Source organism: Streptomyces sp. NPDC048191 (assembly GCF_040652655.1).
Taxonomy (GTDB): Bacteria; Actinomycetota; Actinomycetes; order Streptomycetales; family Streptomycetaceae; genus Streptomyces.
In genome coordinates this window covers 1-49,437 of sequence record NZ_JBEZMO010000043.1, presented here as the reverse complement: position 1 = coordinate 49,437, position 49,437 = coordinate 1, and the positions used below count along the sequence as shown (strand labels likewise).

Here is a 49,437-nt window from a genome sequence, read left to right as displayed (position 1 = left end):
GGCGCCGGGCCCCCCCCCCCCCCCCCCGCCGCCCGCCGCGGGGGGGGCGCCCCCCCCCCCCCCCCCCCCCGGGCGCCCCCCCCCCCCCCCCGGCGCGCCCTGTCGGAACGCACGTCGTTCCCACAGGGCGCGCCGGGCCCATGGTCCGCACGGCACTGCTGCCGCGCGGGAAGGGCGGGTCAGCGGGTGAAGGTGACCCGGTTCTCCTTCAGGGCACTGCAGTTGGAGCCGGTGACCTGCACGTACACGTTCCTGATGTTGCCGCCCCAGTCGACGCAGTGGGCCTTGCCGTACACATAGGTCGGCCCGGCGTACGACGTGTACTGCCCGTAGTCCTCGTCACCCTGGTCCGTGTCGGAGACGTAGATCCATGCGGACATGGCCACGGCGGTACCCGGGTTGCTGCGGATGGTGGCGACGCAGTTCTTTCCGTTCGCGGCGTTGTACGTCAGGTAGACCGTGCCCAACGAGCCGACCGGCGCCGAGTTCACGGTCTTGTAGCCGCTTCCGCAGACTTTCTGCGGTGTGGTGTTGGCCGCGGCGGAGGCGGGTGCCGCCAGGGCCGTGGCGGCACCCACCGACAGGGCCGCCACGGCACCGGCGGCCAGGACGGAACGAGCAAATCGCATATTCCCCCCTTGCAACTGTTGGAGGTGGTTGCTCCTGTCTGGTGTGACCCTCGGGGGCGGCAAAGGGTTGTGCCCCGTCCGCAGAAGAGGTCTTGCGGGCGGCAGCAGCCGGATCAACGGGATCGCAGGGACGAGGCGCGCAGGACGAGCCGGGGCTCGTCGGCCGGCGCCCCGTCGCCGGATTCCGCCGGCCCGGCCTCACCGGCGGCCGGCGGCGTGCCCAGCCGGGCGAGCAGCAGCTCCACCGCGTCGGCGGCGGCCCGGTCCAGCCTCAGGTCGACGGCGGTGAGCGGCGGTTCGCAGGTGCGGGCGCGCAGCCCGTCGTACCGGGTGACGACCATGACGTCGTCGGGGATGCGCCGGCCCGCGTCCCGCAGCGCCCGTACGGCACCGACGGCGAAGGCGTCGACGAGCACGCACAGCGCGTCAGTTCCGGGGTGCTCCGCGAGCAGCGCGGCGCACCGGTCGTACCCCGCCTGCTCGCCGCCGTCCTCCGGGGCGGTGGCGACGACCGGCGGCCAGCCGTGTGCGGCAGCGGCGCGCTCGTAGGCGGCGCGGGCGTCGACCGAGGAGTGGCGGGTGCCCGCGCCGACGACGAGTGCCGGGTTGCGGGCGCCCTGGTCGCGCAGGTGGTCCAGCAGCAGTTCGACCACCCGGCCGCCGTGCAGGTCCACGTAAGGCGCGTCGTCGTCGGGGGCGGTGGGCCGACCGAGCGCGACGTACGGTAGTCCGCGTTCGCGCAGTTGGGCCACGGCCGGGTCGTCCGCCTCGGGCTCGACCACGATCGCGCCGTCGATGTCGACCGAGTACAGCGCGGAGCCGGACTGCACGGGCGGGATGAGCACCAGGGCGTAGTCGTGGACGAGGGCCCGCTCGGCCGCGGCTGCGGCCACCTCCATGTAGAAGCCGAGCCGCGAGGGGCCGCCGGCCACCGCGAACGGCATCGAGGAGGCCAGCGCGATGGCCCTGGCCTGGCCCCGGCGCAGCCGCTGGGCACGCAGATTGGGCCGGTATCCCAGTTCGGCGGCGACCTTCTTGATGCGTTCGCGGGTCCGCGGGTCGACCTTGCCGATGCCGTTGAGGGCGTGGGACACCGTGGTCCGCGACACCTGCGCCGCCGCGGCGACGTCGGCGATCGTGGGCCGGCGGGCGCCGTGGGACGTGGTCATGGGGACATTTTCGCAACCTCCGCCGCGCGAGGCCAGCGCCGCCCTCACCTCTGACCGGGCGCCGGGGGCCAAGAGCCGCCGCGTGTACGGGCGTTGACGCGCGCAGTCGCCGAGGAAACGGTCGCAACCGGTCCCTGTACCGGGTTCCGGGTGAGGGTGTCGCCGGGAGCCGGGGCGGCAGGGAGCGATCACCGTCCGCCACCTGTGGAGCCGCACCGCCCGTTCCGGGGCAGCGGGCGGCTTGCCCCGGCCGTGCCGGACACCTGCCGGTCGCCCAGATCGCCGCCCGTCGCGGCGGCGGCGCCTTCGCCGACTCGTGCACACGCAGGTCACGGAGGCCGATGCGGGTGACCGCGGCCCGGGTCGCGCGGGCGCCTGCCCCGGACCCGACGTGGCCGCGGCCCGCGTCGCCCGGTTCCGGCGAGGCGGCGGTCGGCGCCGAGGCCGTACGTACCGATGGGCTGCGCCACGGATGCGGCTGCCGGGCGCGGAGACCCGCGCAACCCTCGTCTGCGGCCGGCGTCCCGAAGGAGGCGCCGGCGAGGCGCCGTCGGCCACCGCATCCGGCGCGATCACGCGCTGTGCACAGCCGTGTACCCGAAAGCCTCGGCCCGGCCCGTCCCGAGGACCAGCGGCGGGGCCCTCGTCCAAGGGCGGCTCGCCGTGGCGGGGCGGCGAGGGACCGGCCGGCCGCGTCGCACCGGTCGGCGGGGCGGTGCGTCCACGCCCCCGCAGGTGCCGGCCACGCTTGGTGAGGCTCGCGCGATGGTGCGACGCTGGGTGGAGAGGTCTGCGACGAGGGGCTTCCTGGAGGGCCGATGGGACGCGACGTCCCGGCGCTCGTCTTCACCCGCGAGGACCGCCGCCGGTACCGGATCAAGATGCACGAGTGCCTGGACGCCCTGGCGCAGATGCTGCGCGAGTCACGGTTCGAGTCCGAGCGGCCGCAGGTGGGCCTGGAGATCGAGCTGAACCTCGTCGGTGACGACGCCGAGCCGGCGATGCGCAACACGGACGCACTGAAGGCGATCTCCGACCCCGCCTGGTCCACCGAGCTGGGCCGGTTCAACCTGGAGATCAACGTCCCGCCCCGGCGGCTGACCGCGGGCGGGCCCGACGCGTGGGAGTCGGAGATCCGAGCCGCGCTGAACCACGCCGACGAGCGGGCCGGGTCGATCGGCACCCGGCTGATCATGATCGGGATCCTGCCGACGCTGCGGCAGGAGGACATCGACGAGGGAGCGTTGTCGGAGAACCCGCGCTACCACCTCCTCAACGACCAGATCTTCGCGGCCCGCGGCGAGGACCTGCGCATCGAGGTGGACGGCGTGGACCGGCTGCGCACCTACGCGGACACCATCACCCCGGAGGCCGCGTGCACCAGCACGCAGTTCCATCTCCAGGTCTCCCCCGAGGAGTTCGCCGGTTACTGGAACGCGGCGCAGGCCATCTCCGGGGTCCAGGTGGCGCTGGCGGCGAACTCGCCGTTCCTGTTCGGCAAGGAGCTGTGGCACGAGACCCGCGTCCCGCTGTTCGAACAGGCCACGGACACCCGCCCGGAGGAGATCAAGGTGCAGGGCGTTCGGCCCCGGGTGTGGTTCGGTGAGCGGTGGATCAACAGCGTCTTCGACCTCTTCGAGGAGAACCTGCGCTACTTCCCGGCCCTGCTGCCGCTGTGCGACGAACAGAGCCCGGCGGACACACTGGACCGCGGCGACGTCCCCGAACTGGGCGAACTGACCCTGCACAACGGCACGATCTACCGGTGGAACCGGCCGGTGTACGCCGTCTCCCACGACGTGCCGCACATCCGGGTGGAGAACCGGGTGCTGCCCGCCGGCCCGACCGTCGCCGACACCCTCGCCAACGGTGCCTTCTACTACGGGCTCACCCGGGCCCTGGTGGAGGAGGACCGGCCGGTGTGGTCGCGGATGTCGTTCGCCGCCGCCGAGGACAATCTCCACACCGCCGCCCGGCACGGCATCGAGGCCCTGCTGTACTGGCCCGGGATGGGTGAGGTACCGGTGCCGGAACTGGTCCTGCGGCGGCTGCTGCCGCTGGCGCACCGGGGGTTGGAGCACTCGGGCATGGACGCGGCCTGGCGGGAGCCGCTGCTCGGCATCATCGAGCAGCGTTGTGTGACGGCGCGCAACGGCAGCGTGTGGCAGAAGGAGATGTTCCACCACCTCGACGCCACCACGCGTATCGGCCGCCATGAGGCGCTGCGCCGGATGACCCAGCTGTACATCGACTACATGCACCTCAACGCGCCGGTCCACACCTGGCCGGTGGACTGAGAGCCGGCTCGGCCGCGCCCGCCGGGCAGGCTCACCGCGCGGTGGAAGGCGCAGTTCACGGTTCTCGGCCAACTCCTCCTCGGTGAAGGCCGTGCGTACGAGCGGGTCATTCCGACGGGGGCCACCGCCCGCCGCTCCCTCACTCGGGTCCCGTCACGCCGTTCAGCGGAACGCGTCGCGCGGAGAGCTTGCGGTGGCTGATCCGCCAGCCGTCGAGGGTGCGTACGACGGTGTCGTCGTAGGTGGCCGAGCCGCAGGAACCGTCCGCCATGACACCGAGCCCCTTGGACCGGACCCGCACCCGGCCGTCCGCCGCCTCCCGTACCACCACGTTGGTGACGTGGTGGGCGACGGGATTCCCGGCGCCGAGTGCCACAGCCGCCGCCCGGATGGCGGCCACCCCGACCAGCGGGCCCTGTCCGAAGTCGCTCACGTCGTAGACGACGTCCGGGGTGAACAGCTCCGCCAGCCGGTCGAGTTGCCCTTCGTCCACGAGGTGGCCGTGCAGGGAGATCAACTCGGTGATGGCCAAGCGGTCTTCGAGCGTGAGCGCCATGGGCGTCCTCTCGGTGTCATGTGGCGGACCAGGACCTCGATCCTCTCGCGGACGCGCCGGGCTGTCGCACCGTCCGGACTCGTCGACCAGGACGGGCGGTTCCCACACCCCGCTCGATGATGTCCGTGCCCGGGGCCCGGGTCCTAGCCCGGCTGCGCCTCGCGCTCCATGCCGGTGCACGGCTGCTCGTCCGGCAGGTGGGCCTTGGCCCACTCCCCCAGTTCGCGGAGCGCCGGCTCCAGGGCGGCGCCCGCCCCGGTCAGCCGGTAGGACACGCGCAGTGGCGGCCCCTCGTCGACCTCGCGGAGCACGAGCCCGGCCGCGCCGAGTTCGGCGAGCCGGTCGGACAGCATGCGCTCGCTGATGCCGGGGATGGCCCGGCGCAGGTCGGCGAAGTGTGCGGGCTGTTCCACCAGGACGGCCACGATCGGGCCGCTCCAGCGCTTTCCGAGCAGCTGGAAGACACGGGTGATGCCCTGGTCCACCCGCTTGCACGCCGCACTGTCGTGAGTCACGTCCGCCGCCATGTGATCAGGGTACTACCTCACCGTAGGGTGGTGAAAAAAAGTAAGCCCCTGTGTTATTGATAGTCGAGTACGAAAACACAGCCCGTGGCAGCCGCCACTGGACTGTCCAGTGGACCTTGTCCCCCTTTGTCATCTTTCCGGAGTCATCATGGCCACCCTGCTGCACATCGATTCGTCCGTGTTCCCGACCGAGGCCTCGGCCTCGCGGGCCGTGGCGGAGACCTTCCGCACCCACTGGCAGGAGCAGCACCCCGACGGCACGGTCGTCCACCGCGACCTGGCGGCGCGGCCCGTCCCGCACATCACCGCCGCCGCGCACACCGCCGGCTTCGCCGACCCCGCGTCGCACACGCCGGAGCAGGCCGCGGCCTTCGCCGAGCGCGTCCGGCTGATCGAGGAGCTGGAGCAGGCCGACGCGGTGCTGATCGGCGCCCCGATGTACAACTTCTCGATCCCCTCGACCCTCAAGGCCTGGCTGGACAACGTGATCCTCATGGGCCGCACCGCGGGCGAGACCCAGTCCGCGAAGGGCACCCCGGTGACCGTCGTCGCGAGCCGGGGCGGCGCGTACGGGCCGGGCACGCCGCGCGAGGGATACGAGTACGTGCAGAACTACCTCACGGCCGTCCTCGCCGACGCCCTCGCCCTGGACGTCGACTTCATCGTCCCGGAGCTGACCATGGCCCCGCAGAACCCGGCGATGAGCGAGCTGGTCCCGCTCTACGAGGCCTCCCGTGACCGCGCCCTCGAGGAGGCCGCCGCGAAGGCCAAGGAGCTCGCCGAGCGCTTCGCGGCCTGACGGCCCCCGATCCGGCCCGGACGCCGCCACCCGTGCCGCGCCCGGGCCGGGTCGCTTCAGCGCGCGAAGACCGTACGGGCCGGCGCGACGTGCTCGGCGGTGCCGGCCAGGATGCTCAGCGGGGCGTTGCGGCGCCACAGGTGCATTCCGCCGGTCACGGCCAGGGCGGCCACGGGGGCCGGCACAGCGGTGTGGGCGAGCGGCAGGTCGCGCAGGCAGTACACCACCAGGATCACCATGATCCCGGCGGGCATCCGGGGCCGGAGGCACTCCGCGGTCCGGCTCGCACGCAGCGGGCCAGGTGCATTACCGGTTGCGGCCAGACGATGCGCCGCCCGGACCATGACCGTGACCGCTCCCCCGCGGTCAGCGCGGAGACCTCGTCGGACACGATTCCCGCGTGGCCGACGAGCACGCCGACGGCGATACCGAGCGGGACGAAGCCGAACCCCACGGAGTCCGAGTCACCGAAGGCGGCCCGCACATCGGAGGGCGTCCGGGGAGACGATCAAGACTGGCCCGTGAACCGGCGCGACAAAGGATGTACGGTGCAGCGACCTGCTCTGAGCCCCCGTCCATGGACGCCTTGAGGAGAAGCACCCGTTGGCCGCCAGTTACTTCGAGCGCATCGACCGCCGTCGTTACAAGCCCACCGCGCACGCGAGCGGCGCGTGGGACACCGACGAAATGCACTTCAGCCCGCTCGGCGGACTCGTGGTCCACGCGATCGACCAGTACCGCGCCGAACGCCCGTCGAACGGACTGCTCCTGTCAAGGATCAGCTTCGACATCCTGGGGCGCCTCGCCCTGGACGAGTGCGCGATCGAGGTGGAGTCGATCCGGCCCGGCCGCACCATAGAACTGCTCGAGGCGGTCGTGCGCATCGCGGACCGCCCGGTGGTACGGGCCCGCGCCTGGCTGCTGACCGAGGTGGACACCAGCGCCGTGGCCGGCGGGGCCGAGACGCGCCTCCCCCCGCCGGACGGACTCGCCGGCCACTCCCTGGCGTCGGTCTGGCCCGGCGGCCACTGCGCCTCCGTCGACATCCGGCCGGTCACCTCCTCGGAGCCCGGGCGCGGCACGGTCTGGATCTCCACGGACCGTGACCTCGTCGCGGTGAGCCGGCCAGTGCGGTCGCCTCTTATGTCGCCCTCGTCGACACGGCCAACGGCGTCGCGGTGCGCCGGCCGCCGACCGAGTGGATGTTCCCCAACGTCGACCTGACGATCCATCTGCACCGGCAGCCGACGGGCCGCTGGGTCGGCCTGGACACGACGGTCACCTTCGGCCCCACCGGCCAGGGCCTCACCAGCAGCGTCCTGCACGACGTCCACGGCCCGGTCGGCCACGCCCAGCAGGCCCTCACGGTACGCCCGTTGCCCGGCCGATGACCGCGCGGGTGCGGGGGTCGGCGCTCCCCCGCCGACCGGCGGCTCAGGCGTCGAGGTTCCCTCGCTCGGGCACCGCGGTGCCCGATCCCCGGCCGGTCCAGCGTCCGCGCCACCGCCGGCCATGATCCGGTGTCCGGGCAGTACCCCGTGGACTGGTTGCTCACCTCACGCACCGACCAGCGTCCGGCGTCCCCCCGAAAGCCGACCTCCTTCGCGCCCAGCACCGGCTCACCGCACGCACGGGCGACGTGCTCCGGCCGGCGCGGGGCGAGGGCGGCGCGCGCACGAGGGGTCAGGCACCGGCTGATGGGTGTCGGCTCCGGGTGGCACGGTCCTCGCACCCCGGGGCGGCGCCCCGTCGGTGAGCAACAGTGGGGCGGACGGCACGGCTCGCGGCGGTACCGCATAGCGTGCTGTCATGCGCGTCGACTACTCACCCGAGTCCCTGGGAACCGGGGCCTTCTACCGTTTGCTCACGGCCGTCGTCGTACCCCGGCCGATCGCCTGGGTCTCGACCCTCGCGCCGGACGGCGAGACGGCGAACCTGGCCCCGCACTCCTTCTTCACCGTCGCCTGCACCGACCCGCCCGTCGTCCAGTTCACGTCCGTGGGCCGCAAGGACTCGCTGCGCAATGTCGAGGCGACCGGCGAGTTCGTCGTCAATCTGGCCCCCGAGCCGCTCTTCGCCCAGATCAACGCGACGGCGACCGACTTCCCGCGCGACCGGGGCGAGTTCGACGCCGTGGGCGTCGAGCGGGAGCCGTCGCTGCGGGTGCGGCCACCGCGTGTGGCCGCGTCTCCGGTCGCCCTCGAATGCGCCCTGCACTCGACGCTGCGCCTGGGCGATTCGACGGTGGTTTTCGGCCGGGTCGTGCACGCCGCCGTCCACGAGGACGTGCTGGTGGACGGCCGGCCCGACATCCGGCGGCTGCGTCCGCTGTCCCGGCTGGGCGGGAACGAGTGGGGCACGGTCGGCGAGGTGCGCGAGCTGGCCCGGGTGCCGTACCGGCAGAGCGCCTGCGACTGAGCCGCCCGCCGCCTCAGGCCAGCACCAGGACGAGGGGCACGCCCCGGCACGGTACGAGGCGCATGCCGTCGTACGCGCCGGGCCGTGCGGTGCCGAGCACTTCGCCGAAGTCCGGGCCCTTGGTGAGGGAGCCGGCCAGGTGGGCGGGGTCGGCGGAGGCAGCGACCCGGCCCCGGGCGTTGACCAGGTGGGCAGGGCGGGGCAGGCGCCGCAGCAGGGGGAGGACGGCCGTCTCGAAATGCCGCAGGTACACGTCGGCGGCGGCCACTCCGGCGAACCGGCCCTGGACCTGGACGGGTTCGGAGAGGGTGAGGCTGTACTCGTCCGAGCAGAGGTAGTCGACGTACGGTCCGGCGACCGCCCGGCGACCGGTGTCGCGGGGCAGCGCGAACCAGTCCCAGTGCGTGTAGTCGGAGTACGCCGACTGGCCCGGATCGAGGTCGAGGAGGAGCGGGCGCACGTCGCCGTCGGCGCCGGACTGCCACCACTCCAGCCAGGCGGGCACGTCGGTCAGCAGGCCGGGGGCCGCCACGAAGCCGACGCCGGAGACGAGTTGCTCCCGGGTCAGGTGCACATGCAGTCCGGGGCGCAGGGCGGCGAGGTCGGCGCTGGTCGGCGGCCGGTCCTCGGCACCCACGCGGCCGAGCAGGGCCTCGGTGGCGGCGCGGGTGGCGGTGACCGTCTCGAAGACGGCCTCCAGGGCACCGCCGACCTGTGCGGCCACCCACGTCTCCGTCTCGGTGTCGAGGGTGGCGACCCCGGGGCTCCAGCCCATGGTGTCCTCCAGCGGACGGGAACCTGACGCGGCGCGGTCAGAGGGTGAGACGTACGGCTACGAGCCGCGCCGTCGACTCCCTGACGCACCGCTCGGCCAGCGTGCCGGCCGTTTCGTGGGCCCCATCCTGCACCGCGGAGATCACGGCACGGTGACGGTCCGCAACTTCTTCACGAAACGCGTCGTCGGCCAGGACCAGGCACAGCAGGACCCCGATCTCGCTCTGCAGGGCGACCTGTTCGCGGGTGAGCCGGGCGGACTGGGCGGCCGCCGCGAGTTCGACGTGGAAGCGGCCGTACAGCCGGCTGCGGGCTGCCACGTCCTCGGCCTGCTCCAACTCCTCGACTGTGCGGGAGAGTTGCCTCAGGTCCTCGGCTTCGGTGCGCTGCGCGGCGAGCCGGGCGGCGGCGCCGGACAGGGCGGCCCAGTGGTCGCCCAGGTCGCGCAGTTCCTCGGTGCTCCAGCCGCCGAGCCGGGCCCTGAGCCGGTCGTCGGCGGGGACTTCGGGGAGGGAGACGAAGCTGCCGCCGCCGCGACCCCTGCGGGTGGTGACCAGCCCTTGCTGCCGCAGGGCCATGAGCGCCTCGCGCAGGGTCACGGTGGAGACGCCGAGCTGTCCGGCCAGTTCGCTCTCGCCGGGAAGCTGCTCGCCCTCGGACAGGAGGCCCAGTTCGATGGCGTCGCCGATGCGGCGGACGACCGCGTCCACGCGGGCCCGGTTGTCCACCGGGCTGAAGACGGCTCTGCGGGCCCGGCCGTCCATCTCCTGCTGTCTCACGGTCACCACCTCGTGCATTGACTCAAGCTTTACCTTAAGGGGACCTTGAGCTTAGAACTATGACTTCATATGTTTGCTGTCAACGTTCAGCGCGCCAGAAAGGTTCCCCCATGGCGGGAATTGCGATCCGGCTGCAGGACCTGCGGAAGTCGTTCGGCGAGACGACCGCGGTGGCCGGGGTCGACCTGGAGATCCGGGACGGCGAGTTCTTCTCGATGCTCGGCCCCTCCGGATCCGGCAAGACGACGGTCCTCCGGCTCGTCGCCGGTTTCGAGACACCGGACCGGGGCCGGATCGAACTCGCCGGGCAGGAGGTGGCAGGCCTCGCCCCGTTCGAACGGGACGTGCACACGGTCTTCCAGGACTACGCCCTCTTCCCGCACATGACGGTCGAGCAGAACGTCGCGTACGGGCTGAAGGTCCGCAAGGTGCCGAAGGCCGAACGGCTCGTCCGCGCCCGCAAGGCCCTGGCCGAGGTCCGCCTGGAGGGCTACGGCCAGCGGCGCCCGGCCCAGCTCTCCGGCGGGCAGCGCCAGCGCGTCGCCCTCGCCCGCGCGCTCGTAGGCCGGCCCCGGGTGCTGCTGCTGGACGAGCCGCTGGGCGCCCTCGACCTGAAGCTGCGCGAGCAGATGCAGGTGGAGCTGAAGGCGATCCAGCGGGAGGTCGGCATCACCTTCGTCTTCGTCACCCACGACCAGGAGGAGGCCCTGACGATGAGCGACCGCATCGCCGTCTTCGACCAGGGCCGTATCGCCCAGGTCGGCACGCCGGCGGAGATATACGAGCGGCCGGCGACCCCCTTCGTCGCCTCGTTCGTCGGCACCTCGAACCTGCTCGACGGCGAGACGGCCCACCGGATCGTCGGCACCCCGGGCACGTACAACATCCGGCCGGAGAAGATCCGTGTCCTGAAGGAGTCCGCCGAGGCGGACGAGCCGGAGCACGCCACCGCCACCGGGACCGTCGCCGAGGTCGTCTACCTCGGCGACGCCACCCGCTTCCTGGTCGACCTCGACGGCGGCGGCCGGCTCACCGCGCTCCAGCAGAACCTGGAGACCTCCTCCGAGGACGTCGCCGCCTACCGCGGCACCCGGGTCCGCCTGACGTGGCACCGCCGGCACGCCGTCCGGCTCCCCTCCTGACCGCTCCCCCGCCTCTACGTCCCCCTGGAGAACGCCGTGCGTCCCACCCGTACCCTGCGTGTCGCGGCCTGTGCCGCCGCGCTGCTGCTCGCCGCCGCCTGCGACTCCTCCGGCTCCGGCACCTCGTCCGCCACCGGGCTCAACCCGCCGGACCTCAAGGCCCCGACGAAGCTGGGCAAGACCGAGGGCCAGGTCAATCTGATCGCCTGGGCCGGCTACGTCGAGGACGGCTCCAACGACCCGAAGGTGAACTGGGTCGGCGACTTCGAGAAGCAGACGGGCTGCCAGGTCCACTCCAAGGTCGCCGCCAGCTCGGACGAGATGGTCAAGCTCATGAAGACCGGCGAGTACGACGCCGTGTCCGCTTCCGGCGACGCCTCGCTGCGCCTGATCGCGTCCGGCGACGCGGCCCCCGTCAACACCGCACTCGTCCCCAACTACAAGGACATCTTCAGCGGGTTGAAGAACGGCGCCTGGAACTCGGTGAAGGGCCGGATGTACGGCATCCCGCACGGCCGGGGTGCCAACCTGCTGATGTACAACACCGAGCAGGTCAAGCCCGCACCGACGTCCTGGTCGGCCGTGTTCGACGACGCCGCCCGGCACAAGGGACACGTCACGGCGTACGACTCGCCGATCTACATCGCCGACGCGGCCCTCTATCTCAAGGCCACCAAGCCCGAGTTGAAGATCAAGGACCCGTACGCGCTCGACCAGAAGCAGTTCGACGCGGCCGTGGCCCTGCTCAAGCAGCAGAACAAGGACGTCGGCGAGTACTGGAGCGACTACCTCAAGGAAGTCTCCGCCTTCAAGAGCGGTGACTCCGTGGTCGGCACCACCTGGCAGGTCATCGCCAGCCTCGCCGCCTCCGAGGGCGCCAAGGTCAAGGCGCTGGTGCCGAAGGAGGGTTCGACCGGCTGGTCCGACACCTGGATGGTGTACAGCAAGGCCAAGCACCCCAACTGCGCCTACAAGTGGCTGAACTGGATCGTCTCGCCCAAGGTCAACGCCCAGGTCGCCGAGTACTTCGGCGAGGCTCCGGCCAACTCCAAGGCCTGCGCCGAGACCAGCGACAAGAACTTCTGCACCGTCTACCACGCGGCCGACGAGAACTACTGGAAGAGGATCGCCTTCTGGAACACACCCATCGAGCAGTGCCTCGACGGCCGTAGGGACGTCAAGTGCGTGCCGTACGCGAAGTGGGTGCAGGCCTGGACCGAGATCAAGGGCTGAGCCGTGGCGACCGACGTGACGACCGCCGCCGGCCGGGGAACCGTCCGGCGGCTCGCCGGAGGCCTGCACCGCAGACCCCGGCTACGGCTGGCCCTCCTGCTCACCGCCCCGCTGCTGTGGCTCGCCGTCCTCTACCTCGGCTCGCTGGCGGTCCTGTTCGTCTCCGCCTTCTGGACGACGAACTCCTTCACCTCGCAGGTGGTGAAGGTCTGGTCGACGGACAACTTCCACGAGCTGTTCACCACGCCCGTCTTCCGTCAGGTGATCCTACGCAGTGTCGGCGTGGCGCTCGCCGTGACCGTGCTGTGCGCGCTGATCGCCTTCCCGGTCGCCTTCTACACGGCGCGCGTGGCCCGGCCGAAGTGGCGCCCGCTGCTCGTGGTGGCCATCCTCACCCCGCTGTGGGCGAGTTACCTGGTCAAGGTGTACGCCTGGCGGCTCATCCTGTCCCGGGGCGGCCTCGCCGACTGGATGCTGGCACCGTTCGGCCTGAGCGGCCCCGGCTACGGCCTGCCCGCCACGGTCCTCACCCTGACGTACCTGTGGCTGCCGTACATGGTGCTGCCGATCCACACGGCCCTCGAACAGCTGCCGGCCAGTCTGCTCGACGCCTCGGCCGACCTCGGCGCGCGGGCCGGGCGGACGTTCCGCTCGGTGGTGCTGCCGATGGTGCTGCCGTCGGTCGCGGCCGGCTCGGTGTTCACCTTCTCGCTCAGCCTCGGCGACTACATCACGGTGCAGATCGTCGGCGGCAAGACCCAGCTCATCGGCAACCTCGTGTACTCCAACATCGAACTGAACCTGCCCATGGCCGCCGCGCTCGGGACCGTACCCGTCGTCGTGATCGTCCTGTACCTGCTGGCGATCCGCCGCACGGGTGCACTGAACAGCCTGTAGGACCTGGAGGAGAAGAGCGCCATGCATCTCAGCCGCACCGCGCGCATCGCCCTGCGCGCCGGCGCCGGGCTCGGTTTCGCGGTGATCTACGTCCCGCTGCTGCTCGTCCTCGTGAACTCGCTCAACCCGGACCGCAGCGCGAGCTGGCCGCCGCCGGGGCTGACCTGGCACTGGTGGTCGGTGGCGGCGCACGACGCGGGTGCCCGGCAGGCACTGTGGGTCTCGGTGAAGGCCGGGCTCGGGGCGACCGCGATCGCGCTGGTCCTCGGCACACTCATCGCGTTCGCCGTGGCCCGGCACCGCTTCTTCGGCCGTGACACGGTGTCGTTCGTCGTGGTGCTGCCGATCGCGCTGCCCGGCATCGTCACCGGCATCGCCCTCAACTCGGCCTTCAGCACGGTGCTGGAGCCACTGGGCGTGGGGCTCGGGCTGTTCACGGTGATCGTCGGCCACGCCACCTTCTGCATCGTGGTGGTCTTCAACAACGTGGTGGCCCGGCTGCGCCGTACGGCCGCCTCGTACGAGGAGGCGGCCATGGACCTCGGCGCGACCACCTTCCGTGCCTTCGCGGACGTCACCTTCCCACTGGTCCGCTCGGCATTGCTGGCCGGAGGCCTGCTCGCCTTCGCCCTGTCCTTCGACGAGATCGTGGTCACGACCTTCACGGCGGGGCCGGGGATCGAGACCCTGCCCATCTGGATCTTCAACAACATGACCAGGCCGCAGCAGGCCCCGGTGGTGAACGTCGTGGCCGCCGTGCTCGTCCTGCTGTCGGTGATCCCGATCTACGTCGCCCAGCGGCTGTCGGCGGACACGGCGACGTCGAGCCGGGTGTGACACCCTGTACGGCGGACGCCAAGGGGGACGCATGGATTCCGGGAACGCCGTCGGTCCGGCGCGGGTGCTGCGCGCGGCGTACGAGGCCGCCTCGGCGGTCGTCGCGGACCTCGGTGACGAGGAGTCGTGGCTGCCGACCGCCTGCACCGGCTGGGCGGTCCGTGACCTCGTCTTCCACTGCCTGCACGACGCCCAGCGCGCTCTGGTGGCCCTGCACACTCCGGTGCCGGAACCGGTGGACCGGGACGCGGTGACCTACTGGCAGGACTGGCGGCCCGGCACCACGGGTGCGGCGAGCGGCCGGCGCTGGGTACGGGTGAACGCGAGCATGTTCCTCGACTTCCGTCAGTTGCAGGGCCTGTATCTGGAGACGCTGGCGGCGGCCGTGCGGGCGGCGGACGCGGCCGACCCCGCCCAGCGCGTCGGCACACAGGGGCACGTGCTGACGGCCGGGGATCTGATGATCACGCTCGCGGTGGAGGCGACCGTCCACCACCTGGACCTGACCGTCCGGCTGCCGCACGCGCCCGGACCGGCGCCCGAGGGGCTGGCCGCGGTGCGCGCGACCCTGGACGGGCTGCTCGGCCGGCCCGCGCTCCCTCAGTGGAGCGACGCGCACTACGCGCGCGTGGGCACCGGCCGGGCAGCGCTCACCGAGGCCGAACGCGCTCGGCTGGGCGGGGCGGCGGACCGGTTCCCGCTGTTCGGCTGAGGCGCGGCGCGCCCACGCGGCGGCGCCCGCCGCCGGATGGAAATGTGCGCCCCATGAACAACCCACCCAGCATCAACAGTTACGTCGACCAGGTCACCGCCGGCCCGGGCGGGGCGATGACCGACGAGGCCGGCGTCATCACCGGCGACCTGACCGTGGCGACCATCCTGCTGTCCGACGGCCACAGCGTGCGCGTCGCCGTCCAGCCATCGGGCAGCGACACCTGGTACACCCTCGCCGGCGGCCCCGCTCCCGTGCCCGCCGGGCAACTCGCCGCCTATCACCGGGATCTGCTGGGCCGTATCCGCCGTGGAGGCGGAACCCGGGCCACCTGAGCCGAAGAGCGGTGGCGGGAGCGGCACCGAACCCGGTGCCGCTCCGTCAACTCCCGCATCGATGCGCGCCGTTGACTCCCCCATAAACGCGTAAAGGCCGGATCCCGCACCTTGACCGACACTTGGTCCAGACCAATTATGGCCTAGACCAATAGCCCGGCCGGGCCGTACAGCGCCATCCCCGCACGACGCTCGCCTGTCGTTCGCTATCCGGGAGTGACCCGATGACTCGTCCGAGACCCGTACGCGCCCTGCTCGCAGGCCTGGCCACGCTGGCCGCCTCCGCAGGGCTCGCCCTGGGAGCCGGGGGCCCCGCGCACGCCGCGACCCCGCTGCCCACACACGTCTTCGCGCCCTACTTCGAGGCCTACAACGGCGACAGCCCCGCCGCGCTCTCCCAGGCATCCGGCGCCAAGTACCTCACCATGGCCTTCCTGCAGGCCGACAAGAAGGGCTCCTGCACCCCCTACTGGAACGGCGACACCAGTACACCCGTCGCCTCCTCCGTCTTCGGTGCCGATTTCACCACCATGCGCTCGCGCGGCGGCGACGTGATCCCCTCCCTCGGCGGCTACGGCGCCGACAACGCCGGCACCGAGATCGCCGACAGCTGCACCAGCGTGGACTCCATCGCCGCCGCCTACGAGAAGATCATCACCACCTACGACGTCTCCCGGCTCGACATGGACGTCGAGGACAACTCCCTCACCGACACCGCCGGCATCGACCGCCGCAACCAGGCCATCAAGAAGGTCCAGGACTGGGCCGCCGCGAACGGCCGGTCGGTGCAGTTCTCCTACACCCTGCCGACCACGACGACGGGGCTCGCCGACAGCGGTCTCGCCGTGCTGCGCAGCGCGAAGAGCGCCGGCGCCAGGATCGACGTCGTCAACCTCATGACGTTCGACTACTACGACGGCGCCACCCACCACATGGCGACCGACACCGAGACGGCCGCGAGCGGACTCCACGACCAACTGGCCGGCCTGTACCCGGACCTGCCGGACAGCCGACTGTGGAACATGGTCGGTGTCACCGAGATGCCCGGCGTGGACGACTACGGCCCCGCGGAGACCTTCACCACCGCCGACGCCACCACGGTGTACGACTGGGCGGTCGCCAAGGGCGTCAACACCCTCTCCTTCTGGGCCCTCCAGCGCGACAACGGCGGCTGTCCCGGCTCGGGCGCCTCCGACAGCTGCTCCGGCATCGCCCAGGACACCTGGTACTTCACCCACACCTTCGCGCCCTTCACCGACGGTACGACGACCCCGCCGGCCAACGACTTCTCCGTGTCCCTCTCCCCCGCCACCGCCTCCGTCGCCCCCGGCGCGACCGCGACCGCGACGGTGAAGACCGCACTGACCTCCGGCGGCGCACAGACGGTCGGCCTGACGGTGAGCGGCGCGCCGAGCGGGGTGACCGCCTCCCTGAGCTCCTCGTCGGTCACCGCCGGCGACAGCTCCACACTCACCGTGAAGACCGGTGCCACGACGGCACCGGGCACCTACACCCTGACCGTCACCGGCACGGCGGGCTCGACCCGGCACAGCGCCACGCTCACTCTGACGGTCAAGGGCTCCGGCGGCACGGCCGTCCTCGGCAACGGCGACTTCGAGACCGGCTCACTCGCGCCGTGGACCTGTGACAGCGGGGCCGCGGTGGTCTCCTCGCCCGTGCACGGCGGCTCCCACGCCCTGAAGACCGCGCCCACCGCCTCGCAGACCGGCCAGTGCGCGCAGACCCTGACACTCGAGCCGAACACCTCCTACACGCTCAGCGGCTGGGTGCAGGGCCCGTACGCGTACCTCGGCGTCAGCGGTGGCGCGACGGCCAGCACCTGGTCCCCGTCCTCCTCGTGGGCGAAGCTCACGGTCCCGTTCACCACCGGCGCCTCGGGCACGGTCACGGTGTACGTCCACGGGTGGTACGGCCAGGGCGCGGTCCACGCCGACGACCTGACCCTGGGCTGATCCCCACCACTGCCCCTACCGTCGGGGCGGCCGCGGCCGAGCGGTCGCCCTGCCCGCGCGGCCCCGCCCTCGGCTGCCGGATCCGGCGGCCGGGCGCGGGCTTCCGTAGGCTGAAGGGACCGGAAGCTCCTCCGGGAGGCCGCCCGCAGGCAGGAGACGGTCGTGATCGAACTGGCTGCGGCGTTCGCCGTCGCGGGAGCGGCGAGCAACGCCGTGGGCACCGCCTTCCAGCGCAAGGCCGCGTCCACCAGCAGCCGCGGCGGGCTCCGGCTGCTCGCCGAGCTGGTGCGCCGGCCCTTGTGGGCGATCGGCATGTGCGGTGTCGTCTGCGCCGCACTCTTCCAGAGCCTGGCCCTGGTCAACGGCCCGCTGGCGCTGGTACAGCCGCTCTTCATCCTGGAGCTGCCGTTCGCCCTGCTCGTCGCCGCCCCGCTGATGCACAGGCGGCTGCCCCGCTCCGGCTGGTGGGGCGTCGGCGGCTGTGTGGTGGGCCTGGCCGTCCTGCTCCTCGCCGCCGCCCCGCACGGCGCCGTCGACCATGCGCCGCTCAGCCACTGGATCCCGGCCCTGTCCCTGTGTCTCGGTGGCATGGCCGCGGCCGTGCTGCTCGCCGGGCGGGGCCGGCCGCCGGCCCGGCGCGCCGCGCTGCTGGCCGCCGCCTCGGCCGCAGGCAACGCGCTGACCGCCGCACTCCTGAAATCGGCCAGCGGCACCTTCGCCGACCACGGCCTCACGGCGTTCCTGCGGACCTGGCAGACGTACGGCTTCGCGCTCACCGGCGTCCTCGCCGTGCTCCTGCTGGAGAACGCGCTCCAGGCCGGTCCGCTGGCCGCGGCCCAGCCGGCGCTGACCATCGGCGACGCCGTGATCAGCCTGGCCCTCGGCATCACCCTGTTCGACGAGCGGATCCGCACGGGCTGGTGGCTCGTACCGGAGGTGTGCGGTGCGCTGCTGATCGTCGTGGGCGTGCTGGTCCTCAGCCGGGCCGTCCAGCACATCACCGTGGTACCGGTCGCGGCCGAACAGCGGCACATGGCCACATGAGGCGGCGGTGCGCCGCAGGACCGACCGGGTGACGCAAGCGCTGCCGGACGGCCCCTTCGCACGCCACACCGTAGACGAATGACCGTTTTATACATTTATCCACTCTATGGTGCACGCTGTCGGAAGTCGGCCGAGGGGATGTACAACGCGTCGCGGCAGGACGCGGAACGGGATGGCGATGACGGATATCAGCCGTCGGCGTGCGGCGCGCCTCGGCCTCGGCGCCTGCCTGGGCGCGGCCGCCGCCGCGTTCGCCGCGTGCAGCGGGCACGACGGACGGGACGGCTTGTTCGGGTCGGAGCCCCTGCACGGGGCACCCCGGCTCATCGGGGACGGCTCGACGGCGTACACCGGACAGCAGCCGCACCAGCCGGCGCCGCCCGTGGCCCTCGAGCCCGGCGAGACGCCGCCACAGTTCGTGGTGTTCTCCTGGGACGGCGCCGGCGAGCTGGGCACCGGCCTGTTCCCGCGCTTCCTCGAGCTCGCCCGCGCCCACGGCGCGCACATGACCTTCTTCCTGTCCGGCCTCTATCTCCTGCCGGAGGAGAGGAAGCGGCTCTACGATCCGCCGAACAACCCGGTCGGCGCCTCCGACATCGGCTACCTCACCGACGCCCACCTCAGAGAGACGTTGAAGTACGTCCGCCAGGCCTGGACGGAGGGCCACGAGATCGGCACGCACTTCAACGGCCACTTCTGTGTCGGTCCCGGAACGGTGGCCAACTGGACACCCGAGCAGTGGCGTTCGGAGATCCTTCAGGCCCGGACCTTCGTCAAGTCCTGGCGCACACACACCGGTTGGCACGACGATCCGCCCCTGCCCTTCGACTACGACAAGGAACTCGTGGGCGGCCGCACCCCCTGCCTGCTCGGGCAGGAGAACCTGCTGCCGGTCGCGCGTGAACTGGGGTGGCGCTACGACGCCTCCTCGCCGGGCGGGCTGCAGATCTGGCCGAGGAAACGGGGCGGGATCTGGGATCTGCCGCTGCAGAGCATCCCCTTTCCGGGACACAGGTTCGAGGTGCTCTCCATGGACTACAACATGCTGGCGAACCAGTCCAAGAACTCCACCCGGGCACCCTCCTACAACTACCCCTACTGGCGCGCCCAGGCGGCGCAGGCGTACGCGGCCGGGTTCCAGCGGGCGTACGAGACGAACCGGGCGCCGCTGTTCATCGGCAACCACTTCGAGGAGTGGAACGGCGGCATCTACATGGACGCGGCCGAGGAGGCCCTGCGGCAGATCGCCGGCCAGGAGGACGTACGCCTGGTCTCCTTCCGGCAGTTCGTCGACTGGCTCGACGCCCAGGACCCCGGCATCCTCGCCAAGCTGCGCACCCTCCGGGTCGGCGAGAAGCCGGACGGCGGCTGGGCGGCCTTCCTGCGCGACGCCAAGCGTGTGCAGGACGACGAGGACACCGGCGACCGGCCCCCACAGGAGCGTTGACCGGCCCACCCCCGAGGGCTCATCCCGACTCGCTCGCCGGGCCGGCCACGTCGCTCCGGCGTCGACCGGCGTCGCGGCGGGCGTACACCTCGGTCTCCATCTTCCTGCGGGGGGGTCGGCGAGGGCGCAGTCCAGCATGGTCGCGGTCTGGCGGGCGTCGCCGAGACAGCGGCACAGGACGGGCCGGCAGGGCTCGAAGTACCCCGGTCAGGGCCCGTCTCCCGGGCGCCCCCGAGGGCGGGCGAGGGCCGTCACCGTTCCGGACGCACCGGATGCCTGCTCATGATCGAGACCCGGTTGAACGCGTTGATGGTGACGGCGACCCAGATCACCGCCGCTGTCTGATCGTCGGTGAGCACCTCCCGGGCCGCCGCGTAGGCGGCGTCCTGCGCATCGGTGTCCGCGGCGGCGGTGGTCGCCTCCGCAAGGGCCAGGGCGGCCCGCTCGGCCGGTGTGAACAGCTCGGTGTCCCGCCAGGCGGCCAGCACCCCGAGGCGGTCCGGGGTGTCGCCGGCCCGCAGCGCGGCGCGGGTGTGCACGTGCAGGCAGTAGGCGCAGCCGTTGATCTGCGACACACGGAGGTTGACCAGCTCCACCAGGGTGCGGTCGAGCCCGGCGTCGGCGGCGGTCGCCCGGACCGCCTCGGACGTCTGCACCAGCGCGTGGTACGCCTTGGGGCTCTGCTTGTCGATGAAGATCCGCCGCGTGGTGCCGGCCTGGACGGGACTGGTCAACATGAGCTCCTCGGGGTGCGGTCCGTGATCACCACCCTACAGTTGTTGAATATAAAACTACCATCCGGAGACGTGAGGGGTCCTGGTCACCAAGCACGGCCTCGTCGCCGCTCCCAAGTCCGACAACGCCGGCTTCGACGCGCTGCACGGCTACGTCCTCAACCGCCTCGTGCCGACGCACGGCGACTGGTGGAGCTCCTCATCACCGGCCTGCGCGCCGAACACACCGGCCCTGGAGCGGGCTGGGCCGCATCGACGGCATGTGAAGCAGACGCAACGGGCCGTCGGGCACGGCCCGTTGCGTCTGCTTCACGTGCCGCACGAACCCCTACGGATACCCTGAGGGACAGGATCGGGGCATTTCCCGGATGTGCGGGGAGCGGACGAGCCGTCAGGCTTGATCCATGACGAACCAGCTCCCGCGCCAACGCCGTAGAGTCACCGGGCGACGAGCGCTTGCAGCCTGTGCCGTCGCCGCGCTCTGCGCGCTGACCGCCGCTCTCCCCGCCGCCGCCGACACCGGGGCCTCCCCGGCTCCGTCGTCCGCCCGCCCGCTCTCCCTTCCCGCTCCCTCCGGCCGGTACCGGGTGGGGGAGGTGGACCTGCACCTGGTGGACCACTCACGGCCGGACCCGTGGCGTTCCGGGCAGGGCCGGCGCGAGCTGATGGTCAGTGTGTACTACCCGGCGACCCATACGGCCGGCCGACCGGCGGCCCCGTACATGCTGCCCGAGGCGGCCACCCACTTCGCCGACGTCACGGCGAACGGGTATCTCGACCTGCACGTCCCAGCCGGCAGGGCGGACTGGGCCCGCACCGTCACCCACGTCACCCGAGGTGCCCCCGTCGCCGCCGGTCGCGGCGGACGGCTGCCCGTGCTGCTCTACTCCCCTGGACTGGGCGAACCGCGCACCTGGGGCACCACGCTCGCAGCCGATCTGGCCGCCCGTGGCTATGCGGTCGTCACCGTCGACAATACCTACGAGTCGCCCGAGGTCCAGTTCCCCGACGGTTCCCTCGCCACGCTGACGATGCCCTCGGACGCCGACGCCTTCGTGCGCAAGGCGCTGGACGTCCGGGTCACCGACACCGGCTTCGTCCTGGACCAGCTCCAGGCGCTCAACAGCGGCCGGAATCCCGACGCGGACGGACAGCCGCTGCCGCGAGGCCTGGCCGGGGCGCTGGATCCGGCCGAAGTGGGCATGTTCGGCCACTCGATGGGCGGCACCGCAGCCGCGCTGGCCATGGACGCCGACCACCGGATCGGCGCCGGCATCGACATGGACGGCAATCTCACTTATCTCGACGGCTCGCTGATGCCGGTCGCCCAGCACGGCCTCGACCGGCCCTTCCTGTTCCTGGGCAAGGACGGCAAGACCGACACCGGACCCGGCTGGCAGGCGTTCAGCGCCCACACTCCGGGGTGGAACCGTCAGCTGACTCTGCTCGGCTCGGAGCACGGCTCGTTCACCGACGCGGAGGCGCTGGTGCCCCAGCTGCGCCTGCGGCCCTGCGAGCGGGCCGACGACATCGGCACCATCGATCCGGCCACCGCGATACGCACCAACGAGGCCTATGTCTCCGCCTACTTCGACCACTGGCTGCGCGGTAGCAGCGGCCGGCTGCTGGATGGACCGTCCCCGAAGTACCCGGACATGGTGTTCGTGAAGTGACCGCGGCCGCGTCGAGGCGAGAACAGGAACGTCACTGGGACGGGCAGGAGGGAGGGGCGTAGCGCGCCAGCTGGTCCTTCACCCACGGGTCGAACACCGCCAGGCGGTGCCGGGCGGCCGGGTCGAACATCGCCAGCTGCCCGGCGACCCACGGATCCATGCACGCCAGACCGCGGTGGCGGAGCCCGGTGTGGCCTGCGTGGCCGACGTGGTCGGCGTCCGCCGTCACCGCACCGGCGACGGTGTGTCCCATGGCCCCGGAAGCGGCCCCCGCGGAACCGCTTCCGGCGAGCAGCGCACCCGCGGCCAGCAGGGTGACGGCGCCGGCCGCACCCGCGTTCCGTATCAGCTTCTTCATGGTCAGCTCCTTTCCGGTAGATCCCATGCCGACCTCCCGGCCGGTACGGGCGTCTACCCCACGAGTCGCGTCTCACTCGTGCCCCAGGCTCATGCCCCAGGCTCATGCCCCAGGCTCGCACTCGGAACGCGGCCGGGGTCTCACCGGTACGCCGCCGGAAGAACCGGGTGAACACCGTGGCGTCGGGGAGGCGAGGCGGTCGCCGACGGCCCCGGCCGGCAGGTCGGTGTGCCGGAGCAGCCGTCGTGCCTCCAGTAGGACGCGGTCATCGGTGAAGGCCTTGGCCCCGGTGCCGACGGCCGAGCGGGTGGCCCGGGTCAGGGTGCGGACGCTGTAGCCGAGCGTGTGCGCACAGTGCTCGACAGGGTGGGTCCGGGTGAAGCGGCTCGACGGCGCGCTGGAAGCGCCGGAACGCCTCGCCGCCAGCTTGAAGGAACAGCGCAGCCGGCCGTCGGCGTGAGCTCCGACGAGGTGCCGGCCCTATCCTCGCTGCAGCCAAGAAGAAGCTGACACGACGTCATACGCGAGGTGAACTCAGGGCATTGGCGTGATAGGGCGTGGGCCGGATACGGCTGCGGCCGCTGTGCCGGTCGCGGCGGCGGGCTTATGGTGAGCCGTCATGTGCGGTCGCTCCGAGGGGAACTGATGGTGTCCGGGACCAGGATCGTGCGATACGCCGCCGTCTGCGCGGCAGCCCTTCTGCTCTGCGCCGGCCTCACCACCGCGGCGTCCGCCGACAGCACAGCGGCCGGCCCGAACCCGCTCGCCGACCAGCTGGACGCCTACTGGACACCGGCCCGCATGGAGGCCGCGCTGCCCGCCGACATCGTCAAGGGCACCGAGCCCGGCGCGTCGGCGGCGACCGCGTCGCCCGCGGTGGACGGGCCCCGGCCGGGCGAGTACATCCCGCCCAGCAGGAGCTTCGACGGCATCCCCCAGGCCGGCACGTTCTTCTGGACGGACGCCACCGGTACCGGCCGCACCTGCAGCGGTTCCGTCGTGCGCAGCCCAGGGCACGATCTGGTGCTGAGCGCCGGCCACTGCCTGAAGGGCTACGCGGGCACCTCACCCAGGCGCCATCTGGCCTTCGTCCCGCAGTACCACGACGCCCTCAAGCCGTTCGGGATCTTTCCCGTGCGGACCAACGGCGTCTACGTCCCGCAGCAGTACTACGACCTGGGTGAACACGCCGGTGCGGCGTACGACTTCGCCTTCGCGGTCACCGAGCCCAACCAGGACGGAACGCGCCTCGGGGACGCTGTGGGCGGGGTGCGGCTGCTCACCGGCACGGGCTACTACCACGCGCCGGTGCGGATGATCGGTTATCCGGCCGGGGCCGAGAAGCCCCTGGAGTGCTGGAGCCGGACCACCAGGTGGGACAGTGACGACCCGGCCGACCCGGGTACGTTCCCGCGCATCGCCTGCGACGCCTTCGTCGGTGGCACCAGCGGCGGTCCCATGCTCGTGCCCCTGCTCGGCGGATGGGGGGTCGTCGGCGTGATCGGCGGGTACCACACCGGCGGCAACACTCCGCAGATCTCCTACAGCGCCTATTTCGGCAGTGCCACCCGGGCCCTGTACGGGGCGGCGGTCGCCGGCGCCCCGCCCGCCGGACCCCGCGTCAGCACCGGTTCGTAGACGAGCGCAACCGCGCCGGGAACGAGTGCCTGCACGCCGGGCGCCATGACCGCGCCATCATGGCACGATAGTGATGCACATCACCCTACTGAAGGGGTGTCGGCCATGGCCGTATCAGAGGCGGCACCGGGTCCGAAGACCCGCAAACCCGGACTCCGGCGTGAGATCGGCTTCGTGGGGCTCATCTGGGCCTCCGAGGGGTCAATCATCGGTTCCGGGTGGCTTTTCGGCGCACAGGGCGCCCTGGCTGCCGCCGGGCCGGCGGCGATCATCTCCTGGGCCATCGGTGGTCTCGCCATCCTCATCCTGGCGTTGGTGCACGCCGAGCTCGGCGGCATGTACCCGGTCTCCGGCGGCACCGCCCGTTTCCCGCACTACGCCTTCGGCGGCGCGGCCGGCGCGTCGTTCGGCTGGTTCTCCTGGCTGCAGGCGGCCACGGTGGCGCCCATCGAGGTGCTGGCGATGATCACCTACGGTCAGCACTACTCGTGGGCGAGCGGCTGGGAGAAGGTCAAGGGCGGCGAGCACGTCCTGACCGCGACCGGCATCGCCGTCGCGGTCGGACTGATGGCCGTCATCACCGCCATCAACTTCCTCAGCATCCGGCTGCTGGCCCGCACCAACAGCGCCGCGACCTGGTGGAAGGTCGGCATCCCGCTGCTGACGATCTTCGTGTTCGCCATCGCCCAGTTCCACACCGGCAACTTCACCGCGGCCGACGGTTTCAACCCCTACGGGGCCAAGGGCATCCTGTCCGCGGTCTCCACCAGCGGCATCATCTTCGCACTGCTGGGTTTCGAACAGGCCGACCAACTGGCCGGCGAGAGCGCCAACCCCAAGCGGGACATCCCGCGGGCGGTGATCGGTTCGATCCTCATCGGCATCCTCATCTACGTCCTGCTGCAGGTCGCCTTCCTCGCCGCGCTGCCCGCATCCCAGATCGGCAGCCACTGGGCCAACTCCGCGTTCACGGCACTGAGCGGGCCGTTCGCCCAGGTCGCCACGCTGATCAGTCTGGGGTGGCTGGCCACGGTCCTCTATCTCGACGCCGTGATCTCCCCAGCCGGCACCGGCCTGATCTACATCACCGGCTCCTCCCGGGTCTCCTACGGCCTCAGCCGCAACGGGTATGTGCCCTCGGCGTTCGAGAACACCAACCGGCGCGGTGTTCCCTGGGTCGGTCTCATCACCGCCTTCGTGGTCGGCTGCATCTGCTTCCTGCCCTTCCCCAGCTGGCGTTCGCTCGTCGGCCTGATCACCAGTGCCAGCGTGCTCATGTACGCGGGCGCCCCGCTCTCGTTCGGGGTGTTCCGCAACCGGCTGCCCGACGCCCACCGCCCCTACCGGCTGCCCGGCGGCGGGTGGCTGTCGCCGCTCGCCTTCATCGTGGCCAACCTGCTGATCCTGTGGTCGGGTTGGACCACCGACTGGAAGCTCGGCGTCGCCATCCTGATCGGGTACGTCATCCTGGTCGCCAACCGGGTGTTCAAGATGAACCCCATCACCCCCCAACTCGACCTGCGGGCCGCGCAGTGGCTGCCGGTCTACCTGGTGGGCATGGGGCTCATCGTCTACCTCAGCGACTTCGGGCCGCTGAAGCACCCGTGGTTCCCGCTGTGGTGGGACATCGGGGTCACCGCCGCGTTCAGCCTCGTCATCTACTACTGGGCCATGGCGGTCGCCCTGCCCGGCGAACAGATCCAGCAACTGATCGACCAGGTGGTCGTCCCCGAGGAGGAGGACGTCCTCTGACGCCCCGGCAGGCTGTACGGCGGGCCCACCGGCCCGCCGTCAGCCCAGCCGGAACCTCTGGGCCGCGGAGCCGTTGCAGTCCCAGATCTGCAACCGTGTTCCGTTCGCCGTGGCACCACTGGGCGAGTCCAGGCAACGCCCCGACTGCGGATTCAGCAGCGAACCGTCAGCCTGCTGCACCCACTTCTGCCCACCCACACCATTGCAGTCCCACAACTCCACCTTCGTACCGTTCGCCGTCCCGTTGCCGTCGACGTCCAGGCAGCGGCCGAGCGTGCGCAGGGAGCCGTCGGCGTGGTGGTACCAGTGCTGGTCGACCGCCCAGGACTGGCAGCCCCACAACTGGACGGCCGCGCCGTCGCCACCGGTGTCGTCGGCGGCCACGTCGACGCAGGTGCCCCCCGGACCGGCGACCGGGGCTCCGCCGTCGACCGAGAACTTCTGGGCCGCGGAGCCGTTGCAGTCCCAGATCTGCAACCGTGTCCCATTTGCCGTGGCACCACTGGGCGAGTCCAGGCAACGCCCCGACTGCGGATTCAGCAGCGAACCGTCAGCCTGCTGCACCCACTTCTGCCCACCCACACCATTGCAGTCCCACAACTCCACCTTCGTACCGTTCGCCGTCCCGTTGCCGTCGACGTCCAGGCAGCGGCCGATGGTGGCGAGGCTTCCGTCGGCGCGGTGAGTCCAGTGCTGGTCCTCGGCCCAGGACTGGCAGCCCCACAACTGGACGGCCGCGCCGTCGGTTCCGGTGTCGTCGGCGGCCACGTCGACGCAGGTGCCTCCGGGGCCGGTGACGGTGCCCTGGGGGCCGTTGGGGACGTTCGTCTCACCCGAGTAGCCGACGGAGACGATGTTCGCCTGGACCGCGTTCTCGGCCGCGTCGCTCGGGTAGCCGGAGACCATCACGCCCTCGAAGAACGTGCCCATGTTCCAGTTGCTGTTGTCGCCGCCCGTGCCGAGGATGATGCCGCCCTCCTGGTGCATGGGCTGGTAGCCGCCGCGGGTGGGCAGGGCGCCGTCCCACCAGGTCGTGAGCCCGCCCGACCGGGCGTCGCCGCCCTTGAGCGCGTACCGCGTCTGCCCGTTGTTCTTCAGCACGGCGGTGACGAACGTGCTGCCGTTGCCCCGGTTGGCGGTGTTGGAGCCGTCGTCGCCCTGGAACATGCCGTTCTCCAGGTCGGCCTCGACCCAGGGCCCGGAGCCGGTGCACGGCGCGAAGTAGCAGGTGGTCGCGAGGCTGACCGCGTCCATGTGGCCGTTGCCGGTGTCGGCCGGGGTGCTCTCGGCGTTGCCGTAGTCGAAGCAGCAGGCCGATCCGACGTGGGTGCCGCTGGCCACCATGTAGGCGCCCTCCGGCTGCCCGTTGACGGCGACACCGGAGGCGGCACCCGTGTACCGGTAGCCGACTCCCGGTGAGATCCAGATGCCGTACGCCTTGTGCCCGCCGGCGGTGACGGCGATCTCGGAGGCGTCGGCGCCGCGGTCCGCGCCCATCCCGGAGGTGCCCGCCGGGCCCGGGGTGAGGTCGTTGTGCCGGGATGTCTGGTCGTAGACCTTGGTGATGGCACAGGTGGTGTCCGCGCAGAACGTGTCCTGCCGGGCGGCGTCGGCGTAACCCCCCGCGGAGAGCAGCCCGATGTCGGCGCCGGCTCCGTCGGAAGCGCGGGTGACCCGGTACAGCGGGCCGTCGTAGGAGGAGAAGAGGGCGCGCACGGTGCTGTGCGCGGCCACGCAGGGGGTGCCGGCACTGCCGTAGATGTCACAGGGCAGTGAGCCGGCGGCCTGGGAGGGCCCGGACAGGCCGAGCAACGCGCCCAGGACGAGGCCGATGACGGCCAGGAACGACGTGAGGGATCTGTGTCTTCCGCGCATGCAGGGCTCCTCGATGGGGGGCAAGTGCCTTTCGGATGGGTCGAGTTGGAGCGCCGGCGGCCGTTGCGGAAACGTACGCAAGCTGGTGGTTGCCGTCAAGATTTGTTGCTTTGGCCTTAGAAAAAGTTTTGAGCCTGGGTGAAGACGTAGGTTGGCCACCGGAGCTGACATCACGTCAGGCGAACGGCTGGTTCTGCACCGCGCGTCCTTGACAGCAGGGTCTGAAGGGGCCAACTTTCGGGACAACGTTGTCGAAGGGACATGGTCACGATGGTGCCGTTCCGACTTCTGTCCGTGCTGGCCGCGGGCGCCCTGGCCGTGAGTGCCGCCTCCGCCCCCGTCCATGCCGATCCCGTCTCGCTCGCGCCGGTCGCCGATCCGGCACTGCTGGTCGATCCGTTCATCGGGACCTCGCACGCCGCCGACGACTTCCCGGGGGCCGACACCCCGTTCGGGATGGTCCAGTGGAGCCCCGACACCAGCCCGCACCGCCCGGACGGCGGCGGTTACGAGTACAGCGACTCCGCCATCACCGGATTCGGCCTGACCCACATCGCGGGACCGGGCTGCCGGGCCGCGGGCGACATCCCGGTGCTGCCGACCGTCGGCGCGGTCGACACGCTCGCCACGGCCGGCTTCTCGCACAGCGAGGAGTCCGCCTCTCCCGGCTCGTACACAGTGACCCTGGACAACGGCGTCAAGACGGAGCTGACCGCCACCACCCGCAGCGGCATGGCCCGTTTCACCTTCCCCTCCACCAGCCGGGCGAACCTGCTGTTCAAGCTGACGTCCAGCGAGAACGGCGTCACCGCCGCCCAGTTCGACGTGGTGAACGACAAGGAGGTCAGAGGCAAGGTCACCAGCGGCAACTTCTGCGGCGAGGGCAACTCCTACACCGTCTACTACGACATGGTCTTCGACCAGTCCTTCCACCACAGCGGCACCGCCCTCGCCGCCGCCACACCCACCACGCCCAGGAGCAACGCCTCCGCCGGCTCGCCGGAGGCGCCGAACAAACCGGTGCTGCACGGCACCCTGCCGCCTGCGCCACACACCTTCGTTCCCCGGGCGAGCGGCTCCGACGGCTACGTCACCTTCGACACCACCACCCGTCGGGCCGTTCAGGCCAAGGTCGGCATCTCCTACGTGTCGGCCGCCGACGCGGTGGGCAACCGCCAGGCGGAGAACCCCGGCTGGGACCTGGCGAAGGTGCGCGGCGCGGCGCACGACGCCTGGAAGTCGCTCCTCGGCCGGGTGCGGATCGCCGGCGGGACCCCCGCCCAGCAGACCGTCTTCTACACGGCGCTCTACCACGCGCTGCTGCACCCGAACGTGATCAGTGACACCAACCGCCGCTATCCCGGTTTCGACGGCAGGACCCACACCGTCGACCAGGGTCACGGCGCCGCGTACGCCAACTACTCGGGCTGGGACGTCTACCGATCGCAGGCCCAGCTGGAGGCCCTCGTCGCCCCCCGGGCCGCCTCCGACACCGCCCAGTCCATGGTCGACGACTACCGTCAGACCGGACTGTTCCCCAAGTGGTCGGAGAACAACGGCGAGACCTATGTCATGGTGGGCGATCCGGCCGACGAGATCATCGCCGACTACTACGCCTTCGGGGCCCGGAACTTCGACACCGCCGCCGCGCTCAAGGGAATGATCGCGGAGGCGACCGTCCCCAACGCCAACCGGCCCGGCCTGACCTATCTGGAGCAACTGGGCCGGCTCCCCAGCAACGGCAAGTACGGCTGCTGCAACTTCTACGGCCCGGCCTCCACCACGCTCGAGTACGACTCCGCGGACTTCGCGGTCTCGGCCTTCGCCGGTGCCCTCGGCCACACCACTGATCAGCAGCGGTTCGCCGACCGGGCACAGGACTGGCGGAACCTGTTCGACTTCGGCAGCGGATTCGTCCGGCCGCGCGACGCCTCGGGCACCTGGACGTCCGGGTTCTCGCCGACCTCCGGCAAGAACTTCGTCGAGGGCGACTCGTGGCAGTACACGCCGATGGTGCCGTTCAACGTGCACGGGCTGGCCACGGCGATGGGCGGCGACGCGGCCCTGGCCGGGTTCCTGGACACGGACCTGTCCTCCCTGACCGGTGCCGGCGGGCACACCGACCTGGGCAACGAGCCCAGCCTGAACATCCCCTGGGAGTACGACTACATCGGCCGCCCCTACGAGACGCAGAAGGTCGTCCGGCAGGTCCAGGACCAGATCTGGACCGACAGCCCGTCCGGTCTCGCGGGCAACGACGACCTGGGCGAGATGAGCTCCTGGTACGTGTGGTCCGCCCTCGGGATGTATCCGGAGACCCCGGGCACCTCCGATCTGGCCCTGGGCAGCCCACTGTTCGCCCAGGCGGTGATCACCTTGCCGTCCGGCCGGACCCTCACGATCGACGGCAGGGGTGCCGCGGACGACGCTCCGTACGTCCAGTCGGCCACCTGGAACGGCGCGGAGTGGAACGCGGCGCACGCGCCCGACGGAGCCCTCAGCGGCGGCGGCACCCTGAGCTACGTTCTCGGCACCTCCCCCAACACCTCGTGGGCCTCGGCCGCCTCCGCCGCCCCGCGCTCCTACCCGGGCACGCCGGGCTACACCGACGTGGGCACGTCCGGCGACACCGCCGCGGGCTCGGGCAACTTCGACGGCGCGGGCTACAGCTACTCCGCGCACGCCCTGGCCGGCGCGGGGGTCACGCCCGGCTCGAAGGTGACCGTCAACGGGATCTCGTTCACCTGGCCCGCGGTGGCGCCCGGCGCACGGGACAACTACGAGGCGAACGGGCAGACGGTGGCGGCATCCGGCGCCGGGAGCATCTCCTTCCTGGGCGCCGCCAACAACGGACCCGTCTTCGGCACCGCGACCGTCACCTACACGGACGGCACGACCCAGCCGGTCACCCTCGGCCTCTCCGACTGGACGCTGAGCGCGGGCGCCGCCTCACCGCTCGCCGACAACACCGTCGCGGTGACCATGCCGTACCGCAATCACGCGGGCACCGCGTCCGACGGCACCAGGACGTACGTGTTCGCCACGACACCGGTGGCGCTGAGTCCGGGCAAGACGGTCAGCAGCGTGCGCCTGCCGTCCGACGTCGCCGCCGGGGGCCTGCACGTCTTCGCGATCGGTCTCGGCAGCGGGTCGGCGGCACCGGGACGGAGCTGACCGCCGGAACATGCCGTTGAGTGGAGCAATCACCGGGGTGGGCAGGCGCGGCACATCAGGCTGGACGGGTGAAGCGCGGAGGTACGGAACAGGAACCGGAGGCGCCGGCAGCCACGTGGAGCCGACTGCCGGCGCCTCCGGCGTGGCTGCGCTGGCTGCCGGCCCTGTACGTCGTGGCCGTGCTGCTGCTGGAGCCGCTCACGCCCGTCGACTGGCCGGTGAGCTTCGCACTGGTCGCCGTGCCCGTACTGGCCGCCTTCGCGCACGGGCCCGTGGCCGTCGGCGCCGCCACGGTGTTCGCCGTCGTCCTCGAAGGGGTGCTGGCCGGTACCCCCTGCTGTGCGGGCCGGTCCGTGGGCTATCTGTGGGACCGCCACTACGTCGCCTCCTACATCTGCACGGCCCTGGTGGGTGGCCTCGGCACGATCGTGGCCGCCCACCGGATCCGGCGGGAACGCACGCTCGCCGACGTGCGGTACGTGGCCGAGACCGCGCAGCGGGTCCTGCTGCGTCCCGTACCGCACCGGATCGGCAACGTCCGCATGGAGAGCCTCTATCTCTCCGCCGCCGCGGAGGCCCGCATCGGCGGCGATCTCTACGAGGCGGTTCCCACGCGGTTCGGGGTCCGCCTGCTCATCGGCGACGTCCGGGGCAAGGGGCTGCTGGCGGTCGAGACCGCCGCCGCCATGCTCGGGGCGTTCCGCGAGGTGGCGTACGACGAGCCCGATCTGCCCGCGCTGGCCGGCCGGGTGGACACCAGCATGAGCCGCAGGGCGGCACGGCTCGGCGGAACCGAGACCGTCGAGCGGTTCGTCACCGCGGTGTTCGCCGAGATCCCCGCCGGCGGCCGGATCGTCCGGATCGTCAACTGCGGCCATCCCCCGCCGGTCTGTCTGCGCGTCGACGAGGTGCGCGAACTGGACAGCGGGCGGCCGGCGCCGCCCCTGAACCTCGGGATGCTGGTCGAGGACCCGTTCCGCCTCGACACCTACCCGTTCGGACCCGGCGATCAGCTGCTGCTGTACACCGACGGCGTCACGGAGACGCGGGATGCGGACGGCACCTTCTACCCGCTCCTGGAGCGCCTGCGCGCCTGGGGCCCGCTCGAGCCGAAGGCGTTGCTCGAGCGGCTCCATGACGACCTGTTGGCCTTCAGTCAGAACGGCCTCAAGGACGACACCGCGGCGCTCGCGGTCTGCCTGCTGCCCGAGGAACCGCGAGAGCAGCCGTCGGCCGACTGAGCGCGGCCCGGGTCAGAAGGCCGTGTGGGTGAACCAGTTGTCGAGGACCGCGGCCGGGCCCGAGACCTCGAAGACGGGGTCCTGGTACGACCGCCGCCCGTAGAGGAGGAGCAGGAGGTCCGCCGCCTGCCCGCGCACCGCCGCCGTGACCGGCTCGGACGCCCCGGCCTCGGGTCCCACCGGGCGGAAACCGTCCGGCTCCAGTCGCACGAGCCACTCCTCACCGGGTCCGCCGTCGCCGTCCGTGGACCGGAAGGCCAGAAGTTCGCCCTCGCCGCGCAACTTCGTCACCCCTGGGGCGAACAGGCCCGCGTAGGGCAGGTTGACGAGGAACTCGTCCACGCCGTCCGCCGCGAGCACGGGGTCGACGTCCGAGGTCAGGCCGACGGCACGTTCCGCGTCCACCCGGTGCACCAGCGTCTCGAAGAGCATCCGGCGGGCCCAGAACCGCGCGTGGCCGTCCTCGCCCCAGGTCCACATCGGTGCCTGCGGGTCGGTGTCCCCCAGCACGGCCGCCACGCCGGGCACCCCCGCCGCCACCCAGTCCGGGTAGTCCCCCGTGTTCTCCGGCAGCCCCAGCTCGACGTCGCGGCTGCGGGGCGGCTCCTGCACCAGCCGGGTCAGCAGGGTGCAGAACCAGCGCTGCAGCGCTCCCACGTGCAGGGTCAGGTCGGTCAGGGTCCAGTCGGGACAGGAGGGCACGGCGGCCGCCGGGTCGGCGCCCCTGACCGCCTCGGTGAAGCGCAGGGTCTCGCGGGCGACGGCCTCGCGGTAGGTGTCGTACGGCAGGGGATGCCCCGCCCTGCTGGTCGCTGTCATCGGCCGCCGCCATTCTGTTCTGTTCTCGGCACGGATTCCGTCAGGGCCAGTCTGGATGCTGGAGTCCGCTCCAAGGCAAATCCGGGCTCACGGAATCTCCTGTTCGGCCCAGATGATCTTGCCTTCGCCGCTGTACCGGGCGCCCCAGCGATGGGCGAACTGGGCCACCAGGAAGAGCCCGCGGCCGCCTTCGTCCGTGCTCCTGGCGTGCCTCAGCCGGGGGGCCGTGCTGCTGGCGTCGGAGACCTCGCAGGTGAGGCGGGCGTCCCGGAGGAGTCGTAGCCGGATGGGCGGGGTGGCGTAGCGGATGGCGTTGGTGACGAGTTCGCTGACGACGAGCTCCGTGGTCATGGCCAGTTCGTCGCCGAGGCCCCACTCCTCGACCTGCTCGGTGGCGCGCGCACGCAGGGTGGCGACGGCGGCCGGATCGGGGGGTACGTCCCAGGAGGCGACCCGGTCGGCTCCGACGGCGCGGGTGCGGGTCAGGAGCAGGGCGATGTCGTCGGGCTGCGGTACGGGCACGAGCTGCCGCACGGCGGACGTGCACAGCGCGTCCAGGTCCTCGTCGGTGCGGCCGAGGACCTCCCCGAGCCGGCACATGCCGCGCTCCACGTCGTGGTCGCACCCCTCGATGAGCCCGTCGGTGTAGAGGCCGAAAAGGCTGTTCTCGGCCAGTTCGATCTCGGTGGCCTCGAAGGCCATGCCGCCCAGTCCGAGCGGGGGCCCGGCCGGGATCTCGGGGAAGTAGGCGTGTCCGTCCGGTGCCACGACGACGGGCGGCGGGTGTCCGGCCCGGGCCATCGCGCACCGCCGGGTGACCGGGTCGTACACGGCGTAGAGGCAGGTCGCGCCGATGAAGGTGCTGCGCGCGGCCGTCCCGGTGGCGGCCTCCTCGTCGCTCAGCCGGAGCACGAGGTCGTCGAGGTGGGCGAGCAGTTCGTCGGGCGGCATCTCCATGGCCGCGAGGGTCTGCACCGCCGTGCGCAGCCGGCCCATGCTGGCCGCCGCGGTGATGCCGTGGCCCACCACGTCGCCGACGACGAGGCCCATGCGCGCGCCGGACAGCGGGATCACGTCCCACCAGTCGCCGCCGACCCCGCCCGAGGGGTCCGCCGGCAGGTAGGAGGAGGCCACCTCCAGCGCGGTGCCCCCCGTCAGGGCGGGCGGCAGCAGGCTGCGCTGCAGGGTGATCGCCGCCATGTGCTCCCTGGTGTAGCGGCGGGCGTTGTCGACGCACACCGCCGCGCGGGCCACGAGCTCCCGGGCCAGCAGGACGTCGTCGCTACCGAAGGAGACGGGGTTGAGCGACCGGGCGAACGTGGTGAGGCCGAGGGCGGTGTTGCGGGCCCGCATCGGCACGGCGATGAGCGAGTGCAGGCCGTACTCGCGGATGCGTGCCGCGCGTTCGGGCTCCCGGGTGGCCCACAGCCTCTCGGAGGCGTCGAGGACCGGGATGAGCAGCGGCTCGCCTTCGATGATCAGGTGCGCGTCGTGGGGCGGCGGGAGGAAGTCGACGCGTTCGCCGATCTGGACGACGGCCTCCGGGGAGCCCTCGCGCACCGAACGCAGCGCCGCCCGGCGCATCGCCGGCCGCGCCGGCGCGGGCCCCGCGTCGGTCAGCCACGCCCCGTGACCCTCGGTGCTGAGCACGGGTTCCAGCAGGTCGACGACGACGAAGTCGGCGAAACGGGGAACGGCGAAGTCGGCGAGTTCCTGAGCGGTCCCCATCACGTCGAGCGTCGTGCCGATGCTGGTGCCGGCCTCGTTGACCATGGTCAGCAGCTGCCGGGCGGTCCAGCGCTCGGTGACGTCCTGGACCATGTAGCAGACGCCGGTGATCGCGTCCCCGGCGCCGACCAGGGGGAAGAACGAGGTCGAGTAGGCGTGCCGGCGGTGCGGGTCGGCCCAGCTCCACCCCATGTACTCGTAGTCGGTCACCGGTATGCCCGTCCCGAGCACCTTACGCATCAGGCTCTCCAGGGTCTCCGCCTGCAGCCCCGGCAGCAGTTCGCTCAGCCGCCGCCCGAGCCGCTCGTCCCGCGGGACCCCGCCGAACCGTTCCAGGGTGTCGTTCAGCCAGACGTACCGCAGCTCGGTGTCCATGACGGCCATGCCGACCGGTGCGCGGGTCAGGAATCCGTCCATGACCGACTGGCTCATGGTCCACCGCCACCGCTGTTCGCGGGCCGACACCAGGAAGCAGTCGGTGTCGCCCATGCGGAACGAGGCCGAGACCCGCAGCTGGATGTCGAGGCTGCGGCCGTCCCGGTGCCGTACGGCGATCTGCCCGCTCCACCCGCATCCGCTCCGGCACCGCGCCACGATGCCGGCGAGCCGCACGGGGTCCTCGGACCGGGCCAGCAGGCGCGCGGCGGGGGTGCCGAGCAGGTCGGCCGCCGCGTGGCCGAGGAGTGCCTCGGCGCTGCGGGTCCAGCCGACCACCATGCCGTGTTCCGATATCACCGCAGCCGCGTCGGTGGACGCGTCCAAGAGATCACCCGGTCCCCGGGCGGCGGCAGCGGCGAAGCCCTCTGGCACAGATTCCATCAGTTCCACCCATACCCACTATGAGCCTGTTTGTCAGCTGTTGTGCAGGGATACTGCGGGAGGCGAGGGTGCCGTCCGGACGTGGCGCCGTGCGGTTGGGCGGTGCTCGGGCCGGAGGGACCATGGAGGGACCGGTCGCCGGCGCCCGCGGGTGCCCGCCCGTCCGGTGGAGGTGAACCCGGCATGGCAGTGGAGTCCTTCGAAGCCGGCCACGAGGAACCGGGCAACGAGCAGCCCCGGCCGACCGGGCTGCTCGATGTGCTGAGCGTGGCCGCGGTGGCCCTGGACACGCGTGGCCGCATCGTCTTCTGGACCCCGCAGGCCGAGGACCTCTTCGGCTTCTCCGCGGAGGAGGCACTCGGCAAGCCCGCGGCGCGCCTGCTCGTCCACCCGGAACACCTGCAGGCCGTGCAGGGTCTGTTCGCGGAGGTGCTGGAGACCGGCCGGGGCTGGGCCGGCGCGTTTCCCGTGCGGCACAAGGACGGCAGCAGCCGGCTGACGGAGTTCCGGACCATGCGGCTGCTGGACGACCTCGGAGACGTCTACGCCCTGGGCATCGCGGCCGACCACACCCTGCTCCAGCGCGTCGAGACCGACCTGGCCCTGTGCGAGCGGCTGATCAACCAGTCCCCGATCGGCCTGGCCCTCCTCGATCCCGACCTGAGATATCTCCTGGTCAACCCGGCGTTGGAGCGGATCGACGGTGTGCAGGCCGAGGAGCACATCGGCCGCCGGCTGAGGGAGACCCTGCCCTTGCCGGACGTCGACACCGTCGAGTCCGCGCTGCGTCAGGTACTCACCACCGGTACGCCCCTGCTGGACCAGTACCACGTAGGGCGTCCCCCGGCCGATCCCGGCCACGAGCACGCCTGGTCGCTGTCCTTCTACCGCCTGGAGGACCCCGGCGGGCGGGTGCTGGGGGCGGCCGTCTCGGTCGTCGACGTCACCGAGCGGCACCGCGCGGCGGCGGAGGCCGACCGGGCGCGGCGGCGCCTGGCACTCATCGCCGACGCCTCCGCGCGGGTCGGCACCGCGCTGGACGTGGAGCAGACCGCCCATGAACTGGCCGAGATCGCCGCGCCGGCCCTGGCCGACGTGGTCGCCGTGGACGTCCTCGACTGGGCCCTGTCCTGCCGCCGTATGCGCAGACCCGACCAGGGCGCGGAGATCTTCCGGGCGCTCGCCCTGAAGGCGGCCCACCCCACGGTCGCGCTGCGCGCCGCCGACGCCCCCGGCAACATCGCCGCCTATGAGGGTGACCGGATGGTCACGTTGTGCGTCCACACCGGGCGGCCGGTCCTGGTGCGGCACGTCGGGCCGGAGGACCTGCCGCGCATCGCCCGGGACGCCGCGGCCGGCGCGCTGCTCGCGGAGGCCGGCGTCCACTCCTACCTGGCCGTGCCGCTGATCGCCCACGGCGAGGTGCTCGGCGTACTGGACCTCAAGCGGACCCGCAATCCGGCCCCGTTCGACGAGGACGACGTGGTCCTCGCCGCCGAACTCGCCGGCCGCGCCGCCGTGGCCATCGACAACGCCCGCTGGTTCCAGAGCGTCCGCAACACCGCGCTCACCCTGCAGCGCAGTCTGCTGCCCGACCACTCCCCGCACCACACGGGTCTGGAACTCGCCTCCCGCTACCAGCCCGCGCAGGCCACCAGCGAGGTCGGCGGCGACTGGTACGACGTCATCCCGCTGTCCGACGACAAGACCGCCCTGGTGGTCGGCGACGTCATGGGCAACGGCATCGACGCGGCCGCCACCATGGGCCGGCTGCGCACCGCCACCTGTGCCTACGCCGATCTCGACCTCGCCCCCGGCGCGGTGCTCCAGCACCTGGACAAGATCACCTGCGATCTGGAGCACTACATCGTCACCTGCCTGTACGCGGTGTACGACCCCCACACCGGCCGGTGCACCATCGCCAACGCCGGGCACATGCCGCCCGCGCTCGCCCGGCCCGGCGACGCGCCGAGGCTCCTGGAGCTGCCGACCGCCGCGCCGCTCGGCGTGGGAGGCGTCCGGTTCGAGACCTCGACGGTCGCGCTGCGCCCCGGCGATCTGCTGATCCTCTACACCGACGGCCTGGTGGAGACCCGTCAGCACGCCATCGACGACCGGCTGAACGCCCTGCTCGACCTCCTCGACGAACCGCACCGGCCGCTGGAGGAGACCTGCGACGTCCTGCTGTACGGGCTGCGCAACCCTGACGACCACGACGACGTGGCCCTGCTCGTGGCCCGTGCCCTTTGAGGCCCGCCCCTCCCCGGCCGTGTCTCCTGGTGGAAGCCCCGACTTGCCCTACGGGAAGGGGTGTTGATGCCACGCCCGCTCCGGACCGGCCCCCCCTGTCGGCCCGGGGCCGCCACCGCTGTCCGGGTCCCGGCGCCCTACTGTGCCGTCGGCTGTCCTGAGTCAGCCGTGCCCGGACGGTCGGCGGCCCCTCGGACCAGCAGCAGGAGGGCGTCGGCCAGGTCTGCGGCGGGGTCGCCCGTGGCCAGCCGGCGCAGTTGCAGACCCATCACGAGAGCGACCGTCGTGGCGGCGAGGCGCTCGGCGTCCGGGACGCCGAGCGCGGTGAGGATCCGGGCGGCGAGCAGATCGTAGGCCCCGAAGGCCTCGGCCGCCGCCTCCCGCAGCCGCTCGTCGCGCCCGGCGTGCAGGTACAGCTCGAAGGGGGCGAGTTGGGCACTGTCCAGCGCCGAGCCGCAGGCGACCTGGCCGGCCAGGCCGGCCGCGTCCTCGACGTCCAGCCCCTCGGTCCGGCACTGCTCGGCCAGCTCGGTGAAGTGCCGCGCCTCCTCGCGCACGAAGTGCAGCAGGCTCTCCCGCAGCAGGTCGTGCTGGGTCTCGAAGTGGTAAGTGACCGAGCCGAGGGAGACGCCCGCCTCCTTGGCGATCCGGCGGTTCGTGACCGCCGCGACGCCGTCCTCGCCGATGATCCGCAGGACGGCGGTGATGATGCGCTGGCGCATCGGGGCGGAGGGGGCGGCGTGCGGCATGGCGTGCATTCTTCCATCACCGGTGGACAGAGCCCTCCGCGCTCCCTATTGTTCGTTCGAACGAACAGGACGGGAGGGATGATCGTGCACATTGCCGGGTCAACCGTTGTGCTCACCGGCGTCACCGGTGGCATCGGTGGGGCGCTCGCCGCGGAGCTGTCCGCTCGAGGCGCCCGCCTCGTGCTCACCGGCCGGCGGGTCGATGCGCTCCAACCGCTCGCCGAGCGCTACGGCGCCCGGACGATCGCGGCCGACCTGGCCGACGCGGACGACGTACGGCGCCTGGCGGAGGAGGCCGCCGACGCGGACATCCTGATCGCCAACGCGGCGCTGCCCTCCAGCGGCGACGTCCTCGACTACACGCCGGAGCAGATCGACCGGGCCCTCGCGGTGAACCTGCGCGCCCCCGCGATGCTCGCCCGGCTGCTCGCTCCCGGGATGGTGGCCGCCGGACGCGGTCACATCTGCTTCGTGGGCTCGCTGTCCGGGATGGCGGCCACCAAGTCGTCGTCCCTGTACAACGCGACGAAGTTCGGGCTGCGGGGCTTCTCCCTGGCCTTCCGCCAGGATCTGCACGGCACGGGCGTCGGTGTCTCGATCGTCCAGCCGGGTTTCGTGCGCGATCTGGGCATGTTCGCCAAGACGGGCTCGTCGACGCCCGGCGGGGTCCGCACCGTCTCGCCGCAGCAGGTGTGCCGGGGGGTGACGCGCGCGATCGAGCGCGATGTGGCCGAGATCAACGTGGCACCGCTCGAACTGCGGTTCCTCACCAAGGTCGCGTCGCAGTTCCCGGGGTTCGCGGAGCGGGTGCAGCGGCTGGCGGGGGCGGAGCCGGCCATGAACGCGATCGTGGCGGCCCAGCGCTCCAGCCGCTGAGGCTCCGCTTCGGGCGGTGCTCCGCCGGGGCCGTGCCGGGGCCGGGCCGGGCTCCGGCAGGCCCCGGCCCGGTGCTCAGCGCTGACTGGCGGGAGCGCCCGGCAGCGGGGCCCTGCTGCCCCCGCAGGCGTAGACGATCTCCACGGCCCCGCCCGGCAGGGCGCGCTCACGCTGGAAGGCGAGCCCGACGGACGGGTCGAGCGCGGGCGTGAGCCGGGTACCGCCGCCGAACAGCAGCGGCACGACGACCAGTTCCAGCGTGTCGAGGGCGCCGAGGGCGTGGAACGTCTGGATCGTGCGCGGCCCTCCGACGAGGTGGACGTCTCCGCCCCGGTTGGCCGCGCGGATCCGCTCCAGAAGCCGCTCCGGATCACTGTCGGTGACGACGTGGCCGGGGGTGCCGGCCGGGCGGTGGGAACCGAGCACGAACACCTCCAGGTCCGGCCACGGCCAGCGGTTGTTGGTCAGCGCGGGCTCGAAGGTCGTACGGCCCATCAACGCCGCCTCGCACCCTTCGAGGAACTCCCGGATGCCGTGGCTCTCGCCGGACACGAACGCGGGGTCGGCGGTCAGCGCCGGCCACCCGGCCGGTGTGGTCACATAGCCGTCGGCGCTCATGCTCACGCGGGCGCGGATCCTCATGGCGTCTCCTTCGGTCTGGTCCTCCGAGGCGGAAAGGGCCTCCGTCCAAGCGTCGAACGGGCCGCGCGCGCTTCGACACACGGCCGGGAAACGGGCCTCCCCTCCAGTGATCGCTTGTCAGCCCCTCCCCCGGCGTGGCAAGCTCGGCGTGCTCGAAAACGCATCCGGTCACTCCTCATGAAGGACTGAAGTCCATGGTTCCGGCGTCCCCCAGCGGCCGCCGTCGGTATTGAGCCGTCTGCCCCGAGGCAGCGTCCTCCGTACCCCTCGCGTCTCCTCACGGCGGCCCGACGACGTGGTGCCCAGTGCACCGCCGCCTCCTCCCGGAGGTCGTCCCCCCTGTTCTCTGCCCGGCCACGCCCCGGCCCGCGACGGCCCGTGGCCGCCTTCACCGTGAGGTCTTCAACGTGCGCACCGATGTCCAGAGCTTTGCCGTCGCCCACCTCCGGCGCCGCCCGGCGGTGCGGGAGGTCGGCGGCTTCGTCGTGGGGTTCGACCCCTCGACGAACAGCCCGTACGTCAACTACGCCACACCCGTACCCGGCGCCGAGCCCACCGGCCGGGACGTCGCCGACCTGATCGCCGCGTTCCGTGAGCGCGGGCTCACACCCCGGCTGGAGTTCGCACCGGAGGCCGCGCCCGCCGTGGAACCCGCGCTGCGCCGGGCCGGGTTCGGCACCGAGGCGGTGCACGAGTACCTGGTCTGCACCCCCGCCACCCTGGCCGTGCCCGGCCCCGGCCCCGGCTCGGCGGAACCGGTCGCGGTGGTGGCCCCGGCGACGGACGCGGACTACACCGCTGTCGACACCGCGCTGGCCGAGGCCTTCGGCGGCGAGTGGGCCCCGTCCCCGGAAGGCGCGGCGCGGTTGCGACGGACCGAGGAGGGCGGCGGGGCCGTCCGGTTCGTCCGCGCTCCCGGCGGCGGCTGCGCCGGCGGCGCGCTCTGTTCGGCGCCCGCCGTGGGAACCGCCGAGCTGGCGGGGGTGGGCACCCTTCCCTCGTTCCGGGGCCGTGGCATCGCGGCGGCGGTCACCTCGGCCCTGGCCGGGACCATGTTCGGCCGTGGCGCGCGGTCCGTGTGGCTGGAGTACTCCGGCGAGGGCTCCCGCCGCGTGTACGAGAGGGTCGGCTTCCGGCCGGGCGGCACGCGCCTGTACGTCTCACTCGAAGCCTGACCGCTCGGCCGGGGCGCCGGTGTCCCCGCCGGCGCTCGGGTCAGCTCTCCGCGGGCAGCGGGTGGTCCTTGACGAACCGGCGGATCTCCTCCGTGAGCGCCGCCGGGTTGTCCAGCTGGACCAGGGTGCGGGCGTCGGGGATCTCCACGTACCGGGCGTCGGGGAGCAGTTCGGCCAGGCGGCGGCCCGTCGCGGGTGGCATCATGCGGTCCTCGGCACCCCAGGCGACCAGTGCCGGGCGGGTGAACCCGGGGAGGTTGCGGGCCGCTTCCAGGTAGCAGTTCTTCCGGGTCGTACGCAGGAACTTGGCCAGGTCGCGGCGGATATGACGATTCGTCTGCAGCGGACGGTACCAGCGTGCGACGAGTTCCCCGGGCAGCCGCTTCTTCGCCATGCCGCCGAGCGAGGTCTGCATACGGGCGAGGAAGGGGAAGCGGAAGGACTGCACGAGGAGGAAGATGCCGCCGGGGACCCGGCAGACCACGGACAGGATGCGGCCCTGGACGCCGGGCGGGTAGTTGTCGAGGGCCTCGCACGAGGTCAGGACGAGCCGCGCGATGCGCTCGTCCCTTACGCCGACCAGGAGTTGGGCCGTTCCGGTGTCGTTCTGGACCAGGGTGACGTCCCGCAGGTCCAGGCGGTCCATGAACTCGGCCAGCAGACGGGCGACGCCGTGCGCGGAGAGGTCCGCGTCCGGCCGCATCGGCCGCCGGTGGCTGCCGATGGGCAGCACGGGCACCAGGACACGGAAGTCGGGGCGCAGGGCGGACACGACGTCGGCCCAGACCGATTCGTCGAAGCCGAGCCCGTGGACCAGGACCACGGCGGGCCCGTCGCCTCCGGTGTCCTGGTAGTCGATGGTTCCCGCGCTCAGCTCGATCTCCGGCATGCCCGTGCCTCCGACCCGGTGGACTGTGTCACCTCTTGATAGATCGTTCTAGTGACAGAATAGGCGCCGACCGCCCCTTGGCAACAGCGGCTCCCCGGAGGTGCCACCCGTGAGCGACGGCAAGGCCATCAGCACCCACGAGACCCGGCAGCGCATCGTGAACGCCGGCACCGAGCTGTTCCGGCGTTCGGGATACACCGGGACCGGGATGAAGCAGATCGCCGAGGCGGCGGGTGCGCCCTTCGGCTCCATCTACCACTTCTTCCCCGGCGGGAAGGCCCAGCTGGGCGAGGAGGTGATCCGCACCTCGGGCGCCGTCTACCTGGGGCTCATCACCACGCTGATGACGCCGTACGAGGACCGGGTGGCGGCCACCGCCGACGCCTTCGCGGCGGCGGCGGGCACCCTCGCGGAACTGGACTTCGCCGACCCCTGCCCCATCGCGACCGTGGCGATGGAGGTGGCGAGCACCAACGAGGCGCTGCGGCAGGCGACTTCGGAGGTCTTCGGCGGCTGGATCGACCACCTCGCCGCCTACTACGCCGAAGGCGGCATCCCCGGGCCCACCGCCCGGGAGACGGCGAGCTCCGTCATCGCCCTGCTGGAGGGCGCCTTCATGCTGGGCCGCGCCGCGCGCAGCACCGAACCGGTACGGGCCGCGGGCACGGCTGCCGCCGCGATCGTCCGGGCGGCGCTGACCGGGGAGTGAGCCGGCCGCGGCCGTCACGTCCGCCGGTCGGCCCGGTAGAGGTCACGGAGCAGGGCGATCCCGGCTCCGTGGTGCAGCACTTCCTGGTTGACCCACCAGACGATGTCGAGGAAGGGCTCCTCCGCGTCACTGCCGTACGGGTAGGCGCAGTACCCGACGGTGTCCAGCGCCGCGTCGTCGGCACTCAGCAGTACCTGCCGCCAGGCGGCGGCACCGGTCTCGAAAGCCCCGATCGCATTCGATCTCGGGATAGAGGGCCATCCGGGCACCGTAGCCCCTGGCGGAGCGCCCCCGGCGGCCGTTCCGCGAGCTACGCGCTCACAGCTGTCGCCGTACGCCGGCCTCCCGCTCGGTCTGGTCCAGTTGGTGACCGAGGTCGCCCTGCAGGGACGTCCGGGCGCGGCCGCGGCGGCCCAGCGGGAGGACGGTGCGCTGGGCGGAGTCCTCCAGCAGGAGCGCGAAGCCGCCGTACAGGGCGAAGACGGCCAGGGCCACCCCGACCCACCCGGCGGCGGTGCGCAGCACGGTCGCGCCGCCCGCCTCGTAGGCTCCCGTCAGGCCGAAGCGGCAGGCTCCGACCATCAGCAGCACCGCGAACAACGGCTTGCCGGGAATCGCGGCCGCGCTCAGCAGCAGCATCAGCGGGGCGACGCTCAGCAGGAAGACGGCCAGCCCGGCACTGGGCTGCCCCGGCGCCCCGGTCAGGGTCACCAGAGCGGTGCCCGCCCACGCGCAGCCCAGCACGGACAGACCGCAGGCCGCGCCACCGTCGCGGGACAGGAACGCGAACACTCCGGCGAGCAGTTGCAGGGGCACGACGAACACCAGGACCAGCAGCATCACCGGCCGGCTCTGCTCCAGGGGCACCCACTCCAGCTGCACGGCGCTGAGCAGGACGCTGCCGGTGCCGAAGGCGAAGAAGCCCAGCGGCAGACTGCTGGCCAGCGGCCGGAGCATGATCCTCGTCAGGGCTTCCGGCCGTGGCGGCCCGGCGGCCGTGTCGTAGGTCCGCGCTGCTGGTGGCGGCATCCGGATCACCCCGTCCCTCGGACCCGAGGAGTGCTGCTGCGCCCCTCGTACGACACGGAGTACCCCGTTGTCCACGGTGTCCTCCGTCCTCTTCCGCCCCAGTGATCGTGGCATCTGTCGCAAGAGCGCCCCGGAATTGTCCGTGATCGGTAACAGCCGGATCCCGCGATCAACCCCGGCCGTCCTGACAGGTGCACGGAACAGGCGTGCACAACACCACAGGGACACGGCACGGAACGGGGCGGGGCATGGCGCGGCATGGCGGGCGGGGATGGTACGGCCGGGTGGTTGCGGCGGCGGTCGGCGTCACGGCGCTGGCGGCCGCCACGTCGGTGTGGACCGCGCAGGCCGGCCAGCCCGGCGGGGGTTCGGCCGGGTCGGGCGGCGCGGCGCGGCCCGCGGCGCCGAAGGCGGCACCGGTGTCGGCGGACATCGCCCACGCCTCGGACGGGGGCGCGCACGCGGTGAACATCACCATCGACGACGGCCCGGACCCGGTCTGGACCCCGCAGGTGCTCCAGGTGCTGCGCGAGAACGGGGTCAAGGCGACGTTCTGCATGATCGGTCCCCAGGCCCAGGCGCACCCCGACCTGGTCCGGCGGGTGGTGGCGGCCGGGCACCGGCTGTGCGACCACACCGTGTCGCACGACACCACGATGGACAAGAAGTCCGAGGCCTACCAGTCGCAGGAGATCCTGGACGCCGAGCGGCAGATCACCAAGGCGTCCGGGGGTGTACGGCCGATGTACTACCGGGCTCCGGGTGGCGCCTTCACCCCGTACAGCCGGCACCTGGCGGCCGAGCACGGGATGCGGCCGCTCGGCTGGAACGTGGACTCCAAGGACTTCGAGCGGCCGGGCACCGACGCCATCGTCAGCACGGTCAGGAGCGAACTGACCAACGGCCCGACGCTCCTCTTCCACGACGCGGGCGGCGACCGCTCGCAGACCGTGGCCGCGCTGCGCACGCTGCTGCCCTGGCTGAAGCAGCAGGGTCATTCCTTCGGTTTCCCGGTGCGCTGAGTCCCGGAAGCCGCCGTGGGGGAACGGCGCGCGCGACAGGCCCGGTTGTGGATGCCGTCCGTCGATACGCCCCTTTCGAACGGAATCCTGAGCCGTGTCCCCGCACGGGCCGGTGAACCCCGGGGGAAATCTTGGCCATCGCGGCCTGGGGACGCCTGTTCGGATCCGGAGGGGTGCCTACGATGAGGCCGCTGTGTCACGTCGTCCCTTGAAAGGCTCGCCATGCCGTTGCCCCGCCTCGGCACGCGGTCCGTTCATCTGCGGACGGCCCCCGCCGTGTTCGTCGTCCTCTCCGTGGCCCTCGCGGGCGCGCCGCTGGCCTGCTCGCTCGGCGGCCCGCGCCACGGCCGGGCCGCCGGCGGCCCGTCGGGGCACGTCGTCGTGGACGTGTCGAAGAGCCACTGCGGCCGCGGCTGGACCCGGTCCGGGCCCGGGGTGCGGACCTTCGACCTGCACAACTCCTCCGACGGCGCCGCGGAGGTCTACCTGGAGGACCCCGGCAGTCAGGTGGTCTACGGCGAGGTGGAGGGCATCGGGCCCGGCACGACACGGCAGTTGACGGTCCGGCTGGGCGAGGGGACGTACGCCTTCAAGTGCGTGCCCGACGACGCCGACGCCGTCACCGGACCCAGCGTGCGCATCAGTGGCGGACAGCGCGGCCCGGGTGCCGCGCCGGTCTCCGCGCACGACCTGATCCCGCCCGCCCTCGCCTACCAGAAGTGGGTCGGCACCGGGCTCGACGACGTCGTCCGGCTGACGACGACGCTCAGGGACACCATCGACCGGGGCGACCTCGCGGCCGCCCGGTCGGCCTGGCTGCCGGCGCATCTGGAGTACGAGCGGCTGGGGGCGGCGTACGGCGCCTTCGGGGACGCGGACGCAGCGGTCAACGGCACCGACGCCGGTCTGCCCGGCGGGGTGCACGACAAGGACTTCGCCGGATTCCACCGCATCGAGTACGGGCTGTGGCACGGCGAGTCGGCCGACGGCCTGCGCGCCCCGGCGACCGCGCTGGTCAAGGCGGTGACCGGGCTGCGGGACGCCTGGTCGCAGGCCCGTATGGACCCCGCCCAGCTGGGCCTGCGCGCGCACGAGATCCTGGAGAACACCGTGCAGTTCGAGCTGACCGGCCGCACCGACTACGGCAGCGGCAGCAACCTCGCCACCGCCCGCGCCAATCTGGACGGCACCCGCGAGGTGCTGTCCCGGCTGAGGCCCCTGCTGGCGACCCGGTACGCCGGTCTCCCGGAACTCCGCAAGGAACTGGACCGCGCCGGACACACCCTCGACGGCTTCCACCACGGCGATTCCTGGACCCCGCTGAACCGTCTCACCCGCGCACAGCGGGAGGACGTCGACGCGGTGCTCGGCGACCTGGTGGAGCGGCTGGCGTCGGTGGCCACCCTGTGCGACCCCCGGAGGACCGTGTGAGCACCGGCGAACGACCCGACGGCCTGGGCCGGCGCGGCTTCCTGCGCGGTGCCGCCCTGACGGGCGCCGGCCTCGCCACGAGTGCCGCCGCGCCCTCCACCGTGGCCACCACGCCGGCGTCCGTCGCCCCCTTCCACGGCGTCCACCAGGCCTCCGCGATCGCGGCCCCGCGCCGGAGCTGCGTGTTGGCCTCCCTGGACGTGACCGCCGGGAACCGGACCGAACTCACCGACCTGCTGCGCACGCTCACCGACCGGGCCCGCCTCCTCACCCCCGGTGGCACGCCGTCCCCGGTGGGCGTCACCGGCCCGCCCGCCGACTCGGGCGTCCTGGGCGGCCGACTGCCCTCCGGGCAACTGGCCGTGACCGTCGGCGTCGGAGCCTCGCTCTTCGACGACCGGTTCGGGCTCGCGGCGCTCAGGCCCCGGCGGCTGACCGCCATGCCCACCTTCCCCGACGACGACCTCAGGGCCGACTGGTGCCACGGCGACCTCAGCCTCCAGCTGCACGCCGACGAGCCGGACACCGTCCTGCACGCGCTGCGTGACATCGCCCGGCACACCCGGGGCGCCGCACAGGTCCGCTGGCGCCTCGACGGCTTCTCCAGCCCGCCCCGGCCCTCCGGAACCCCCCGCAATCTGCTGGGGTTCAAGGACGGCACCGCCAACCCGGACACGACCAGTGCCCGCACGATGGACCGCCTGGTGTGGGTGGGCAAGGGCATGGGCGAGCCGGACTGGGCGGTCGGCGGCAGCTACCAGGTCGTGCGTCTGATCCGGATGCTGGTGGAGTTCTGGGACCGGGTCTCGCTCAGCGAGCAGGAGCGGATGTTCGGGCGGGCGAAGGAGTCCGGGGCACCCCTGGACGGTGACGGCGAGCACGACACGCCGAAGTACGCCAACGACCCCAAGGGTGACGTCATCCCGCTGGACGCGCACATGCGGCTCGCCAACCCGCGCACACCCGCCACCGCCGACCAGCGTCTGCTGCGCCGCGCGTACAACTACGACCGGGGCATGGACGCCAACGGCAACCTGGACATGGGGCTGCTGTTCGCCTGCTACCAGCAGGACCTGAAGCGGCAGTTCGAGGCGGTGCAGCACCGGCTGGCGGGCGAGCCGCTGACGGACTACATCAGTCCGTTCGGCGGGGGCTACTTCTTCGTGCTGCCCGGCGTACGGGACGCCTCCGACTGGTACGGGCGTGCCCTGTTCGGCTGAACCTGTCCGGACAGGCCGGCGGCCGTAAGAGTCAACACGTCGTCAAGAACGGCGTCGGCATCCATGACCCGGTGTTCATCCAGGCGTCATCATGACTCCGCCGACACGCCTGGCAACGGGCGCAGCATGCGTGCTCGTACAACGCACTGACGTTCTGTCCGGAGGGGTAGACCACCATGGCCAGCAGGGGAAGACGAACCGCGATGCGCAGTCTCGGGGCGCTGGCGGGAGCCGCCGCGCTCACGGTGCTCGGCGGCAACGCGCCGGGCTGGGCGGCAGCGCCCTCCGGAGCGCAGGGCGGGCACTCGTCGACCACGACGCCGATCAAGCACGTCGTCGTGCTCTTCGACGAGAACATCTCCTTCGACCACTACTTCGCCACGTACCCGAAGGCGCCCAACACCGACGGTACGAAGTTCAAGGCGGCGAAGAACACCCCGAAGGACATCGACACCCTCGCGCACGCGGGCCTGCTCGAGCACAACCCGAACCAGTACGCACCCAAGCGGCTGTCCCCGTCCCAGGCCATGACCTGCGACCAGAACCATTCCTACGGGCCGGAGCAGTACGCCTACGACGGTGGCAAGGCCGACCAGTTCGTGCAGAACACCGAGGTCGACAAGTGCAGCGGCGGCCTGTTCGGCGAGCCGGGCCTGGCTATGGACTACTACGACGGCAACACCGTGACCGGGCTGTGGAACTACGCCCAGCACTACGCGCTGAGCGACCGCTCCTACAGCTCGAACTACGGCCCGTCCACTCCCGGCGCCCTGAACCTGGTCTCCGGCAACACGCACGGCGCCGTCTCCGTCGACCCGGTCACCGGCAAGCAGACGGCGAAGCCGGACTCGTACGCGATCCAGTCACCCGACGCCAAGGGTGTCGGCACGGTGATCAACGACCCCGACCCGGCCTACGACGACTGCTCCGGCAAGGACCACACGAGCAGCAACGCGCTGGCGGCGATGCAGGGCAGGAACGTCGGTGACCTGCTCAACGCCGGGCACGTCTCCTGGGGCTGGTTCCAGGGCGGCTTCCGTCCGTCGACCGCGTGGGACGGCAAGTCCGGTTCCTACGCCAAGTGCGACACCACCCACACCAACGTGGGCGGCGCGGCCGTGGTCGACTACAGCCCGCACCACAACCCGTTCTCGTACTACAGGTCGACGGCGAACCCGCACCACCTGGCGCCCAGGAGCGTCTCGGAGATCGGGCACAACGGTCGGGCGAACCACAACTACGACCTGACCGACTTCTCCGCCGCGCTGAAGGCGGGCAAGCTCCCGGCCGTGAGCTTCCTCAAGGCCGGGGCGTACCAGGACGGCCACGCGGGCTACTCCGACCCGCTGGACGAGCAGCACTTCCTGGTGCGGCAGATCAACGCGATCCAGAGCTCGCCGCAGTGGAAGTCCACCGCGATCGTGGTCGCCTACGACGACTCCGACGGCTGGTACGACCACGCCTACGTGGCCCCGAGGAACGGCTCGGCGGACACCTCGCTCGGCTCCAACGGCAAGGCGACCGACAGCCCGGCCTGCCAGAAGGGCCCGAAGGCGTCCGGTGGTTACGCCGACCGCTGCGGCCCCGGCACCCGCCAGCCGCTGCTCGTCATCTCGCCGTTCAGCAAGGTCAACAAGGTCGACCACACCCTGACGGACCAGGCCTCCATCACCCGGTTCATCGAGGACAACTGGCGCACCGGCCGGATCGGCGACCACTCCTTCGACGCCACGGCGGGCTCCCTCTCGGGCCTGTTCGACTTCCGGCACCCGAACGACAAGCAGGTGCTGCTGAACACCGACGGCTCGGTCCGGCACGTCGGGCCGATCAAGTACGTCGCCCCGGTGTCCACGAGCATCACCCCGGGCCCGGCCATGCAGAGCACGGCCGCGTCGGCCGGCGCCTCCGGGTTCCCGGCCGTGCCGGTCAGCCTCGGCGTGGGTGCCCTGCTGGCCGCAGGTGCGACCGGCACGTACCTGACGCTGCGCCGCAAGCAGCAGGCGTGAACCTGTAGTTCCGGGTGGGGAAGGGCGCGCGTGATAGGTATTTGACACGTCTGTTTTACA

At 72.0% G+C, this 49,437-nt stretch carries 41 protein-coding genes and 3 pseudogenes; 26 read left to right on the top strand and 18 right to left on the bottom strand.

All coding sequences use genetic code 11. From position 1 onward, the window contains the following. Positions 1 to 179 precede the first annotated feature (179 nt). Both AB0D93_RS38370 and AB0D93_RS38365 read right to left on the bottom strand, forming a co-directional pair. Positions 180 to 629 (bottom strand): spore-associated protein, encoded by a 450-nt coding sequence (locus AB0D93_RS38370; RefSeq protein ID WP_362130311.1) that lies wholly within the window; start codon positions 627 to 629, stop codon positions 180 to 182. Positions 630 to 742: 113 nt separating this feature from the next. After that, complete coding sequence (locus AB0D93_RS38365) at positions 743 to 1,798, bottom strand: LacI family DNA-binding transcriptional regulator (RefSeq protein WP_362130309.1); 1,056 nt, start codon at positions 1,796 to 1,798, stop codon at positions 743 to 745. 818 nt (positions 1,799 to 2,616) lie between these two features. On the opposite strand from AB0D93_RS38365, the gene AB0D93_RS38360 reads away from it, so the two are divergent. Further along, the gene (locus AB0D93_RS38360; RefSeq protein ID WP_362130306.1) at positions 2,617 to 4,095 is read left to right on the top strand and encodes a glutamate--cysteine ligase; all 1,479 of its coding nucleotides are present in this window, start codon (positions 2,617 to 2,619) and stop codon (positions 4,093 to 4,095) included. A gap of 139 nt (positions 4,096 to 4,234) precedes the next feature. Here the strand turns inward: AB0D93_RS38360 and AB0D93_RS38355 are convergent, their stop codons facing one another. Together AB0D93_RS38355 and AB0D93_RS38350 are read right to left on the bottom strand one after the other, a co-directional pair. Next, a complete protein-coding gene (locus AB0D93_RS38355) occupies positions 4,235 to 4,651 on the bottom strand; it encodes a nuclear transport factor 2 family protein (RefSeq protein WP_362130303.1) in 417 nt (138 codons plus the stop codon). Between the two features lie 143 nt (positions 4,652 to 4,794). Further along, complete coding sequence (locus AB0D93_RS38350) at positions 4,795 to 5,178, bottom strand: helix-turn-helix domain-containing protein (protein ID WP_362130300.1); 384 nt, start codon at positions 5,176 to 5,178, stop codon at positions 4,795 to 4,797. Between the two features lie 148 nt (positions 5,179 to 5,326). Here AB0D93_RS38350 and AB0D93_RS38345 point away from each other — a divergent pair, with 148 nt between their 5' ends. Then, positions 5,327 to 5,977, top strand: coding sequence for an NAD(P)H-dependent oxidoreductase (locus tag AB0D93_RS38345; RefSeq protein WP_362130297.1), 651 nt, complete (start codon positions 5,327 to 5,329; stop codon positions 5,975 to 5,977). Positions 5,978 to 6,033: 56 nt separating this feature from the next. Here the strand turns inward: AB0D93_RS38345 and AB0D93_RS38340 are convergent, their stop codons facing one another. Beyond that, complete coding sequence (locus AB0D93_RS38340; protein WP_362130294.1) at positions 6,034 to 6,231, bottom strand: AzlD domain-containing protein; 198 nt, start codon at positions 6,229 to 6,231, stop codon at positions 6,034 to 6,036. A 349-nt stretch (positions 6,232 to 6,580) separates the two neighbouring features. Between AB0D93_RS38340 and AB0D93_RS38335 the strand changes: the two are divergent. Further along, positions 6,581 to 7,368 (top strand): annotated as a pseudogene (locus AB0D93_RS38335) (thioesterase family protein). 83 nt (positions 7,369 to 7,451) lie between these two features. Here AB0D93_RS38335 and AB0D93_RS38330 read toward each other — a convergent pair. Further along, positions 7,452 to 7,676: pseudogene (locus tag AB0D93_RS38330) on the bottom strand (hypothetical protein); the annotation flags it as partial. A gap of 110 nt (positions 7,677 to 7,786) precedes the next feature. Between AB0D93_RS38330 and AB0D93_RS38325 the strand changes: the two are divergent. Then, complete coding sequence (locus AB0D93_RS38325; protein ID WP_362130291.1) at positions 7,787 to 8,395, top strand: flavin reductase family protein; 609 nt, start codon at positions 7,787 to 7,789, stop codon at positions 8,393 to 8,395. 13 nt (positions 8,396 to 8,408) lie between these two features. Here AB0D93_RS38325 and AB0D93_RS38320 read toward each other — a convergent pair whose 3' ends face one another. After that, on the bottom strand, positions 8,409 to 9,170 hold the full coding sequence (locus AB0D93_RS38320) for a cache domain-containing protein (RefSeq protein WP_362130288.1): 762 nt from the start codon (positions 9,168 to 9,170) through the stop codon (positions 8,409 to 8,411). Between the two features lie 37 nt (positions 9,171 to 9,207). Continuing rightward, positions 9,208 to 9,948, bottom strand: a complete 741-nt coding sequence (locus tag AB0D93_RS38315) for a GntR family transcriptional regulator (protein WP_362130285.1) — start codon at positions 9,946 to 9,948, stop codon at positions 9,208 to 9,210. A gap of 110 nt (positions 9,949 to 10,058) precedes the next feature. Between AB0D93_RS38315 and AB0D93_RS38310 the strand changes: the two genes are divergently transcribed. The 9 genes from AB0D93_RS38310 to AB0D93_RS38270 all read left to right on the top strand — a co-directional run bounded on the left by AB0D93_RS38310 (position 10,059) and on the right by AB0D93_RS38270 (position 19,568). Next, entirely contained in the window at positions 10,059 to 11,090 is a 1,032-nt protein-coding gene (locus tag AB0D93_RS38310) for an ABC transporter ATP-binding protein (RefSeq protein WP_362130282.1), read from the top strand. 36 nt (positions 11,091 to 11,126) lie between these two features. Continuing rightward, positions 11,127 to 12,323 carry an ABC transporter substrate-binding protein gene (locus AB0D93_RS38305; protein WP_362130279.1) on the top strand — a complete coding sequence of 399 codons (1,197 nt, stop codon included), beginning with the start codon at positions 11,127 to 11,129 and terminating at the stop codon, positions 12,321 to 12,323. Positions 12,324 to 12,326: 3 nt separating this feature from the next. Further along, positions 12,327 to 13,220 (top strand): ABC transporter permease, encoded by an 894-nt coding sequence (locus AB0D93_RS38300; protein WP_362130276.1) that lies wholly within the window; start codon positions 12,327 to 12,329, stop codon positions 13,218 to 13,220. Between the two features lie 21 nt (positions 13,221 to 13,241). After that, positions 13,242 to 14,057, top strand: a complete 816-nt coding sequence (locus AB0D93_RS38295) for an ABC transporter permease (protein ID WP_362130273.1) — start codon at positions 13,242 to 13,244, stop codon at positions 14,055 to 14,057. Between the two features lie 31 nt (positions 14,058 to 14,088). After that, complete coding sequence (locus tag AB0D93_RS38290; protein ID WP_362130271.1) at positions 14,089 to 14,769, top strand: maleylpyruvate isomerase N-terminal domain-containing protein; 681 nt, start codon at positions 14,089 to 14,091, stop codon at positions 14,767 to 14,769. 53 nt (positions 14,770 to 14,822) lie between these two features. Further along, positions 14,823 to 15,104, top strand: coding sequence for a hypothetical protein (locus AB0D93_RS38285; protein WP_362130268.1), 282 nt, complete (start codon positions 14,823 to 14,825; stop codon positions 15,102 to 15,104). Positions 15,105 to 15,328: 224 nt separating this feature from the next. After that, a complete protein-coding gene (locus AB0D93_RS38280; RefSeq protein WP_362130265.1) occupies positions 15,329 to 17,077 on the top strand; it encodes a carbohydrate binding domain-containing protein in 1,749 nt (582 codons plus the stop codon). A 162-nt stretch (positions 17,078 to 17,239) separates the two neighbouring features. Next, on the top strand, positions 17,240 to 18,121 hold the full coding sequence (locus AB0D93_RS38275; protein WP_362130263.1) for a DMT family transporter: 882 nt from the start codon (positions 17,240 to 17,242) through the stop codon (positions 18,119 to 18,121). Positions 18,122 to 18,299: 178 nt separating this feature from the next. Further along, the gene (locus tag AB0D93_RS38270) at positions 18,300 to 19,568 is read left to right on the top strand and encodes a hypothetical protein (protein ID WP_362130317.1); all 1,269 of its coding nucleotides are present in this window, start codon (positions 18,300 to 18,302) and stop codon (positions 19,566 to 19,568) included. Positions 19,569 to 19,819: 251 nt separating this feature from the next. On the opposite strand, the gene AB0D93_RS38265 is transcribed toward AB0D93_RS38270, so the two are convergent. Then, positions 19,820 to 20,305, bottom strand: a complete 486-nt coding sequence (locus tag AB0D93_RS38265; RefSeq protein ID WP_362130261.1) for a carboxymuconolactone decarboxylase family protein — start codon at positions 20,303 to 20,305, stop codon at positions 19,820 to 19,822. Positions 20,306 to 20,706: 401 nt separating this feature from the next. On the opposite strand from AB0D93_RS38265, the gene AB0D93_RS38260 reads away from it, so the two are divergent. Next, positions 20,707 to 21,975, top strand: a complete 1,269-nt coding sequence (locus AB0D93_RS38260; protein ID WP_362130258.1) for a Tat pathway signal protein — start codon at positions 20,707 to 20,709, stop codon at positions 21,973 to 21,975. Positions 21,976 to 22,006: 31 nt separating this feature from the next. Here AB0D93_RS38260 and AB0D93_RS38255 read toward each other — a convergent pair whose 3' ends face one another. Next, entirely contained in the window at positions 22,007 to 22,333 is a 327-nt protein-coding gene (locus AB0D93_RS38255) for a hypothetical protein (protein ID WP_362130255.1), read from the bottom strand. A gap of 645 nt (positions 22,334 to 22,978) precedes the next feature. Between AB0D93_RS38255 and AB0D93_RS38250 the strand changes: the two genes are divergently transcribed. After that, positions 22,979 to 23,971, top strand: coding sequence for a hypothetical protein (locus tag AB0D93_RS38250; RefSeq protein WP_362130252.1), 993 nt, complete (start codon positions 22,979 to 22,981; stop codon positions 23,969 to 23,971). A gap of 105 nt (positions 23,972 to 24,076) precedes the next feature. Further along, entirely contained in the window at positions 24,077 to 25,723 is a 1,647-nt protein-coding gene (locus tag AB0D93_RS38245; RefSeq protein ID WP_362130249.1) for an APC family permease, read from the top strand. Positions 25,724 to 25,762: 39 nt separating this feature from the next. Here AB0D93_RS38245 and AB0D93_RS38240 read toward each other — a convergent pair whose 3' ends face one another. Next, a complete protein-coding gene (locus tag AB0D93_RS38240; protein WP_362130246.1) occupies positions 25,763 to 27,598 on the bottom strand; it encodes an arabinofuranosidase catalytic domain-containing protein in 1,836 nt (611 codons plus the stop codon). A 270-nt stretch (positions 27,599 to 27,868) separates the two neighbouring features. Here AB0D93_RS38240 and AB0D93_RS38235 point away from each other — a divergent pair, with 270 nt between their 5' ends. Both AB0D93_RS38235 and AB0D93_RS38230 read left to right on the top strand, forming a co-directional pair. Beyond that, positions 27,869 to 30,772 carry a lectin gene (locus AB0D93_RS38235; protein WP_362130243.1) on the top strand — a complete coding sequence of 968 codons (2,904 nt, stop codon included), beginning with the start codon at positions 27,869 to 27,871 and terminating at the stop codon, positions 30,770 to 30,772. A 68-nt stretch (positions 30,773 to 30,840) separates the two neighbouring features. Then, a complete protein-coding gene (locus tag AB0D93_RS38230) occupies positions 30,841 to 32,013 on the top strand; it encodes a PP2C family protein-serine/threonine phosphatase (protein WP_362130240.1) in 1,173 nt (390 codons plus the stop codon). A 12-nt stretch (positions 32,014 to 32,025) separates the two neighbouring features. Here AB0D93_RS38230 and AB0D93_RS38225 read toward each other — a convergent pair whose 3' ends face one another. Continuing rightward, a complete protein-coding gene (locus tag AB0D93_RS38225; protein WP_362130237.1) occupies positions 32,026 to 32,832 on the bottom strand; it encodes a maleylpyruvate isomerase family mycothiol-dependent enzyme in 807 nt (268 codons plus the stop codon). Positions 32,833 to 32,919: 87 nt separating this feature from the next. Next, positions 32,920 to 35,379, bottom strand: coding sequence for a SpoIIE family protein phosphatase (locus AB0D93_RS38220; protein WP_362130233.1), 2,460 nt, complete (start codon positions 35,377 to 35,379; stop codon positions 32,920 to 32,922). A gap of 183 nt (positions 35,380 to 35,562) precedes the next feature. Between AB0D93_RS38220 and AB0D93_RS38215 the strand changes: the two genes are divergently transcribed. Beyond that, positions 35,563 to 37,629: a SpoIIE family protein phosphatase gene (locus AB0D93_RS38215; RefSeq protein ID WP_362130230.1), complete on the top strand. Its 2,067-nt coding sequence runs from the start codon at positions 35,563 to 35,565 to the stop codon at positions 37,627 to 37,629. Positions 37,630 to 37,766: 137 nt separating this feature from the next. Here AB0D93_RS38215 and AB0D93_RS38210 read toward each other — a convergent pair whose 3' ends face one another. After that, positions 37,767 to 38,378, bottom strand: a complete 612-nt coding sequence (locus AB0D93_RS38210) for a TetR family transcriptional regulator (protein WP_362130227.1) — start codon at positions 38,376 to 38,378, stop codon at positions 37,767 to 37,769. 84 nt (positions 38,379 to 38,462) lie between these two features. Here AB0D93_RS38210 and AB0D93_RS38205 point away from each other — a divergent pair, with 84 nt between their 5' ends. After that, positions 38,463 to 39,254: an SDR family NAD(P)-dependent oxidoreductase gene (locus AB0D93_RS38205; protein ID WP_362130314.1), complete on the top strand. Its 792-nt coding sequence runs from the start codon at positions 38,463 to 38,465 to the stop codon at positions 39,252 to 39,254. Positions 39,255 to 39,329: 75 nt separating this feature from the next. Here the strand turns inward: AB0D93_RS38205 and AB0D93_RS38200 are convergent, their stop codons facing one another. Next, positions 39,330 to 39,896: a dihydrofolate reductase family protein gene (locus tag AB0D93_RS38200; RefSeq protein ID WP_362130224.1), complete on the bottom strand. Its 567-nt coding sequence runs from the start codon at positions 39,894 to 39,896 to the stop codon at positions 39,330 to 39,332. Positions 39,897 to 40,303: 407 nt separating this feature from the next. Between AB0D93_RS38200 and AB0D93_RS38195 the strand changes: the two genes are divergently transcribed. After that, positions 40,304 to 41,071: a GNAT family N-acetyltransferase gene (locus AB0D93_RS38195; protein WP_362130221.1), complete on the top strand. Its 768-nt coding sequence runs from the start codon at positions 40,304 to 40,306 to the stop codon at positions 41,069 to 41,071. 40 nt (positions 41,072 to 41,111) lie between these two features. Here the strand turns inward: AB0D93_RS38195 and AB0D93_RS38190 are convergent, their stop codons facing one another. Further along, positions 41,112 to 41,960: an alpha/beta hydrolase gene (locus AB0D93_RS38190; protein ID WP_362130218.1), complete on the bottom strand. Its 849-nt coding sequence runs from the start codon at positions 41,958 to 41,960 to the stop codon at positions 41,112 to 41,114. Between the two features lie 109 nt (positions 41,961 to 42,069). Between AB0D93_RS38190 and AB0D93_RS38185 the strand changes: the two genes are divergently transcribed. Next, complete coding sequence (locus AB0D93_RS38185) at positions 42,070 to 42,669, top strand: TetR/AcrR family transcriptional regulator (protein ID WP_362130215.1); 600 nt, start codon at positions 42,070 to 42,072, stop codon at positions 42,667 to 42,669. A 14-nt stretch (positions 42,670 to 42,683) separates the two neighbouring features. On the opposite strand, the pseudogene AB0D93_RS38180 reads toward AB0D93_RS38185, so the two are convergent. Both AB0D93_RS38180 and AB0D93_RS38175 read right to left on the bottom strand, forming a co-directional pair. Then, a pseudogene (locus tag AB0D93_RS38180) lies at positions 42,684 to 42,911 on the bottom strand (DinB family protein); the annotation flags it as partial. Positions 42,912 to 42,987: 76 nt separating this feature from the next. After that, positions 42,988 to 43,698, bottom strand: coding sequence for a GPR1/FUN34/YaaH family transporter (locus tag AB0D93_RS38175; protein WP_362130212.1), 711 nt, complete (start codon positions 43,696 to 43,698; stop codon positions 42,988 to 42,990). Positions 43,699 to 43,946: 248 nt separating this feature from the next. On the opposite strand from AB0D93_RS38175, the gene AB0D93_RS38170 reads away from it, so the two are divergent. The 4 genes from AB0D93_RS38170 to AB0D93_RS38155 all read left to right on the top strand — a co-directional run bounded on the left by AB0D93_RS38170 (position 43,947) and on the right by AB0D93_RS38155 (position 49,377). Further along, on the top strand, positions 43,947 to 44,720 hold the full coding sequence (locus AB0D93_RS38170; RefSeq protein WP_362130209.1) for a polysaccharide deacetylase family protein: 774 nt from the start codon (positions 43,947 to 43,949) through the stop codon (positions 44,718 to 44,720). A 222-nt stretch (positions 44,721 to 44,942) separates the two neighbouring features. Next, positions 44,943 to 46,151 carry an EfeM/EfeO family lipoprotein gene (locus AB0D93_RS38165; RefSeq protein WP_362130206.1) on the top strand — a complete coding sequence of 403 codons (1,209 nt, stop codon included), beginning with the start codon at positions 44,943 to 44,945 and terminating at the stop codon, positions 46,149 to 46,151. Beyond that, complete coding sequence (gene efeB, locus AB0D93_RS38160; protein ID WP_362130202.1) at positions 46,148 to 47,371, top strand: iron uptake transporter deferrochelatase/peroxidase subunit; 1,224 nt, start codon at positions 46,148 to 46,150, stop codon at positions 47,369 to 47,371. The genes AB0D93_RS38165 and efeB overlap by 4 nt, the downstream gene beginning before the upstream one ends. A gap of 203 nt (positions 47,372 to 47,574) precedes the next feature. After that, positions 47,575 to 49,377 carry an alkaline phosphatase family protein gene (locus tag AB0D93_RS38155; RefSeq protein ID WP_362130199.1) on the top strand — a complete coding sequence of 601 codons (1,803 nt, stop codon included), beginning with the start codon at positions 47,575 to 47,577 and terminating at the stop codon, positions 49,375 to 49,377. Positions 49,378 to 49,437 lie beyond the last annotated feature (60 nt).

Bases quoted from the DNA above. Each gene is read 5' to 3' on its own strand.
- AB0D93_RS38370 (WP_362130311.1), bottom strand. From the start codon at position 629: ATGCGATTTGCTCGTTCCGTCCTGGCCGCCGGTGCCGTGGCGGCCCTG.
- AB0D93_RS38365 (WP_362130309.1), bottom strand. From the start codon at position 1,798: ATGACCACGTCCCACGGCGCCCGCCGGCCCACGATCGCCGACGTCGCC.
- AB0D93_RS38360 (WP_362130306.1), top strand. From the start codon at position 2,617: ATGGGACGCGACGTCCCGGCGCTCGTCTTCACCCGCGAGGACCGCCGC.
- AB0D93_RS38355 (WP_362130303.1), bottom strand. From the start codon at position 4,651: ATGGCGCTCACGCTCGAAGACCGCTTGGCCATCACCGAGTTGATCTCC.
- AB0D93_RS38350 (WP_362130300.1), bottom strand. From the start codon at position 5,178: ATGGCGGCGGACGTGACTCACGACAGTGCGGCGTGCAAGCGGGTGGAC.
- AB0D93_RS38345 (WP_362130297.1), top strand. From the start codon at position 5,327: ATGGCCACCCTGCTGCACATCGATTCGTCCGTGTTCCCGACCGAGGCC.
- AB0D93_RS38340 (WP_362130294.1), bottom strand. From the start codon at position 6,231: ATGCCCGCCGGGATCATGGTGATCCTGGTGGTGTACTGCCTGCGCGAC.
- AB0D93_RS38325 (WP_362130291.1), top strand. From the start codon at position 7,787: ATGCGCGTCGACTACTCACCCGAGTCCCTGGGAACCGGGGCCTTCTAC.
- AB0D93_RS38320 (WP_362130288.1), bottom strand. From the start codon at position 9,170: ATGGGCTGGAGCCCCGGGGTCGCCACCCTCGACACCGAGACGGAGACG.
- AB0D93_RS38310 (WP_362130282.1), top strand. From the start codon at position 10,059: ATGGCGGGAATTGCGATCCGGCTGCAGGACCTGCGGAAGTCGTTCGGC.
- AB0D93_RS38295 (WP_362130273.1), top strand. From the start codon at position 13,242: ATGCATCTCAGCCGCACCGCGCGCATCGCCCTGCGCGCCGGCGCCGGG.
- AB0D93_RS38290 (WP_362130271.1), top strand. From the start codon at position 14,089: ATGGATTCCGGGAACGCCGTCGGTCCGGCGCGGGTGCTGCGCGCGGCG.
- AB0D93_RS38285 (WP_362130268.1), top strand. From the start codon at position 14,823: ATGAACAACCCACCCAGCATCAACAGTTACGTCGACCAGGTCACCGCC.
- AB0D93_RS38280 (WP_362130265.1), top strand. From the start codon at position 15,329: ATGACTCGTCCGAGACCCGTACGCGCCCTGCTCGCAGGCCTGGCCACG.
- AB0D93_RS38270 (WP_362130317.1), top strand. From the start codon at position 18,300: ATGACGGATATCAGCCGTCGGCGTGCGGCGCGCCTCGGCCTCGGCGCC.
- AB0D93_RS38265 (WP_362130261.1), bottom strand. From the start codon at position 20,305: ATGTTGACCAGTCCCGTCCAGGCCGGCACCACGCGGCGGATCTTCATC.
- AB0D93_RS38260 (WP_362130258.1), top strand. From the start codon at position 20,707: ATGACGAACCAGCTCCCGCGCCAACGCCGTAGAGTCACCGGGCGACGA.
- AB0D93_RS38255 (WP_362130255.1), bottom strand. From the start codon at position 22,333: ATGAAGAAGCTGATACGGAACGCGGGTGCGGCCGGCGCCGTCACCCTG.
- AB0D93_RS38250 (WP_362130252.1), top strand. From the start codon at position 22,979: ATGGTGTCCGGGACCAGGATCGTGCGATACGCCGCCGTCTGCGCGGCA.
- AB0D93_RS38245 (WP_362130249.1), top strand. From the start codon at position 24,077: ATGGCCGTATCAGAGGCGGCACCGGGTCCGAAGACCCGCAAACCCGGA.
- AB0D93_RS38240 (WP_362130246.1), bottom strand. From the start codon at position 27,598: ATGCGCGGAAGACACAGATCCCTCACGTCGTTCCTGGCCGTCATCGGC.
- AB0D93_RS38235 (WP_362130243.1), top strand. From the start codon at position 27,869: ATGGTGCCGTTCCGACTTCTGTCCGTGCTGGCCGCGGGCGCCCTGGCC.
- AB0D93_RS38225 (WP_362130237.1), bottom strand. From the start codon at position 32,832: ATGACAGCGACCAGCAGGGCGGGGCATCCCCTGCCGTACGACACCTAC.
- AB0D93_RS38220 (WP_362130233.1), bottom strand. From the start codon at position 35,379: ATGGAATCTGTGCCAGAGGGCTTCGCCGCTGCCGCCGCCCGGGGACCG.
- AB0D93_RS38215 (WP_362130230.1), top strand. From the start codon at position 35,563: ATGGCAGTGGAGTCCTTCGAAGCCGGCCACGAGGAACCGGGCAACGAG.
- AB0D93_RS38210 (WP_362130227.1), bottom strand. From the start codon at position 38,378: ATGCCGCACGCCGCCCCCTCCGCCCCGATGCGCCAGCGCATCATCACC.
- AB0D93_RS38200 (WP_362130224.1), bottom strand. From the start codon at position 39,896: ATGAGGATCCGCGCCCGCGTGAGCATGAGCGCCGACGGCTATGTGACC.
- AB0D93_RS38190 (WP_362130218.1), bottom strand. From the start codon at position 41,960: ATGCCGGAGATCGAGCTGAGCGCGGGAACCATCGACTACCAGGACACC.
- AB0D93_RS38175 (WP_362130212.1), bottom strand. From the start codon at position 43,698: ATGCCGCCACCAGCAGCGCGGACCTACGACACGGCCGCCGGGCCGCCA.
- AB0D93_RS38170 (WP_362130209.1), top strand. From the start codon at position 43,947: ATGGCGCGGCATGGCGGGCGGGGATGGTACGGCCGGGTGGTTGCGGCG.
- AB0D93_RS38165 (WP_362130206.1), top strand. From the start codon at position 44,943: ATGCCGTTGCCCCGCCTCGGCACGCGGTCCGTTCATCTGCGGACGGCC.
- AB0D93_RS38155 (WP_362130199.1), top strand. From the start codon at position 47,575: ATGCGCAGTCTCGGGGCGCTGGCGGGAGCCGCCGCGCTCACGGTGCTC.